We start from the raw sequence: 57,671 nt of genomic DNA, 5'->3' as shown, positions 1-57,671 counted from the left end.
TAACCAAAACGCTGACCACGGGCTTCAATAATCGTCAAAGTGATATTAGAAAAAGCACGTAACAACCGTTCAGCAGTAGGTTGAGCAGTCCTTTTTTTTGGATGTTCGGGATACAGTCCAGCAAGAGAGTTGACCTCAATAGCAGTTAATTGCCGTCGGACAACAAACTCGATAATTGTCAGCAAACGTAGGGCTAGACTCAGTAAATTAATCAGCCCGGTAACTTGGTCGTCACGTTGCACAAACATGGGAGCAATCGAAAGTGACGCACCCTTGAGACGATGAAAACCACGTTCAGCAATCCATTCGTCTCGATAAGTCAGTACAGCTTGTTCAACTCCTAACAGACTCTTGGGAGCATTGGTGACAAAAGCTCTCCAGCCAAAAGTTTTGTGAGTTTGGGCAATAGCATCTTCATTGCGGATAACAGTCTGAATTTGATACCTAATTTTTCGAGTAATTTGCTTGGGGCGAGATGTGGGACGACCTCGACCAATATAGGTTTCTTCAACAGTTTCTTGGCACTCATAATCGAAACTCAGTAAGCCTTCGACTCGATAAAGGTGCAGAATTTCTGTAGCTTTTTGCAATAAAACCTGTAGGTCGTTGATTTGTCGTTTACCACGACCTTTTTGTGGAGTTAACGCCATCAACTTCTGCTGTGCGTTGTGAAGTCGCTTCTCTAATCCCTGAACCTGTTGTTTTGCAAGTGTTGGTGAGTGAACAATCAACACCCTTTCTTGCCAGCATAGTAATGGCAATTGTTCATCAACCACCTCGACAGGACGACACACCTCATAGCCAGTGGCGATAGTTGTTTCAAGGACATCCAAGTCTGGGCTGGTTTCACTGTTGTGATGAACACTGGTTCGCTTGATATCAATCAGGGGAAATTTACCTGCAACAGCATCATCTACCCAGCCGGCAAGAAGTTCTGGAGTTTTACCAACTAGGGATAATGGACATAGGTAGTAATCTCCCTGAATATGTATGTTGCAGCGTGTTGATAGTGAACTCATTTTACAGTCGCCAACAAACAACAACCCTTTTTTGTTCAGTGTGGCAGCAATTTGTTGGTAGGCGGGAATGTACAACCCATCATCTGCTTGTTCTCCAGATACTACCTGAGTGACAAGAGGCATCCCTAATGGGTCTATCATCCCCATCATGAGTTTTACCTGTGGCAAGTTTGGATCATCTTTGCTGTGTCCAAATTGGAATAAACCTGACTCACTGACGAGATGGTGTCCACTAATTGTTGTTGCGTCTAAACGCACTTGCTCCACCGCTAAGTCATAGGCTCGGATAGTGTTTTGCGTGAGACACCGTTCTATTTGTTCCCAAGTTTCGGGCTTGCTTAAACGCTTCAACAGTATTCCTAAACGGTCATCTGTAAAGTCGGTTTCTCGAATGTTGAATCCGCATACTTGCTCTATGGTGTAGTGTCGTTGTTCCACCCATTCCCGAACACGTACTTTTCGGTGGTCGCCCTGTGAGATGATATATGATAACCAAATGCAAGCTACCCATCCCCAATCCAGCCCTTCCTGTTTCCAATGACGTGGCAAATTTTGGTTGAGGATTTCTGGCAGTCCCATTTTTTTCATCACCTCTAGCAGCAGAACCACATCGTCGATTCGTTCTGAGATTATTTGTTGGGGTAAATGTGCCATTTCTCACACTTACCATTAAACCGTTACACCCTACACAACTTTCTTTCTGGCATAAGGGATGCCAAAAACGATCGCCTGCTTAGAGACTCTCCCTTATTTCATCTATTTCACCAAACTCATCCTCGATTGCGCGAACGGTAAGTAATTAGTCTTCGACTTTGTAAGAGTCTGGCTTACCTATCTGGATCATGCGATTAAGCTCGGGGAAAAAGCTTATAATCTCATTTAGGCACTACAGGTATGGCGATCATACGAGCTATTGCCCCTGGGAAACATGATCCAAAAGTACTTGCAGCTAAAAAACATCACCGTGTCAATAGATCCTGGTATGGATTATTATGAGCAGCGTTATCGTGAGCGAATGGTTAAGAATCTCCACAAAAAAGCCCAGGCTTTTGGTTTTGAGCTTATTCCTCAGGTCTCAGAAAATCTGGTTTCTTGAAAGAGAGATACGGGATCAAAAAGTTTCCGCACTCAGAATAAGGGTTTGAGATGAATCAAAATTCCCAACAAGATCAAGAGAATTTTTATTCCAGCCAAGAGGGAGTTAAATTCCCAAAGCACGCAACCAACCAAACTGAAGAAACAGAGCAACGCAAGAGTGAAGCGATCGCAATTATAGGTATTGATTGTCGTTTTCCAGGGGCTAATAATTACGAGGAATTTTGGCTCAACCTGGAAGCTGGAGTCAATAGCATCACCGAAATTCCTACCCAGAGGTGGGATACCCAGAAGTATTATTCTCCCAATCCTCAAGAGCGAAATAAAACTATTAGTAAATGGTCTGGACTGATTGAGGCTTTAGACGAGTTTGATGCCCAGTTTTTTGGCATCTCCCCTCGTGAAGCTAAAATGCTCGAACCGCAGCAGAGGTTGATGCTGGAATTGAGTTGGTCTTGTTTGGAAGACGCTGGGTATTCACCATTTCAACTTTCAGGAAGCCCAGTTGGTGTTTTTATTGGAGCTTGTAATTACGATTCAATCCTTTATTTTAACCAGGATCAAGAAAAAATCGAGGGACATCTGGGAACAGGAACTTGGACTTGTATGATTCCTAACCGAATTTCTCACTTCTTTGATTTTCGCGGTCCGAGTGTTCCTGTGGATACAGCTTGCTCCAGTTCACTAGTAGCGCTCCATTTGGCAATGAATGCTCTGAAAGAAAAGGACTGTGAAATAGCACTGGTGGGTGGAATTAGTGTTATGAATTTACCGATAGGATACCTGCAAATGAGTCAACTAGGGATGTTGTCCCCAACAGGACAGTGCCATAGTTTTGACAGTCATGCAGATGGTTATGTGCGGGGGGAAGGAGCAGGAATGATTTTATTAAAACCTCTAGCAAAAGCTATTGAGGATAAAGATCATATTTATGGTGTGATTAAAGGGATGGCGGTGAATCATGGTGGAAAATCACGAACTTTGACTTCTCCCAGTATTTATGCACAAGCCCAAGTGGTGCGTGCAGCGTATACCAAAGCCAATGTCGCCCCTAATACGATTTCCTATATTGAAGCTCATGGCACTGGTACTCCCTTGGGTGATCCGATTGAAATTAATGCCCTGAAACGAGGGTTTAAACAACTGTATCAACAGTATAAGCTGCCAGGATTTGCAAAACCCTATTGTGGTCTAGGGACAGTTAAAACCAATATTGGACATTTGGAAGGAGCAGCAGGAATTGCTGGGGTGATTAAAGTCCTCTTGGCAATGAAGCAGAAAAAATTGCCCAAGATTCTAAATTTTCAGCAATTAAATCCACGTATTAAGTTAGAGGATAGCCCCTTTTATATAGTCACTGAAACCCAAGAATGGCAGCAGTTAAAAACCTTAGCAGGGGAAGTAGTACCTCGGCGAGCTGGTGTAAGCTCTTTTGGGGTTGGGGGTGTGAATGCTCATGTGGTTCTGGAAGAAGCACCACAGCCAAAGACTCAGAGGGTAGGAGTTGAGCGTCCTTTGCACATCTTAACTCTTTCGGCCAAGAATGAACAGGCTTTGGAGGAACTAGTCAAAAAATATCAAGGATATTTGCAGTCAAATCAAGAAGCATCAACAGCAAATATTTGCTTCACAGCTAATAGCGGACGCGCCCATTTTGAACAAAAATTAGCGGTAGTAGCTGAATCTAATGCTGAATTACAGAAACAACTGGAAGCTTTTCTCAAATTTAATCAGACAAATGGAGTAGTCAGAGGACAAGCTAAAGGGGAAAGTCCAAAAGTAGCTTTTCTATTTACAGGTCAGGGTAGCCAGTATGTAAATATGGGTTGGCAACTATACCAAACTCAACCCACTTTTCGGAAAACCTTGGAGGAATGCGACCAAATTCTGCTCCCCTACCTAAAGCAGCCTTTGTTGTCAGTGCTTTATCCACAGTCAACAGCACTTGCAGAAAATTCCTCACTTCTAAATCAAACCGCATACACTCAACCAGCTCTATTTGCAATAGAATATGCCTTAGCTCAGTTGTGGCAATCTTGGGGCATCAAACCGGATGTGGTCATGGGTCATAGTGTCGGGGAATATGTGGCAGCAACCGTAGCAGGAGTATTCAGCCTAGAAGAAGGACTGAAACTAATTGTCACTAGAGCAAGGCTAATGGAATCCATGCCAGGAGAGTTTGAAGCCGTAGCCCAAGAAGTCACCTATAGTCAGCCTCAGATAACGATCATTTCTCATCTTCCTGGACAAAAGGCAACACCAAAAATCTCCACCCCTGAATATTGGATAGAGCATTTCAGGCAACCTGTGCATTTTGGTCAGAGTATGCAAACCCTGTATCAGTCAGGATATAAACTGTTCCTAGAAATTGGACCCAAGCCAATACTTTTAGAAATGGATCGTCAATGTTTACCAGAGGATGCAGGATTATGGTTGCCTTCATTAAACCCTCTGCAAGAAGATTGGCAACAGATCCTCTCTAGTTTAGGGCAGTTGTATATAAAAGGCTTAAAGGTCGATTGGTCGGGGTTTGACAAAGATTATTCCCGTCATAAAGTGGTACTGCCAACTTATCCATTTCAGAGGCAACGCTATTGGCTGGAAGCATCTAAAAATGGGCATCAAAAAGATACCCGAGAAAATAGCCTAAATCTCATTGCTCAACTACTGAATGAAATTTATCCAGAGCAGTTAGCACAGGAGTTAAATTTATCGGAACTACTGACCGAACAAGAGAAAAAATTACTACCTAAACTCTTAAATATTTTAACTAAGCGATCGCAAGAATATGGTCAATTATCAAAACCATATTCAGAAATTTTACAACAACTTGAGAAAACTCCCCAGACGGAACGCCACCAGCTAATGATAAATTACCTGCAAAGTGTGGTTGGTAAATTGTTAGGATTTCATGACTCCCAAAGCCCAGATTCACAGTTAGGATTCTTTGACATGGGCATGAACTATTCGATGATGCTCGAACTCAAAGATTTATTACAGACAAGTTTAGGTTGTGCTATTGCAGTCACAACATTGTCTGAACATTTTAATATTCAAGACCTGGCTAAATATTTAATCACAAAGATTTTTATGGGAGAGTTAGAGGAAAAATTGGAGATTGATAAATATTATGAAAATCCCAACCAAGGAACTCTGATTAATGGTGAAATAGAACTTCTATGTGAAGATGCGATCGCGAATGCCATGACAGAGGAAATAATCGCGACGGCACTTCAAGATGAACTGAAAGAAATTGAATTTTTACTCAACCAGGGAATGTGAAATGACCAATAATTTAACGACAGGGCAACAAGTTGTTTCTTCCCAACAAGTGCTTCAAACTATCAAAGAAATGCGAACTAGACTTGAAGCAGTCAACAAAGAAAAAACTGAACCTATCGCAATTATTGGTCTGGGTTGCCGATTTCCAGGTAATGCAAATGACCCTGACTCATTCTGGAATTTATTACATAAAGGTATTGATGCTGTAACAGAAGTCCCACCTGGCCGATGGGATGTTGATGCTTACTATGATCCTAATCCTGATGCACCGGGGAAAACCTACACAAAACAAGGTGGTTTTATCCAGCAAGTAGACCAGTTCGATCCCCTATTTTTTGGAATTTCCCCCAGAGAAGCAGTGAGTTTAGACCCCCAACAAAGACTGCTTTTAGAAGTGACCTGGGAAGCCTTAGAAAACGCTGGACAACCACCAACAAAACTCAGAAATAGCCAAACAGGTGTATATGTCGGCATTTGCACAGATGACTATGCCCAACGAAATATGAGTCTGGAGAACAGGTTCTTAATGGATGCCCACTTTGGCACAGGTAACGCCCGAAGTATGGCTGTAGGTCGTATTTCTCACTTCCTTGGCTTACAAGGTCCAAATATTCAATTAGATACTGCCTGTTCCTCTTCATTACTAGCTGTACATCTAGCTTGCCAAAGTTTGCGTTCCAAAGAATCCAATCTTGCCCTTGCAGGCGGAGTCAATCTGATTCTATGGCCTCTCAGCACTATCAGTCGTTGCAAGTTGAAAGCCTTAGCTCCAGATGGTCGCTGTAAAACTTTTGATGTTGCGGCAGATGGTTATGGACAGGGAGAAGGATGTGGGATGGTAGTTCTGAAACGTCTTTCAGATGCTATGGCTGATGGTGATAACGTCTTAGCGGTGATTCGAGGTTCCGCTGTCAACCATGATGGACCTAGCAGTGGTCTGACAGTTCCCAATCAGATGGCTCAGAAAGAAGTGATTCAGCAAGCACTACAAAATGCCAGAGTGGAGCCGCATCAGGTGAGCTATGTAGAAGCTCACGGGACAGGAACATCCCTTGGAGACCCGATTGAGCTAGAATCTTTGGCAGCAGTTTATGGCAAAAACCGCCCGATAAATCAACCCTTGGTAGTTGGTTCAGTAAAAACCAATTTCGGGCATTTGGAAGCAGCCGCAGGAGTTTGCGGTTTGATGAAGGTGGTTTTATCCCTTCAGAATCAAGAAATACCGCCCCATTTGCACCTGAACAAACCCAATCCCCATATTCCTTGGCATCAACTTCCTCTGGTCGTTCCCACCAAAGCAATTCCCTGGAATGTAGGCAATCAAAGTAGAATCGCAGGTATCAGTGCTTTTGGAATTAGTGGGACAAACGTTCATATAATCTTGGAAGAAGCACCACAACAAATCCAACCTGAAAAATCTTTAGAGCGTAAATTACAGATATTATCTCTCTCAGCAAAAACTCCAAAGGCTTTGGCAGAGTTAGTTAGTAGTTATGCCCATCATTTGGAAAATAATCCAGAATTAGAGCTAGAAGACATCTGTCACACTGCCAATACAGGGCGTGTTCATTTCAATCATCGACTCGCAGTGATTACCTCTGATAAAGCTGAACTCGCTACAAAACTCAGCAACATCACAGTAGGTAAAGAAGTTACAGAAATATTTTCTGGTCAAATATCTAACAGTACAAGTTCACCCAAAGTAGCTTTTCTGTTTACAGGTCAGGGTAGCCAGTATGTGAATATGGGTTGGCAACTATACCAAACTCAACCCACTTTTCGGAAAACCTTGGAGGAATGCGACCAAATTCTGCGTCCCTACCTAGAGCAGCCTTTGTTGTCAGTACTTTATCCACAGTCAACAGTACTTGCAGAAAATTCCTCACTTCTAAATCAAACCGCATACACTCAACCAGCCCTGTTTGCAATAGAATATGCCTTAGCTCAGTTGTGGCAATCTTGGGGCATCAAACCGGATGTGGTCATGGGTCATAGTGTCGGGGAATATGTGGCAGCAACCGTATCAGGAGTATTCAGCCTAGAAGAAGGACTGAAACTGATGGCGACTAGGGGAAGGTTAATGCAGCAGTTGCCTAGTGGCGGAGAGATGGTATCGGTGTTGGCATCAGAGTCGCAGGTAAAAGATGTAATTGCCTCCTATGCAGACAAGGTAGCGATCGCCGCCATCAATGGTGCCGACAGCATTGTGATTTCCGGTGTTGGTGAAGCGATCCAAGCAATTTGTCGCAATTTCGCACAGATGGGAATCACAACCAAACCCCTACAGGTGTCCCATGCTTTCCACTCACCGCTCATGGAACCGATGCTTGCGGATTTTGAAGCCGTAGCCCAAGAAGTCACCTACAGTCAGCCTCGCATACGCTTAATCTCTAATATTACTAGACAAGAGGCCACAGAAAACATCGCCACCCCTGAATATTGGGTGAACCATGTCCGGCAACCTGTGCATTTTGCTCAGAGTATGCAAACCCTTCATCGGCAAGGATATAAACTGTTCTTGGAAATTGGACCTAAGCCAATACTCTTGGGAATGGGTCGTCAATGTCTGCCAGAAAATGTGGGATTATGGTTGCCTTCATTACGTCCGCCTCAAGAAGATTGGCAACAAATGCTCTCAAGTTTAGGGCAACTATACACACAAGGAGTAGCAGTAGACTGGTCAGGATTTGACCGTGATTATTCCCGGCGCAAAGTATTACTGGGTGAACGAAAAAAAGTGTGGGGAAGAAAAAACGAGTTAGCGTATCATTTACGCTAACTAAGCTCTGACTGATGTAGATGTTAACTCTTACTTCGATATGAATTATTTTTGAAATCTTGCCGCTTCTTCAACTAGGTCATTGAGTCCTAGCTCTAGTGTATGAAGCACCTGGTTTAACGCTTCGATTTTTTGTCCGATTTTTCATCATCTCAACTGCTTTTAAGAAAGCTGGACTACCTGCTTTACCAATATATTGATGACAACTTTTATTACCATTTTTGGTAACAAAGATAGGTGATCCTGATTGCCACTTGTAATACCAATAAGCTCCGCCCTTACCTTTGGCGCGGTAACGAACAATCCAACAACCAGAAAAAGCTACATCACTCTTGTTAAGAGTAGAGATTTCTTGGTTGATTTCTTCTCTTTTGGCAATTAAAAGTTCTACTCTGTGTGCTAAATCTGAAAGACTCTGTTCTCTTGTTTTGACCACTATTAAATACAAGCTTAAAAGTCCAAGGTTAGCGTGAATCTTACACTAACTTAATTTGATTGTAAGATAAGGATGACCAAAAATTTGACCATCGCTCAGAAGAACTTAAATATGCTGCCCTAAGAGCCATAACTCCTTCGGCTCCAAAAAAAGACCAATGCATACCTGCTTGTTTTAATCTTTGTGTAACCACACGCCGATTAGAACTTTCAACAACTCCTGAACCAATCATTAAACCAGCTTTTAAATAAGAGCGATAATCAATTCGACTTTGATTATTAGTTAAATAACGCTCTAAATCGGTAATTGCTTTGGTTAAATCTTTCTTCTTTTTTGGGGAATTGATGACAATTTTCAATTACTGTAGTCCATTCAGATTTCTTCAGTAATTGTTGTTGGGTTTTCACCCAATCTTTTTTGAGTGTCTTCTTTATTCGGATAAGCGGCTTTCGCCACTGACCACACATATTCTGAGAGATGAAAAAAGTCGAGAATTTCCACCGAACCTGGAAATTGTTCTGATGCCATCGACCAAATCCAATGTGCGCCATCACCAATCACTACAGTTTTTGTGGGTTTTGTAAGAGCTACTTGATGATATAAATGGGAGACTCTATCCCTAAATTCTCTCCGCGATTTTAAAGTAGCTACATATTCCCTTTCCCGGATCACACCTCTTTTTTTTACCAACTTTTTGATGGTCTTTACTCCAGAAAATTACACCAACTTTTGCTTCTTTATATCCTTGTTTTTGATTCAAGGGAGTCATGACTCCATCAACTCCCACATATAATAAATCTGGTGGCTCATCCTCTAAATTAGGGACTTCAAACTCTGAAGAAGTGTCTGGCAAACATTCTCCATCGAACTCTTGTGTTTGTAGTTCATTTCCGATTTTTTCTACTTGATTAGCTAAAGTTTTTTCTGCTAACTCTAACGTTGTCCATTTTTGAAACAAGGAGTGAGAGTTAGGAAACTCACTACTGATTCCCAAAGCGCAGGCTAATTCTAATACCATTGGTAGCCATTTATCTTTTGGTAGACCTAACTCTTCATCAACCTTGACCTTAATACCATCTCTTGTAACGTAAGCTCTACGTACAAGAACCATTTCACCTAATGGAGTGTAATATCTTTTTTTCTCGTTTAGTTCTCGGATGTGAGTATTGGGCTTCTTTTTCTTCTATTTTGGCTTGAAATAAGCTTTTTTGCACCTCGTTCCCTAATTTTAGCCACATACTGTAGAATTCGCGCACAAATTCTTCTAAATGGTTCCACTCCGGTAAGGAATTGAGTGTGTCATGAATGTGAGACAGAATTGATTGGAGGTTGTTCATGGGTAGTTTGGTTGCATCGCATCAAGAGCTATGTTAGCGTATTAAATCCGCTAACTACTCTCCCACACCTTTTTTCGTTCACCCGGAAACAGGTAGCGAAACTCGTGCCTATCTCTGCTGCGAATGCGTGTTGGTTCCCACAAAGGATTGACTACAACTCTTGCAATGACGTTGATTGAGCCGGGAGCATCCGCAGGCATGGCAAAGGAGCGATAAAGCCGTTCATCTTTCTTAAAGTCAAAAAAGTAACTGGGGTGAGACTCTGACCATTTTTTGGCATCGGCGAGTAAATTTTCTCCACCTATTTCTTTGAGATCTTCCAATCTTTCTGCACTTTTGGGCGAATCTACCTCAACCTGAAGTGCTTGAAATAGACGGTTTAGTAGCTTCCTTTGTCGTTTTTCAAATCGCTCTACATTTTCACCGTCTTGGGGCATCGATGACTGTACACGCCCAATGTTTGTTGCTACTAGCCCTACTTTATTTTGACTGCTAGCAGCAGCAATCTCTGCTAAATTTTTGTATTTTAAGTTGCCTTCTCCATCTGTAATTTCCGTATACGCCAGCTTAGGGCGTTGTTTAACTGGCTCAAATCGCCCCGGTTCACCTGCGCGGAGAGTTTCTTGAGCAATATTAGGTAGTTTACTAGCAGAACTGACCATTAATTGGTCGCCGTCAAAATCGGCTTGGTGGTATTCCTCGGCATCCTTGGGGTGAATCCAAACTACATTGCGAGTTTTCTTCAATTCTGGATCGTGGATGTTACTGTAGAGGCGGATGTTGTCTGAGTTGACGATGGGGTAACGGGTGAGAATGACATCTCCTTCCGGTAGATGGGGTACACAGATTGTGCCACGAGTTAGGCGATCGCATGGCATTGCCATACCCGAATTATGGTTGTATCCACCCTTAATTGCTAGATCACGCCATTGATTGGCTATGTAATCGGTGGCAAACTTGCGAAATTTGGGGGTTTCAATCAATTGACCATATTTATCGCTGCGTAATAGGGAAATCCAGCGAGATTCCTGCGCTTGATTGTTAGCATTACCCTCAATTTCGTTAAAAGCTTCTTCTGACTGCTCTTGCTGCGATGGCGGAACGCCCGCCGTAGGCGATCGCTGTTGTTTGTCATATTGTTGAATGATATATTTTGCTAACACCAAGGGATTGCGCTGCAACTCGGCAAGTTCTCTAGCTTTTTCTTCGGTGGGTTTGCTCAAATCTTCTTTGATTGCTTCTTCTGAGTACCAAATGGTAAACTGCCAACTATTATCGTAGCTGGTAGCTTTGGCGTTACCTCGATTACCAATTACCGCTTGGGGAAACTCATAGTCACCGCAGGGTATTAAGTTTTTGAGTTCCGACTTTTTAATACCTTTAATTGAGGAACGATCCATAATAATGTCGTAGCCTTGGGCATCAGTCAAATTGGCATCGGGTAGGAAAGTACCTTTGGACAAGAAGCTGGTTTTTGGGTACTGAGAATTATCTGGTTCAGTCCAATTACTCCTCCAGGCAAACCGAAATTGGAATGGACAATTGCCTTCTCCTCCTAATTGTTTGGCAAGTTGGGGCGAAATCTTGCAGTGACAGTCTCCTGTTTTATAATGAGCATATTGTGGATCTTCAAAGTCCACAATTTTAACTCGCAGCCCTGTAAAAGTTTCTGAGCCTTTGTAGCAATTGCTAACTAGTAAAGAACCATAGCGACAGGCAGTATCCGGTTCTGTAGCAAATAAGCGTCTAATTTTTTTATGCAATGAATCATCCGCAAAGTAATAACTATTGCCAGAACTGAAAGCTAACTTGCGTCGGATTCCATCACTAAAGGTTCTTTGTCTTAAATGGTTGGCATCTGGATTTTTACTGTCAATTTTAACCAGTAGTAGAGCAATACTGTTCGGTTAAGGAAAAAGAGGGGGGTAAGATCAAGAGAAATTTGTTCGCGTATTTATTGCGAGAACTAGAGACTAAAAAAAGATGGACAAATTCTCATACACTCAAACTATGAGAGAGAAAATAGTTAAACTATGAAATTATAAATTGAGAAACAATAAATTACCGTAGCGTCAAACTAAATAGATTCAACTTGCACGTTTAATAATTTGAAAAGATAACTGTTGTCTTGGAGTACAATTATTCCTGTGACTTCGTTTTTTTACTCTTAAACTTAGAACGAGCCTTCTTCACCACTCTAGGATTACTTCGCTGTTGTCGTAAAGGTATTTCTAAATCAGAAATTTCCGCCATTAACCAACTATAATATAAATTAATATCCACATTCGTATTTATCTGGCGTTGGAACTCAGGAATAGCACGCCGAATCACTCGTAAACTCCCAACAAAACTTAACCTTAAAGGAGAAATATTCTTCAAATTGCTACTTTGAAACATCAAACAACGTAAACAATAATGAGCCAACAACCAACCATAAAGTTCTTGCACCACTTCACGAGGATTCTTAGAACGAATAGGAATTTTCCTTGCTAATAGATGTACTTTCAACTCATCTAAAGTATTCTCAGCTTCCCATCGCTTATGGTACTCTTGTGCTAACAGCAAAGCCGGAAACTTATCAACATCCATTAAATTAGTAATCAACCGATAGGTTTTTAGAGTACTATCCTCCTCAATCACATATTCAATAATACGAACTGAAATTCGGGTTGCCCCCTTCTTTCTTGACTGTCCATCAGGTGCAATCCAAGATAAATAAGAACCATCTGCCAACGTTTTTACTACTTGAAACTTCACATGGGCAGGAACACGACCAAGGAAATGACCTTGTTGTTGGATGACAGTATGAACCATCTTAAAAGAATGCAATCCTCTGTCCCACATTAATAACATACTAGAATTAATACTGCGTAGTAATTTTAAAGCACCTCTTCTTTCTCCAATACGATAGGGAGAACAAAAAGCATCTATAATTAAATGAGTACCTGCTTCTACCAAAAAGACTAATCTGACTTTAGGAAAGCCTGGATATGTCCCTTTAGGAGAACCAGGATAGCCAAAGACTCTAGCATTTGTGGGAGTATCTGGAACATCAAAAACTGTTCCGTCTACAGCCATAATTCTGAATTCCCCCAAAAAAGCATCAGGTGTTAATATTGTTGCTAAGGGCTTTGCCACCAGTTCAAATAACCTTCTCATTACAGCTGCTCCGGTTCTTTGACGGGCTTCTGTAATTGATGAAGCAGATGGGGGTTGAAGACGTAAACCTGATGGTATGTGTAAAGAACTCAAACCATGAATGAGATTTTTGAACACATCAACAATTGAATCAGATGACCAAAAACTCAAGGCAATGACTAAGGTAACTATGACATAAGTTGGTAATATTCTGAGTCTTCGTTGAGAGCTACAAGTAGTTTCAATAGCCTTGGTGATGGTTTGAGCCGGAATTACCTGTGACAAAGCTAAAAGTATTTGTTGAGAATCTAGACAGGCTGTTTGTGCCTGAAAATTTACCAGTGGCATATGCTAAGAACAAAAATTTTTGTAGAATTTTAGTCTAATGGTCATAATATATTAAATGTTACTTAGTTCTCGAACACATTTCGAGAACATATAAATGTTATTGATCATGTCCACAAAAGAAGATGATCTCATTGCCAGAGCGGAACTGTTGCAACAGGCGATTGCGACTTTGCATCTGATGATTCAACAAATTAAAGCGGTGGGGGAAATTGCGCCTCCTGGTTGTTCTGTTTCCCGTTACCAAGCACGCGGTAAACAAGGGGTTTATTGGTACTACAAGTTACACGCTTCTCAAGCAATTTTCCCTACTTCTCAACCAGGTAAGTTAACCAAATACAAGCATTTAGGGAAAGCTGGAAGTCCTGCTCACATTGATGCGGTTCTCTCGGTTGCTCGAAGGACTCAGGTTGATTACTTACAATCATGTATTGATTCTCTCCGACAAAACTGGGCTGACTTATACAACAGTCTCAAAGAGAAAAAGTAAGTCTCTCAACTTTTTATTGTTCTCGCAATAAATACGCGAACAAATTTTTCTTGATCTGACCCCCTCTTTTTCCTTAACCGAACAGTATTGCAACACGATCTGGGTCAACAAAGCAAAGTTTCACCTGTTTACCTTGTTGAGAAAGAACTCTGCCTAACCGAACCAAAGAAGCAGCCAACCAAGAACCAGTACCACCACACCCAACTAACCACAGTTCTATTTTCGAGTAGTTGAAACTCACGACAGGACAAGCAATTGCCAAATCAAGATTTAGCTCCATAAGTTCTCCATCACGTTGATGGGCGGTACATCAGTACTGTAAAATTTGCATCCAGATAAAAGCGAGACATCAACCATGAAAAAGTCTCGCTCAATGTCAAACACTGCTCTAGCAGGTACATCCCAACAGTGGCGAAACAGTCCAACCCGTAATTTAATCTCTGGTTTTTTGGTATTAACTCGACCTAGTACCGCATAGATACGAAAGCCAGATTCGTCAGCGTTATCATTAGTAGAGAAAAAGGCAGCTAAGGAACCGTGGGAATGGATATCGAAAGCCGCTTTATGGTGGGAAGAGTCGCTACCAGAATGGGTTGGCTGACAGCTAGTTGGAGTTTGAATTTGCTGTGGGACTTGTAAATCCCAGCCTGCATCAGTACAGTGGAGGTGAAAGAGAATTTCGTGAAATTGATTGCCAGCTTGATAACTCAACCGCCACATTTCCAGTAGCAGAGCTTTGGGAATTAAGGGAGTGACTTTGAGATAAGGCGTTAAATGAGGTAGCCCTTTGATAGTTTGGGTACTCAAGCAAATGGGCATTAATACCTCTATACCAGGACGAATGGCTCTAGCAAAGATGCCATTTCCGGCATAAAGGTACTCTAGTCCACTGCTGGTGTGTGTAGGCAGAGATGAAGATGTGACAATTTTGTAACCAATAATACCTTCAAGCAATAGGTTCATCAAGGATTTCCTGCACAAGCATAGCGACACTTTTTTGATTGCCGATAGGCACAAGGTCAGATACAGGATAGGTTGCGCGTCTACATCTTTTGTGCAGTTTTAGAAGTTGCTGGCGAACATCCTTGCGGTATTTCTGTGATTTACTTATTGTTAAATGGTTGGTGAAAATACTAGAAATAAACAAATTCCAAGCATGGTTAATTGATAGACCATTAGCAGCAGGTGGTTCGTTCACTCCCCAACACACCTGTCCAGAACTGTAGACATTGGGTAGTGGCGCATGAAAGGCCGGCGCTTGAGGAGTAAACTCTTGTTCTTGAATTGCCCAAACCCAATACTTTAGTCCCTTACCCACAAACACCATTGCAGGTAGTGGAACAGTTAAAGAACCAAGTTCATCGCAATTGATCGTATGAGTGGCTAGTGGGATAAATTTCACCAAATATGTGTCTGTACTGCCCGTACCCCAACGCACAATTCCTGGTTCCATCCAACCAGTATCAATTGGTTCGTTGCTGAAAGCAGTTCTCAAAGCTTCGGGTGAAATGCATTTGTAAATATGAGCTTCGGGAATTTTTATGTCTTTGTGGTGGAAGATGTAAATGCCATCCAAAAATAGCAATTCTGCTTCAATTACTGGAGATTTTCGGGGATGGTCTGCCAAAATTGCTTGTAAAATCTCGCCTGATAAAATTGCTGTCGATGTGGTTTCAATTAACGTGGTTTCGATGCTTGTTTCCATAGTTTTAGTAGGATTTGAGCATGAGGTTTTAAGTCTGCTTCTAACCAATCTATTAAGTTAGCTGCACAGTTCAGCATTCGGTCAGCTTGCTGCCATTTTCTGGTAAGAAAATCAATAGATGCTTTCGACCAAGGTAAAGAGGTGCAGTGAGGTTGGTGGTAATAATCGTCTGCGTATTCGTCCAACCAAAGGTTTTTAGTTTCATGGTCTAGCAGTTTTAAAGTTAAAGGCAGAAACTTTAAAGGATTATCTAAGTTATGACACTGCCGTTTTAGTTTTTTGTAGTCAATTTTGTCTGGGTGGTCGATGTTACTGTACGTAATTTCGTAAATTGCAAATTCACTATCAAACCAATCGCTACCTTCTGGGTCTATGTCATCAAGCCAACAGCGACCATTATGGCTAAAAGGTAAAAGTAGTTGCCAACCGTCTTTAAGATGTTCAATTTCTCCATCCATTGTCCAATCAATACCCATTGGTGTAATAGGAATACTGTGCAATCTTTGTTCGTAGGCTGTTTCTATAGTCCAGTCGGATAAGGGAAACAAATGAGCGTAAATCAGTACAATGAATTCCAGTTCTCTGGGACTATGGCAATCTATATCTGTAGGTGAATAAATAGTGGCTTGACTCGCTTTCCATTCGTTAGGGAAGTAGTGCTGATAAAGTCCTAATAAGGAGTAGATATTGAGTTGGGTTTCCAGATATTCAAGTGATTTAGTAGCATCTAAGGTAAATTGATACTGACTAAGGCTGTAAATTGCCTCTGCCATACTGAGGGGTACAAGGTGAGACATCTTTTAGTGCGACTTGTCATTTATTGGGGTCGGAATTGAACAACACAGAGACAGCGTTAGGGTGTGGGGTGGACTTCAGTCAAAATGCAAACTGCTGTAATTCGGACAATAATTTATCCCTCAAGTCAATTTCCAACCCCTTTTGTTAGCAGTCAAAAACCTTCAAGGATAACGCTAGATGTGGGAATGCTGGCTTTCAGGAATTTTAGGGTTTGGTTGATTGAGTGAGAAAATTTTGTCCCTGATGCGATCGCCTCTTCAATCTGGATTGATAGCTGTTCTGCATTTTGCCAGTCAATTCCCGTGACGACCTGACGTTGACGCATTTGGTAGCACATTTGGACTGCGGGGTTGATTTCTTCAGGAGCCACTATCAGGAAATCTAGACAAGAAGCACCTTTTTTACCGGGCTTCTTGATGATGTGAATGGGTTCTCCTGGTTGACGCTCAATGTCTGCGTTTGCCAGTTCAGCGCACAGAGGAGTGAAAGCATCCCGTAGTAATTGGTCGTCAACCGCGATCGCCTCCGGAATCCAGTGTTGTTGACCTTCGTAGATAACAAGTAATTTGTTGCTATTTGTAGTATTCATGGCATTTAAAACAGTGAAATCTGCGTAGTATTGCTAGCTGGCTTAGTAGTATCTGAGCTAGTAGTTTGAGTACGAATTGGAGTCTGGGGAATGTGTGCCTTATTAATTTTGGCACCTTGAGTCTGGACTAGATTCCGGCGAATTTGACGGTTAGGAAAATCAGCTTTCAGTTCGTCTAGTAGTTGAACAATTGCAGGTGGTAAATCACCTAGTTCTTCTTGATTGAGCATGGTAACTACAGGGAAATCACCGTGACTACTGGCAGCAATCATTACAGGTCTATCTCCTGCTTGTTGTTTAGGTAGTAGAGTGATAACGATTTGAACTTTGCATTGCTCGAAAATAAATGGCTCTAGTTGATTTACCCTGTTGGTAGCAAATGTTTCTATCTCATCACCCTCTAACTGATGAGAATAGATTTCATCGTCGGTGTAGTTATTTTCATCACTTACTGGTTCTAAAAGTTGCAAGAAGTTAGGTTTACCTGCACGCAAGCGTTCCCTGTCAAATAGCAATCCTAAAGCTTGGAATTGTTCTTCAGCAGTAGTTTTTCCCTGTGGTTCCCAAATGTAAGATTTTAAGGTTTCAGGTGTAACAGTGAGATTGGCTTTGACAATGGCCTGTTCTGGTGTTAGCCATTTTTTGGTCATAACTTTTTGGGCTTTGTTAATGGTGTGCAAGCGGTTGTGGCGGTAGCCAAAAGCAAAAACTGTTTTTGAGAGTCGAGTACTGCTAGACTAAAAACGTATCCCGTTTGCTTTTCTTCAGGAGCCATGTCTACGGTAATTACCCAATCCCTGACCCTGGAGGAGTTTCTCAAACTACCAGAAACAAAGCCTGCCAGCGAATATATTAATGGTGAGATTATTCAGAAACCAATGCCAAAAGGGAAGCATAGCCGATTACAGTTAAGGCTGTGCAACAGTATCAACGATGTTGCCGAAAGCCTGCATATTGCTTATGCCTTTCCAGAACTGCGCTGTAGTTTTGGTATTCGCTCAGTAGTACCTGATGTAGCGGTTTTTAACTGGTCGCGTATTCCCTTTGCTGCTGATGGGGAAGCACCCAATGATTTTCTGCTTCCTCCAGACTGGACAATTGAAATTCTTTCTCCCGAACAAAGTTCAAATCGAGTCACAGGTAATATTCTTTATTGCTTAGATCATGGTTGCCAATTAGGTTGGTTGATAGATCCAGAAGATCGTTCTATTTTAGTCTTCCGTCCAAATCAACAACCAGAACTTTTGCAGGGTGATGAGCGTTTGCCAGTGTTACCCGGGATAGACTTAGAATTAAGTGTTGCTCAGGTGTTTGGTTGGCTAAAAATGAGCAGTTAGAGAAGCACATGAAACACTATTTCTTTTAGGAAATAGCCTTAATCCAGTTATGTTACAACATATTTAGTTTTTATAGTCCCAATCTACTTACAGCTATTTTTAGGTCAATCAATCACATTTTTTAATTGCACACAAAGGCGGAAAGAAGAATATAAGAGTTTGATTTAAGAACATGAAAACTGTTGTAAGTTGCAAACAAGATTTATAATTAGCAGCCAACAAAACAGTGAAATTGCTACTGTTGGCTGCTCAATTAGTTAAAACTATTGCTAAGTTAAAAGCGCGTCTTTGAAGTCGTGGATTGCCGTTGCTGTTAAAGCATAGATAACTCGGCGCTTACGCTCGATATGAGTGCCATCTACAGGAATACCTTTTTTCCAAGCAGTAATAATAGCTTTCTTATCTGCTGAGTAAACAGTCTTTTCTCTGCGGTATTTAGGAGGCAATTGTTCTGCATCTATCAGCACCTCACAACTTGGTGGATTTTCTTTAATTGTGATGCGGAGTGAATTACCGATCATTTGTTCAGGTAAAATTCCGGTAGCGGTTTGTTGTAAAATTGTTTCATCTAATTTTTGTCGCCAGCGTTCTAGTCTTAATAGTGCTGATTGATGTACAGCTTTTAGATGTTCTAGCCGTTGCTTAATAGCCGCTATTTCAGCATCCAGTTGCAATGCTAGTTCTGCTTGGATATCAATAACTTCTTCTTGAACTTCCTGAGTTTCCCAAATAGCGGTAATAATAGCAGCTTCCTCTTCAGGAGTCTGGCAATTAGTCAACTGTTCCCAGAGATGAGCAGCAGTTTGGGAAAGTCCTGCTAAGGATTGTTGAGCGAGTACTAAATTCATAACTACCACTCCTGACAAACTTGGTAGTATTCATATTCAACCTCAATTTGTTCTAAAATAGCTATAGTGCCTGAATCTAAATTAGTATTGTCATATAAATGTGAAGTGACCTTTTGTGTAAGTTGAGGATTTTTACAAGCAGTAGTAGTTGAGTTAGGTGATGTTGAAGTTGTTTTCAATGTTTGCATAAACTTTGCTTGCTTAACGCCAGAAACAATGGCGCGATAGCGCGTCTGGTAAGCGCAGCAACTTTCTCTGGCAATAGCTAGGATTTCAAATCCTGACACAATTATCCTAAAAATTCCAATTTATTAGTCGTTTTGTTCTTTGCATTGCCTCAGTTGAATCTGGTTTAATTGCCAATGCTTTAGCATAAGCAATACTAGCTTCTTGCTATTGATTTAATTATTAAACACAAGCAACCTGATAACTACTAATGTCTACTGGCTATTATCCGGTTATCCTTTATCCACCGTTAGCAAGGCGGTTTGCTAACAGCGATCAAAAAATGGGGTATTTAAAAGCATTGTTTCAAGGATACATTGCATTACCAGATGGAAATGGTACAGCCAAGCAAGGCGTGAGTGAAAAGGAGTTTTTTCGCTATTTACTGTGTGCGTTTCCAGGAAATCTTATCTGTCAAGCTGTTGAATTTGAAATTCCTGGTTCACCCCGACGCTATTCAGCCGATTTTATCCTTTACCATCAATCTTCTGGATTAGCTCTCGATATTGAGATTGATGAACCTTATACTGGAGACACAGGTAAACCTCACCACTGTATTGATGTTGATGACGATAAAATCCGTAACCGTTTTTTCTTGCAACGCAATTGGTGTGTGGTGAGATTTGCAGAAGTTCAGGTGGTACGTCATCCTTGGAGTTGCTGTAAGGCGATCGCTCAAATCATCGCTCGGTTGACTGGAGATGATAGTGTATTCATATTATTGCAAAGATTGGCTGATGTTCCTTTACAAAAACAGTGGACAAAGCGTGAGGCTAGGCTGATGGCTAAGAACAATTATCGCCAGTCTTATCTGCAAAAAATGGTAAATTCAACCTAAAAATAGTAACTTCAATACTCATCTTTTACCCAATAGAGAAAAGCCCGCCCCTACAAAATATTCTGTCAATTCCCAGATCAAATAAAATTGAAATTTTAATACAAAAGCTAACTCTGGTGACTATTATTCAAGTTCCCAACTTTGCGGCTGTGGTATTCGACTTTGCTTGGGTTGCTGTTTGTTCAGGGTTAGCATCCCATTCCAGCCTGCTTCACCGGGAGAAACTTTTTTGGCTTGAGGTAGTTCAGCTAGTATCTCAGCTATCAAGTCCTCAACTTTCTCATTATCTTTAAAAGCAATGACCACTGTATCGATCGCTTGCAAAAGTTCTAGAGGTAATTGCTCGCTATCGTCTACACTCCAATACAATGTAGGTTTGCGCTTTTCTTTATCAAAAGTTGATTCTAAGGCAATGACAGAGAGAACTTCAATCGGGTCACTTAGTAGCACTGCTCTTTTGACTGTGGTATCTGTAGCAATCCAAAAACTACCATTTTTTGTGCGTTCAGAGTTAACGGAAATAACGGTGAAGTTACCTGCTGGTTCTAACTGCTTGGCAAGCGTTGGAAGATCATCGAGCGTGCGTTCCACAAATATTGCTTGACCTGCAAGACTTGCATAGAGCCAACCCTTTTCATACAGTTCTGCAAGCAGAGAATTGGGTAAATTGTACTGCTGGCTTAGGTTTAGGCGTATTTGCTCCCAGTTTGCTGGTTCTGGTATGGGTAAGGAATTGGTCACAGAAACAGAGAACGCAGTATTTTCAACTTGCTCTATTAGCTTCTTTGTGCATTTGTCATCCTTTTTTGGCGCTGCTATTGTGGGATTTTCAACAGCTTGGTCTATCAGTTTTTGAATGCGTTGATCATCCCGCTTGGGACTGTAGTTTACACCGCGATGCTTTTGTAAACCAGGAAAGGTATATGCTTTACCGAGATGTGTACCACTAAAAGCTACACCGTCAAGTTGGTAACTTATGCCTTTGACTTTGCCTGTGCGAGTATAACCGACGCGGACATTAATACCTTGTTGTTGCGATCGCTCTATTAACTCTGACATAGTGGGATGGTCGTGTGTTGCTTGGTCGAGCGATCGCTGGAGTCTCACTCTAACGCTTTCCTCTCCAGTTCTGGCAAGTTGCCTACGTTCGCCAGTAGTTGGACTGTGCTTATCTTTTTCCCAACTTGGTTGCACCGATTGTAAATTGTATTCCTGCTCCAACTTGCGAATTACCGCTTCACTTCTGCGATAATCCCAGCTATCAGAAACTGTAGTGCCATCTAAGCGAATGCGACTGGCAACAATATGTATATGGTCATGTTCTCGATCAATATGACGCACTACTGTATATTGATTCATGTCAAAACACATTGCTTGCAAATATTTTTGGGTAATTTCATGCCAAGTTTCATCATCCAAACTCTCTTGGTGAGGCAAGCTGAGGGAAGCATGATAAACAGCCCTACTAACTTTTGGGTTTAGTTGTCTAGAGAACCGGAACTCAGCCGCCAGTTCTCGTGGGTTGTTTCCTTCCATGTTCCCACCAATTTGTTTAGCTCCTTCTTTACCAAAGAGATAGTTTAATAGCCCTCGAAAACTTTTGCCTTTAACCCTCTTTTGTCACTCTAGGCAGAGGAAAAGTAGAAATCAGGGTGAATCAGGGATATAAAAATTGAACTGGTGAGGCTATAAATAATAGATTGAAGTTTAAAAAAACCCAAAGCTAATTGAGGAATAGGAAAAACCGTTAACCAGGGATATATCAGATTAAATAAAGTAAAAGGTTGAATAATCAAACGAAGATTGTTAAGAATGTTCTTCCAGCCATTTCCATTATCCCACCAAGGATGTGAAACAAATTTTGACTCTCGTTGTGATGGAGACTGAAACAGTTGCTCCGAATGCAGACTAACCATTAAATAAGCACTGCAAATAATTTCCCACCATCGCTCAATATCTGGGTAGTGAGTCAGGCGAAAATCTGACCAACCTAATTCATTCTTACTTTGTTTTAACCCGTACTCGACCCAAGTTCTTAAACCGTAAAAATTTCCAACTTCTCTTGGCGTAATGTCTGGATATTTACTCATCACATACCAAGTAGTGTTATCAGGCAAATTTTCTGGATCTGTAGTAATTTGCCAATATCTAAGTTCTCCACGTTTTCCCGGAATAATTTCTCTAATAAATCGATTTTCCCGACTCAAGTCAGAGAATACCCTTTGAAACTTCTGCCACTTTAAATATTGAATATGTTGTCGTGGAAGTATTTCTACATAATGATTTGACCGAATCGCTACTATATAGTTCAAGTTTAGTTCATCTAATACAGATATGAAATTCTTACCACTCTCTCCATATAAGCTATCTGCAAGTACTAAGTTGAATTTAAAACCCATTGATTGTAGCTTTTTTATCAGTATTGCTGCTATTTCTGGTTTAGTGCGGTACTTATCTCCTGCCTGTAATCTTTCCCTGGGTTTATACACTTCAAACAGTAATGGAAATGTCATCCCACAGAAAACACCATATACTGTCACTGCCACAATTCCATTATCTGTTTTTCCCAAATTTCCTATATACTGCCGTTTCACATAATCTGTCTTGCTCCCTTTCTTTTTATCCCCTGTCTCATCAATAATTAAAATGATTGGTCTACCTTTTAGCACTTGTAAAATTAACTCTAACCTTAAGGTTCTTAACTTTTCTATATCCCAAGGTGATGTAGTTAGAAAATGATGCAACCCTTGCTGGTTATCTAATCCTACGATTTTTGCTATTTCTGGCAATGTTTTACGTTTTAGATCAGAAATGCAGCCTACATGGAGATATTTAAAAGCCTCGAAACTCCTAACATCTGGAAACAGACTTTTATACCACTGGCAATATTCGTCCACAAATTTGACTGTTGGTGCGGCTGGACGGGGCTGTACCATGCTCTGTGTCTTGGTTCTAGCATTTTTACCTTATTATACTACTGCCAGAGTGACAAAACAGGGTTAATCTGCTTGCCAATCACGCTTAATCTTGTAAATCGCCGATCAAATCGATTTCAGTAATCTCTCGTCGCACTTGTTTCACCATATTCCTAAGTTGTTCTAACAATGTTCTATTTACAACAATCGGTTCTCCCATCAGTACTGAAGTATTGATTGCTTTAGTTATTTGATTGAGATTGTTGCCAATTTTACCTAGCTCCCAGTAAGTTTGACCAGCCACTTTAGTGACACGCCGGGGCAATTGGTTTTTTAGAGTCTTGCTACGAAACAATTCACTAATTGTGAGATCGTTTTCAAATGCCATCTGCTGTGCTTTTTCATATTCTTTTGGAGTCAATCTAATATCTATCCTTAATGAGCGCTTTTGCATTACCAGTGCATTAGTTATTAGTTTTTTCAGTTTGACAGTATTGTTACGAGTAGTCATTGACCAACTGTCTATTTTTGAATTTGTAATGCAAAAACAACAAATTTAGTACCATCGCTACGCACTTCTATTACTGTGCTAGAGTGCTGTAGGCGATCGCTGTCTTGCACCATCACAGCTAGTTTTGATTGTTTTCGTATCATCTTCCCCTCTGTCACGGTGGTTGACCTACTGAGGTAGGGGAACCGTGAAAGGAGGGCAAGCTTGTTGCCGCACCTGGGGGTGCGTTTTTTCTCCCAAGAAAAAATGTCCGGACAGCAACATAGCTTGCTACTCACCAAAGGTTTTTTTGGGCTACTCGAATCAACTGCTGGATGAATATGTAATGGATCTCCGATGGATTTGTATTGGATCTCTCATAGCATATTATTTGTCAATAATTTATCATTGTTGCAACTAAAAATTATACATAGAATACGTATGTCATCCAAATGGATCTCTATTGGATCAACATTGTCACTGTAATGAATCTGCAATGGCTCGTTCGTGGAACTGGCATGGATCTGTGATGGCACACTTTTCTAAATCGAATTTCTTAGCAGAAAAGTAAGGACTTAATTAACCCTGTTTTGTCACTCTGGCAGTAGTATAATAAGGTAAAAATGCTAGAACCAAGACACAGAGCATGGTACAGCCCCGTCCAGCCGCACCAACAGTCAAATTTGTGGACGAATATTGCCAGTGGTATAAAAGTCTGTTTCCAGATGTTAGGAGTTTCGAGGCTTTTAAATATCTCCATGTAGGCTGCATTTCTGATCTAAAACGTAAAACATTGCCAGAAATAGCAAAAATCGTAGGATTAGATAACCAGCAAGGGTTGCATCATTTTCTAACTACATCACCTTGGGATATAGAAAAGTTAAGAACCTTAAGGTTAGAGTTAATTTTACAAGTGCTAAAAGGTAGACCAATCATTTTAATTATTGATGAGACAGGGGATAAAAAGAAAGGGAGCAAGACAGATTATGTGAAACGGCAGTATATAGGAAATTTGGGAAAAACAGATAATGGAATTGTGGCAGTGACAGTATATGGTGTTTTCTGTGGGATGACATTTCCATTACTGTTTGAAGTGTATAAACCCAGGGAAAGATTACAGGCAGGAGATAAGTACCGCACTAAACCAGAAATAGCAGCAATACTGATAAAAAAGCTACAATCAATGGGTTTTAAATTCAACTTAGTACTTGCAGATAGCTTATATGGAGAGAGTGGTAAGAATTTCATATCTGTATTAGATGAACTAAACTTGAACTATATAGTAGCGATTCGGTCAAATCATTATGTAGAAATACTTCCACGACAACATATTCAATATTTAAAGTGGCAGAAGTTTCAAAGGGTATTCTCTGACTTGAGTCGGGAAAATCGATTTATTAGAGAAATTATTCCGGGAAAACGTGGAGAACTTAGATATTGGCAAATTACTACAGATCCAGAAAATTTGCCTGATAACACTACTTGGTATGTGATGAGTAAATATCCAGACATTACGCCAAGAGAAGTTGGAAATTTTTACGGTTTAAGAACTTGGGTCGAGTACGGGTTAAAACAAAGTAAGAATGAATTAGGTTGGTCAGATTTTCGCCTGACTCACTACCCAGATATTGAGCGATGGTGGGAAATTATTTGCAGTGCTTATTTAATGGTTAGTCTGCATTCGGAGCAACTGTTTCAGTCTCCATCACAACGAGAGTCAAAATTTGTTTCACATCCTTGGTGGGATAATGGAAATGGCTGGAAGAACATTCTTAACAATCTTCGTTTGATTATTCAACCTTTTACTTTATTTAATCTGATATATCCCTGGTTAACGGTTTTTCCTATTCCTCAATTAGCTTTGGGTTTTTTTAAACTTCAATCTATTATTTATAGCCTCACCAGTTCAATTTTTATATCCCTGATTCACCCTGATTTCTACTTTTCCTCTGCCTAGAGTGACAAAAGAGGGTTAACAGCAGCGAAAAAAATAACCAACTGGATAAAATTTGCCTCCAACAAAATGGTCAGTAGAGTGATGTTCACAGTCAATATTTGCATTTAAGTTAAAAGCAGCTTTTATGGATAATCACAACCACAGTCAATGTCAAACCTGATAGTCAGTTTTGACCCTGGTGCTTCCTTGACCAAGATTGTTTACGAACTAGCAACTGAAGGCAAACCATGTTTGATGACAATGGAACCAGAGATGCTGAAGTTGCCTCAAAGTTCGATTGACGCTTATATGTCGAGTCGCAAGGGTCTTGAATCTCCTAAACCAGTAGATGAAGCCTGGGTGTCAAGTTCTGCAAATGGTGATACACAATGTACAGTAGTTGGATTCCTGGCACGGCAGTTTTCAGCATCTGCCAGACTCGATAAGCTCAAGTACGAAACCTCAATTCACAAAGCCTTGGCGGTTATTGGTGCGATCGCTCAACACAACAAATTGCCTAACAGGTTTTCACTATCACTGACCTCACTACTGCCCTATGGTGAATATCAAAATCGTCAAGCATTTGAGCAACAATTGCAATCTGCACTCAAGGATTTTAGATTTCGGGGTCAAAGATTGCGGGTGAAGCTGGAGCGATTCGAGTGCTTACCCGAAGGTGCGGGATTGGCAATGATACGCCAACGCCAGAATGGTAAAGAATGGTTCAACGCCCAAACCATCGCAGTGCTAATGTTCGGGCATCGCAATACCAGCCTTCTATTATTTGAACGGGGTAAGATGACGGCGGGTTACACCAATGGGCTGGGCTTTCACCAAATGGTAAAGCGAGTAATTGAGCGCACATCTGGGCAGGATGCCACTGCTTTAACCTCTGCCATCTATGCAGCCGGTTCAGATATCACGACTGATAACCAAGCAATTCGCACTCTGGTCAAAAGTAGAGAACCTAAAAATCTTGATTATGAATTGCAGATGATTGTTAATGCCATTGCTACTGCTAAAGCTGAGTATTGGTCTAGGCTTTACGATTGGCTGGAATCAACTTTACCTGCGGTGAACGAGGTGATTTTGAGTGGTGGCGCAGCATTGTACTTAGAGCAAGAGTTACAAGACTGCTTTCAAGAAATTTCAACTTATTGGGGAGCTGATTTACAGCAGCAGGTACAAGAAGTATTCAAGGATAAAAGTAATGATTATTGCCATACTTTCCGAGAGCAGGAAGCTTTGTCGTTTAGGTTGATTGATGCGTTTGGTTTGTTTATGCGGTTTAGAGCGCAAATCGAGAAGGTAGCATGACTATGACTAATAATAAATTACGTGAAAATCATGACACTAATAGACAGCGCAAAATTTTTAGATTTTCTTACCATCCTTACTCAAATACGGTAGACGGGCAATTAATTGCATATTTGCAACAGGGAGATGAAGTGCGTTCTAGCAAAGAGATGGTATTACAGGCATTACGAATGTGCTGGTTGCCTTTAGCATACAAAGCACAAGCAGATACAGGTGTAGATATTAGCGATCAAGAACTACGTCGGGTAGGGTTGATTTGTTGTCATGCCCTGGAACAACATTTGGCTTATTTGCGGATGGAACTAGGATTACCACATAAATCAAGTGATGTTTTGCCTATGCCTATAAGCACTATGACCAATCCTCAAACGCTTGCTACTATGTTCGGTCTAGATACAAGTAATTCTAGTCACAGTAATCCCGATCATAGTAGTAGCCAAAATAAAGGTAGTAGTAATAGCAATAACAATGGTAGCAGCAAGCCAAAACACAAATTTGATTCTGACTCCTTCATTCCTGGCGAGGGGTCTTTCTATGATGAAACAGACAATATGTTTGAGGATATTTAAGTATTTATTAATGCACATTTAGTAAAATTGCCAAGGAGATTTCAGATGGCAGCAATTCACTTCGTTGATGGTGAAAAAGGTGGAGTAGGCAAGTCATTATTTGCACGCGTTATGGTGCAATACTGTATTGATAATAAACTATCTTATGAGTTAGTAGAAGCAGACCAAAGTAATCCAGATGTGGGTGCATTTTACCCAAATAATCATAAAAAAGCAGTTTTTAGCGAATCAGAGCGTAAAGCTTATGATGCTGATGAAATTTTTAATTTAGCACTCACAACTTCTGTAATTGTCAATTTGCCTGCTCAAGTCTACCCAGCAGTAACTGACTGGATTGAGCGTAATCAAATCCTAGAAATTACTGGAAAAAATAAGGTCAAAATATATAAATGGTTTGTTTGTAGTGGTGGATATGACAGTGTTCAATTATTTATTCAATCTCTAGAACGCTTTGAAAACAAGATTAAGCATATATTTGTACGCAATTGTGCTTTATGCGATGACTGGAAACACATAGATGGACGTAAGGATTTACAGGAATTAATCAAAGCTTATAAAGTAGCTGTCATCAATTTTCCCAAGTTCAGCTATCGAGAGCGGGATATCCTTGATGCTAATCAGATAAATTTTTCTGCGGCTAGAGATTATGGAGAGTTAGGTGTATTGGGTAAGCAGCGATTACACAATTTTCTCAAAAAAGCTTTTGAGGAAATTGAGAAAGCTAAAATTTGGAATCTGACCGTAGCTTCAATTACTTCCCCAACCGAAAAAGTTGATGATGCTAATGCCAACAGCAAAGTTGCTACCAAAAAGTAATCTAAATGACATCTCTGACCATGAAATTAGATTACCAAATGAGCTTGGGAAGGGGCGAATTAACTAAAAGTAAATACAAATATGAGTAAATCTCACACAGAAGAACTTGATTTAGATGATGAATTTTTGGATTCAGTCGCTGCTAGAGGTAAAGGACTGAGCCAAATTCCTTACCCAACTTTACTAGATTTAGCCATTCGAGGTAAAGATGATTCATTTAAAGCCAGGGTTTGGGAAATAGTAGTTCAAACTGGAGTAGACCCTGACGACCCAGCATTTCTGATGATGATTGCTACTGGCAGGCTACAAGTGCTATTGGAAGACAATCCCAAAGAAATGGAAGCAATGTTTGATCTGTGGCAGACACAGCTTTATGACCATCTCCAGACATATGAAAAAATAGCAGTAAAAGGACAGCAAAAAGCGATCGCTCAGGCAGTGACAGCATTAATCAGACGTACTGAATTTGAACGTGCTATTCATTCGGTTCCCTCTCTAATTGCTGCGGGAATATTGCTATTAATTGCAGCAGGAGTGGGTGGACTGGTAAGTTTAGCTGGAACGTCTTGGTATCAATCCAGTCATCTAGATCCTGCTGGGCCACGCCAACTTACACAAGTAGAAGCCGATGCTTTGGAATGGGCAACCAGTAATGAAGGTAAGTTTGCTCACAATCTAATGCAATGGAATCAAGATTTGCTGAGTCGTGACCAAAACGGTCAACTTGCTTGTGCAAAGGAAGCCAAGCGTTTGGGGGTAACACTCCAAATTGGAGCAAGTAGCAGAAAAGCCTCGTCCGGGTTCTGCACTTTATGGATATCACCTGCTAATCAGCGCCAGTTTGTATCTAAGCCCAAAAATTAAGGATTGTGAATTAAATAACCTACATAATCTCTTTCCTTTAAGGCTTTGGTATTGCCAAACCACTGTCCTAAAATTTGGATCTTATTAAATCAACGTTCCTAACGGACTTTCAACTAAAAAAATATCCTATCCCTGTGGGACGCTAAGTGTAGCTTGCTTCCCCATAGGGGTACGAATTTAGAACAGGGGTGGAAGACAGGAACAGTCTTGTTGAGTCCAGAAATTGGGATAATTGTTTTTTTGGCGTTCCCTTGTTTGTCAAGTTCTCAATCGTAGAGGAGGATTCAGCAGATGTTTACCCGCAAAGTTAACTGGCTTTGGCTGCTGGTAATAGGAGGTACAGTTACAGCCTGTACCCGTTCTACTCCTGTAAATCTTAGTGACAAGGATGAGAGGAATACAACTCAAGCACAAGCTGAAACTGTGCCTGATTATCCCTGTTTTGTCACTCTGGCAGTAGTATAATAAGGTAAAAATGCTAGAACCAAGACACAGAGCATGGTACAGCCCCGTCCAGCCGCACCAACAGTCAAATTTGTGGACGAATATTGCCAGTGGTATAAAAGTCTGTTTCCAGATGTTAGGAGTTTCGAGGCTTTTAAATATCTCCATGTAGGCTGCATTTCTGATCTAAAACGTAAAACATTGCCAGAAATAGCAAAAATCGTAGGATTAGATAACCAGCAAGGGTTGCATCATTTTCTAACTACATCACCTTGGGATATAGAAAAGTTAAGAACCTTAAGGTTAGAGTTAATTTTACAAGTGCTAAAAGGTAGACCAATCATTTTAATTATTGATGAGACAGGGGATAAAAAGAAAGGGAGCAAGACAGATTATGTGAAACGGCAGTATATAGGAAATTTGGGAAAAACAGATAATGGAATTGTGGCAGTGACAGTATATGGTGTTTTCTGTGGGATGACATTTCCATTACTGTTTGAAGTGTATAAACCCAGGGAAAGATTACAGGCAGGAGATAAGTACCGCACTAAACCAGAAATAGCAGCAATACTGATAAAAAAGCTACAATCAATGGGTTTTAAATTCAACTTAGTACTTGCAGATAGCTTATATGGAGAGAGTGGTAAGAATTTCATATCTGTATTAGATGAACTAAACTTGAACTATATAGTAGCGATTCGGTCAAATCATTATGTAGAAATACTTCCACGACAACATATTCAATATTTAAAGTGGCAGAAGTTTCAAAGGGTATTCTCTGACTTGAGTCGGGAAAATCGATTTATTAGAGAAATTATTCCGGGAAAACGTGGAGAACTTAGATATTGGCAAATTACTACAGATCCAGAAAATTTGCCTGATAACACTACTTGGTATGTGATGAGTAAATATCCAGACATTACGCCAAGAGAAGTTGGAAATTTTTACGGTTTAAGAACTTGGGTCGAGTACGGGTTAAAACAAAGTAAGAATGAATTAGGTTGGTCAGATTTTCGCCTGACTCACTACCCAGATATTGAGCGATGGTGGGAAATTATTTGCAGTGCTTATTTAATGGTTAGTCTGCATTCGGAGCAACTGTTTCAGTCTCCATCACAACGAGAGTCAAAATTTGTTTCACATCCTTGGTGGGATAATGGAAATGGCTGGAAGAACATTCTTAACAATCTTCGTTTGATTATCCCTCTTTTGTCACTCTAGGCAGAGGAAAAGTAGAAATCAGGGTGAATCAGGGATATAAAAATTGAACTGGTGAGGCTATAAATAATAGATTGAAGTTTAAAAAAACCCAAAGCTAATTGAGGAATAGGAAAAACCGTTAACCAGGGATATATCAGATTAAATAAAGTAAAAGGTTGAATAATCAAACGAAGATTGTTAAGAATGTTCTTCCAGCCATTTCCATTATCCCACCAAGGATGTGAAACAAATTTTGACTCTCGTTGTGATGGAGACTGAAACAGTTGCTCCGAATGCAGACTAACCATTAAATAAGCACTGCAAATAATTTCCCACCATCGCTCAATATCTGGGTAGTGAGTCAGGCGAAAATCTGACCAACCTAATTCATTCTTACTTTGTTTTAACCCGTACTCGACCCAAGTTCTTAAACCGTAAAAAATTTCCAACTTCTCTTGGCGTAATGTCTGGATATTTACTCATCACATACCAAGTAGTGTTATCAGGCAAATTTTCTGGATCTGTAGTAATTTGCCAATATCTAAGTTCTCCACGTTTTCCCGGAATAATTTCTCTAATAAATCGATTTTCCCGACTCAAGTCAGAGAATACCCTTTGAAACTTCTGCCACTTTAAATATTGAATATGTTGTCGTGGAAGTATTTCTACATAATGATTTGACCGAATCGCTACTATATAGTTCAAGTTTAGTTCATCTAATACAGATATGAAATTCTTACCACTCTCTCCATATAAGCTATCTGCAAGTACTAAGTTGAATTTAAAACCCATTGATTGTAGCTTTTTTATCAGTATTGCTGCTATTTCTGGTTTAGTGCGGTACTTATCTCCTGCCTGTAATCTTTCCCTGGGTTTATACACTTCAAACAGTAATGGAAATGTCATCCCACAGAAAACACCATATACTGTCACTGCCACAATTCCATTATCTGTTTTTCCCAAATTTCCTATATACTGCCGTTTCACATAATCTGTCTTGCTCCCTTTCTTTTTATCCCCTGTCTCATCAATAATTAAAATGATTGGTCTACCTTTTAGCACTTGTAAAATTAACTCTAACCTTAAGGTTCTTAACTTTTCTATATCCCAAGGTGATGTAGTTAGAAAATGATGCAACCCTTGCTGGTTATCTAATCCTACGATTTTTGCTATTTCTGGCAATGTTTTACGTTTTAGATCAGAAATGCAGCCTACATGGAGATATTTAAAAGCCTCGAAACTCCTAACATCTGGAAACAGACTTTTATACCACTGGCAATATTCGTCCACAAATTTGACTGTTGGTGCGGCTGGACGGGGCTGTACCATGCTCTGTGTCTTGGTTCTAGCATTTTTACCTTATTATACTACTGCCAGAGTGACAAAACAGGGTTATTCAAGCCGTAAAGCTTGCGGGCATAATTCACCAGTTCTTTTAATGGTGTATTTACATAGTCCTTACGGAACTGGGAATTATGTTTGTCCCAATCAAACTCTTGTCCGTTAAATCTGGCTGCTGCTGCTAATTCTCTTCCTGATTCTTCCCGCAGTACTTCAATTACCATCAGGTGTACTTTCTCCTGATAAGTCATTACTCGTTCTAAAGCAGGAATATGCTTTTCAATTTTACGTGAGGCTTTAGCAGTTTTGCGAGCGCTAATGTTAATCATGAGATTTACTCCTTCATATTTATATTTTTCTCCTAAAAACCGCATCGAAAGATGCAATTTATCTTGTCTTATCTGACTGAATCAAGGAAAAAATAGCCATGTATTGTTTGAGGTAATACATGGCTATTTCAAGTTTTATTCTGTGAATTACTGAGAATAAACCGAAATTATTTATTAGTCTTCATCTTCTTCATCTAAATCTTCATCGAGTTCGTCATCTAAATCGTCAAGTTCTTCATCCAAGTCTTCGTCAAGTTCGTCATCTAAATCGTCAAGTTCTTCCTCTTCTTGTTCTTGGAAAGAATTACGACGTTCCAGAGATGCGCGGTTGAATTCCACTAAATCTGCTATTGCTTGCTCTGGATCAGTGCTAATAGTGTCATACAGCATACTCATGAAAATTGCCACTATTTCTGGTGCATATTTGAGTGCATCTGGTTGTCCAAACAATTTAGGAAATAATTTTGTATTCCATTTCTGCCAATCAAACTTTTTGTTACCACCTTTCTTTTTCACTTGAGCAGCAATGTCAAGTCCGAGTTTTTCACGGGCTGCATGACCGATTTTTGTGGAAACACGGGAATCTCGTAATTGTAATTTGACACCGTATTCCTTGAAGATTAGATTCCGCAATTCTTTCAACAAGGCTAATGCCTCTTCTTGTGGTGAAGCATTCGCTACCTTTGATTTAGTTGTAGCAGATGTACCATTAGTTTTGGCAGATGTTTTAGCATTAGCTCCGTTGCGATTGTTGTTATTGGTTGTAGCTTTAGCGATTCCTTCGGAGCGCTTTGCGTAAGCCATTTTACAGCTTCCTTTAATAAAGTGAATTTTTTTCACTTCCTTGCCGCAATCGCGGCTTTCACATCCATTTACTTCCAATTTCAAACCTATGCGGAGCAGTTTCTGAAATTAACACTGTGCTGGAGGCGATCGCTCTTTTTCATGTAAGAAATATAGCCAACCCGTTAGTGATAATTATCTGTTTGGCTAAAGCACCAGTAACAAATTTGCTCTAAAAGGGAAAAGTTCAGTAATTAAAATCAGGTTTATGAAATTGATAACAGACTGGCCTGCTCTGGCTGAGCAAAATACTGCAATTGTGGCTGTGGAGTATCATACGCCTGACAGAATGCAGATATTACAGCAATTTTACAATTGGGGTGAGGATCGTTCTTTGTCAGTCTTTGTCTGGAATCCTGGTTACTGTAGACTACAGCAATTAATTCGCCATCAAAGTCAGTACATCTTACAGTCAACTGACAGGGGTAAAAAAGGGGACATTATTCAGTATCTTCTGGAGGAATATCAACCAGGCATTTATTTACTGGAGGGGGTGCTAAATGAGAGTGATGGTAGCAAAATCAGTCAAAAATGTAGCTATCAATTACTCAATGCCTATCATCAAGCTCTCTGGAGTAAACAACATCATTACTGGGTGTTATTGGAAACTTATGTTCAACTACCGCTAGAATTACAGCCTTTTATTCCCATATTGTCAAATCCACTTCCAGACAAAGAGCAGGTGCAGCTGGTTGTGCAGCAGTTTTGTGATACTTGGGTTGGGCGTAGCGATCATCGCCTTAAGAACTGTGCGGAATGCGATCGCTATTCAAGCCTAAAGACAACAGAAAAAACAGAAGCACTGCGATCGCTCTTTCGTGCCTGTCAGGGTTTACCCATAGGCGAGATAAATATGCTACTACAGCAATGTCTGGGTTTTGCAGCACAGCTTGAGGAAATCGCCCAATTAGTGCTAAAGCATAAAGTTAACAAATTGCGGGGACGAGGTTTAGAATACATTGCCCAACCGGATGTACCTTCAGCCGGGGGATTAGATTTACTAGAAAAAAGGTTGGAAACTATTACCTATCTACTTCAAACAGAAGCAGAGCAATATGGATTGAAGTTTCCCACTGGAATGCTGCTTTGGGGTCCACCGGGTACTGGTAAGAGTCTTTCTGCCAAGTTAGCAGCTAAGAAAATGGGATTGCCACTGTTAGCAGCTAATTGGGGTGTACTATTGAGTGCTTCTCATCCCGACAGAGCATTAAAGGAGTTTATTGCTTTGGTGACTTCCCTTGCTCCCTGTGTACTTTATTGGGATGACTTTGATAAAGGTTTTGCTGGCTGGGACTCCAATGCAGATGGAGGTATAGCACGACGTTTATCTGCTGCTTTACTAACTTGGATGCAAGAGCATCAAGAGCCAGTTTATACAATTGCTACTGTCAACCGCTTAGAAATGCTACCTGCGGAATTAGTGCGTCGTTTTGATGATATCTTTTTTATGGACTTACCCCATGAAGGGGCAAGATATGAAGTATTCAATTTACATTTAGCCAAGTATTTTCCAGCATTTAGAAACAATAACTCTCCTTGGAGCGATGACCAATGGCATAAGTTGTTGGCAGAATATCGTATTTGCAGTCCAGCAGAGATTGGTAATGCAGTCCGTCGTTGTGCTGAAGAGGCTTTTTATCAAAGTAGACCTGGGGAAATTGAGTTTGAGGATCTGCTGAAACAGCGACAAGAATTTACACCAGCTATGGAGCGAGAGTCAGAACAGATACAGGCAATTCGCAATCAGGCTATTTATGCTAAACCAGTAGCTGGTCAGGATGTTTCTCGATTTGCTTATCAGCACCGGGAGTTATTTGGGTAAGCCGAATCTAATTTTTGAAATTATCCATCACATCTAGTAAAAAATCTTGATGCCAAGGTTTAGGCAGTACTGAAAGTAAAACAGTAATAATTCTCGCTTGCATTTTTAACGTAGTTGTTTTCAAAATCAACTGACAAGGCTGCTGAGCAAAATTTTGATGATCAGAATAGACTTCTGACGATAAATCATCATTCGATTGGTAATCAATAAATGACGAGTTTACGTAAATCTTAATCGAATTAGTGTTGTCCTCTAAACTATGTGATTCACGTTCAGAATTATTCCTAGTGCTATTATAAGTATCTAATAAGGATAGGAATATTTTTAGCCACTTTTTCCAACAACCACCAAACTCACTTGCTAATTTAGAAATATATCCTTGGCTAATACCAGAAACTGCTTCAACTGTGGATTGAGTAATTTTTTGTCCCTTCTCCCAAAGTTCTTTAACTGACTGCTTTATTTTCCACCAAGATTTTTCATCTTTAGAACCTGCTTCAATGGTGATTGAAGCAGCGTTAATAATTTCTATTTCCTGGTTAATAAAGCTAAGGTCATAGTCAGCACAGAAGTAGAAGTAAAGTTGTTCTTTAGTTCGATTATCCGCTCGTAAACGTCCTATACACTGTCTAATTTCAGCTTGTGTTGACCAATCTATAAAGCTATTGAATTCTTGACTACCAATAGTAGATTTTGAAATATAATCGCTATTATGCAAAGTTAAGTAAAGCGCTTCTAACGAGCCAATATTTTGGTAGGGAATACCAAAAGTGGCTAAGGCTGACACATCTTTAAAATCATTCGACCCTCGACTATCTCTAAACCAACCACCATCACCTTCTTGGCAGAATTTTACAAAGTCAATGAATTTGATATCAGGGTGCTTTACTGATAATTCTGCCCGTAGTGCATTAACTCTACTTTGGCAATAGTCAGTGCGATTTTTAGAAACTTGTCCTAGTCCTGTGATTTGAATAATCTTCAAATTTCTGTTTACCGATACCTCTTGTTCTATAGTTAAGATTTCTTCACTGTTAATGCCCATCCACCACGCTAAGTATTCAGGAGAAGCTGTCGCATCTAGATAAACATTCCAAGCAGCAGCTTGTGCTATTGATGTATGTCTTTCATTACGAATTGAAATGAGTAATTGACCCTGTTCTATTCGGAAATTACCTGGGATTTTTCTACCCCAGATTTGTAAAAATGGTACAACCCAATCTAGAGGAATATCTTGCTGAATTTTTTGTGTTATTTCAAAGCTTTTTTCACCAAAACGTTTTCGCAATGTTTTAGGTAAATCATTGAGATTGGCTCCATATTCCCCAGTAGTATTAAATAGATGTTCTAAATTGGGATGTAAAATTTCTGTAGCGACAGCGATGATTTCATCTAAATTATCTGGTAATTCACCCAGCATTTCTCGCACGGCTGTATCATTCCACCCGTATAATGGTTGCTTGATTTCTCCTGTCAAGCATTGACGCAATAACATCCACACAGGCTGCAATTGAGTATTGATTTGGGGGTAGTAAACAGTTATTTGGGCAATTACTTGATTTAAATCTTTGAGACTAGCAGCGATCGCAGTAATTGGTTGTACTGTCCGCATTGCTTCATCCCAGAAGACACCGCTATTTGACCAGTCGAAGTTATCAGTACCGGGGGCGCTATCAGGATGGGCGCGGATGTGATCGCACTTCAAAGCTTCTCGTCGCAAAAAACGATGTCCAAACCCTGCACCAGTAAGAGAACGACAAGCTTCAAGTAAATGGCAAGTACTACAAACTGGATTTTCTGTACCTTCCTGAATTGAAATATTTTTGTTTCGCAAAGCTGTAAAGATAGAAGTGCGATGGCAGTTACCAGGTGTGTCAGCGAGTTCCCCATTTTTCGGCCATCTCAAATATTGTTTACCGTTAGGTGTGGAATCCCATACCATCCCTGAATTGCGAACATCCAGATACTTATAATTACGTTCGATAGTTTCTGTAGTGACATTTCTCGCATGAGTAGTGAAGTACCAAAGTTTTTCTACCCCTAAAGTTTCAGGCTGAACAATCCCTGCATCATAGCTTTTGGATGTTCCCGTGGGACTTTTGTCTAAAATATGTTTCCACCCGGCAGCAATGGCTTCCTTGTAAACTTGTAACCGTTGACCTTTCTTGAAGATTATATTCGGTGGATGCTCAAAGTCACCCCATCTCGGTAACTTCCCTAGTTTGTACTCAATTGTCGCCGGAGTGATTTTTTCGTGTTCAGTGTGGTTTATGCTTCTGTGTATAGGATTTTGTTTACCAAAACCGTTTTTGGGTCGATAACGCTCCACCATTCGCCGAAACCACAGCTTGAGTTTGTAGAGCATTGCCCATTCTCTATCTACACCAGCAAGGGCTTTCTGGATTGCTTCTGGACATAAGGCAAAGAAATCTTCTGGTTGTAGCGTGTCGTTGTTCCAAGTTACACCTACCTGATATCCACCTTTGCGGCAGTACTCAACACCTCTGGCATACTGGCGGATTAAATCTAAATTTTCTGTAGAGTCTAGGGCTGGACGCAACTCAATGAGTTTGTCCTCTACTCGATGGAATGAACCGATTTTGAGTAGTTTTCTGATTTGGTGATGAATATGGCATCGGTTGAGGTAAGCGGCAGTAGTAATCAGTTTAATTTCGTTTTGGCGACCTGCTGCAAGCAATTCGTCAATGTCCAAGTGTTCTTTAGTCTCCAGTTGCCCCCAATCACCCACCGCCAGATGATATTTTTGCGAACGGCATTGTTGCAGTGTTTGTTCATTAGCTTTAGCGATATGAGGATTGAGACTTGCCCCAGCATCAGGCATGAGGCGAATTTCTTTAGGACGCAAGCGTTTGAGGTAATCCTTTAGGGTTTTTTCACCGTAATGAGCAGCACCCGCCGTACCGATGACAGCAATGTCAGTCTGTCCAGAACGCCATAAGAAAATTGCTGTGAGTAGGGACTTAAGCGCCCCCTCACAGAGAATCACTACTCTCGCTCTTTTAGTGTCGGGGTGTTTCCAGCAAAATAGTGGTAATTCCCCATTTGGTAGTTGTGGCCCCGTTCCTCCCTGATTCATACCACTCAGCCAGATGTATTTGGGGTTAGTACGCAAAGTAGCAATTTGAAAGCCAGTGATTTGAAAATCAGGATCTAGGGCTGCGATCGCTATCCCCTCCCTGCCTAAAAGCTTACCAAAGGGGGAAATGCCAGGGAGGTCGGATGTTATGCCAAGGGGAGCATAAAGACCTGGTTCCCAACTTCTTAGCCAACCTAACGTTTCTAGCCAGTGAATTTCGTCAGTACTCAATTGCCTATTCTCTTGTAGATGCAAGGCGTGTTGAGTACTCAAAGTGGTCACAGTCGTTTGCAACAGCAGTCCGAATAGTTTATTGCGTTTCTCTACACTTAACCACTGCTTGACCTTGCCTGAGTGGTGTTGCTGTCGAAATTCTAGTTTCTTTTCTTGAGAGTAGTGACTGCTGTCGTCCTTAACAAATAAACCGCCCATGTCATTACGCAGCAACTTGATGAAGCGATAGCCTGCGGGTGCATCCTGTTGGCTAAAACTCCGCAAGCACTCAATTAAGCCATTGACATGGATGGCGCAGCCGTGATGGTTGTCGCAGATGGGACAGGGATTGCGTTTGCTAGTGTACTGACGTTTCATAGACGCAACTTACTTAAGCGGGAGTGTGAATTTCCCATGCATGAGATTTATGTGCGTCTGTAAAATAGCATTTTAGCTTTTTTCGCTAATTTAGTACTTCACTATATATATAGATCAATATGATCAGATGAGTACTTTTCGTCAAAAAGCTTGCTGTATAAGCGTTTGAAAAAAGCAACTATCACACAAGGGGGCGTTATTATCACGCGAGGGGGCGTTAATTTTAGCGTGTTTGAGTACTCAGCGATAAGCATTGCTGTGTAAAGGTTTAAGCTAAAATAGCCCTCATATCAGAAGCCAAATATCACATGAGGGGGGTAATTTGAGGTGAGTAGTGAGGGTTGAGTACTCGCAGCAAAAAATCGGGCTAATACTTGTGTAGTTCCATTAAAGTCAACAGCCTACCTTAGACCGTTAACAAAAACTATGCCCAAAAGTGAACCTCCAGTCATCCAGCCTCCTTTGCCACGACCGTCGCGGTGGCCTTACTGGGTGTTTGTCCCGCTCTGCGCGTTTGCATATACTGTGTTCTGCTTTACTTTTATTATGGCTGCTTGGGGTATGCGCGGTGAATCGAAGCCGTGGTGGTATATGGTGGCCCAGGTGCTGGCAATACCGGGCGTGTGGTTGCCCCCTTACATCGGCGCGCCATTATGGGGTGGAATTATGGGTTTCGTCCTCATCCGACTGTTCCGGCTGATTCGGAGCCGTCGTCGCTGAGCTTGGGTCGTTATGCGGCTCAATCTAATGGTTGGGGCTGCTCTTCAATTCTAGACGACACAGAATTTGCAAGCACTGTTTTGAGGCATTTTCCCATAAAGTCAACCGCTAGCCTAGACCAGACCCAAAACTTCTTTGAGCTTTACAGCATACTTCTCTGCAACCACCTTATCACTACCCTCAGTTTCAATATCTCTCACCCAACTCTGACTCATCCCTACCGCACGAGCAATCTCCCTTTGACTTATGCGCTTGGCTGTTCTAATCTGCCGTAAAATAGCCCCAGTAAGTTCGCTTGTTTGAGATAATTCAAAAATTTGTGGCGTAGCCTCTGCCTGGGAATGTGTTTTTACTATTTTATAGGTGCTGACTATGGTGTGTGCATTATGATTTTTTGTCTCATGTTGAGAAATTTCTTGAGCAGTTTGCTGTTTTTGAGTCTCAAATTTACTCAAATGATTTTGGCTTTGAACTGACACCTTCAAAATCAACTTTGCAGGCAACAAAACATTTTGAATATAGTTATCTGGCAATCTTTTAGTTCCAAGAAGCTCCTGATTTCGTTCTTTTGCAGATAAATTACTCAGTTCATCCGGCATCGCCCATAAAGGTCTGAGCCATAATGGGTAAGTTTTATCATCAAACTCTATTTTGATACCAACCTTATCTTTTAAAATTAGTAATGCCTCTTCCAGATTTTCTTTTAGTCTCCAGCCGTAACGATAATCATTAATTGCTTGTTCAATTTGATAGGATGGCAAAACGTTACTCAATAAGCTATGAACTGTGTAAACACCATTCTTGTGAGCGCGACTATTCTGAATAATATACAATGCTAGACTTGTAGCTAGTTTTTGTTGATGTGGATCTAGATCAAAAACTTGCTTGGGGATAAATCCATACTGGTACAGAGCAGTTTTTGACTGCTCACCTTGGGAATTGAGGAAATTATAAGTCCAAAGACCTGGTTGTACCCGGATTATAACTTCGCAAAGGTCATCATTGTCTCCGAACAAATTTGGTTGACTATATTCCTGTACGCTCACCATCCAAAGCAGGCAACGCTCTTTGATACAAAGGTTTAACTCCCCTTCATACCAGTGGATAACTGCACCCAAAGTCCCTACTACCACGGCTAAGTCTGCGATCGCCTTGAGTCTTTGAGATTTTGTCAGTTTTTTACTTTTATATATCTTCAGTGTTTTGATAAGTTCTAAACCTCGCAAAACAAATGGTTGCTTCCAAGGTTCTGCTTGTCGAGCTGCATATGTGGCGAACACAGCATGAAGCCTTGCTGCCATTACACCATATTGCTCCAGAATTTGATGTTCGGCGCAGTCTAAGATGTATTGTGGTTGATGCTCTTGTTTATTAAGAATGTAAAACTCAATATAACGACCCTTTCCAAATGGTTTTTGGAAGTAAAGGCTGCCATTACTGTACTCACTCCAGTCTGGGTGCTTAAGGTATGCTTGAGTGGCACTAATAATTGGTGCGCCTGTTGCGGTCATCTCGTAGTTTTTGCTTGTAAACAGCGGTGGTTTTGTAAAAGGAAGGTTTTTTGGTTTTCTAAGACGCTTATTTGTTTTTGCTGTTGGTGGTACTTCTAACCCAGAAATGCTTAGTTGATAGTTTGATGATTGAGGGTCAGCATACTCTATTTTATCCTGTTTGACCGACATTAAGGTTGCCCTCCCCAGCCACGCAAGATATGCGATTGAGAATTGGGGTGAGGGGTAAATGTCAGGATAATTTTTAAGGTATTATCTAATGCATTAAGCCATACTGCTTTCAATCCCAACAGTTGTAAATTATTTGAGTTGTATTTAGGAATGTCTGCTTGTTTGCCCATAAACGAAACCAAAATCATATAATTTGCTAAAGAAAAAGCAAACAGCAAAGTTTGTACTGCCACATGGCAGTAATGACCAAGTTTTGTAACTATCCTCGCTAGAATAAGTTTGTCAGGTTGAAGAGCGCCCCTTTTGGCTGTTTAAGGCTTTAGGACAACAATTTCTGTTTTGCATTACATCGAACACAGACGTGCTTGAGTTAGCCTTGCCTTTTTCAAGTAATTTCTGACACCTGAACATCGATAATATTCTGGTGAATCTGCGCCTTTGGGGATGTCTCTTTTTTGAGAACCGCCGCTTTCAGAAGCTTTGCAACCCAGTCAACTACAACTAAACCAGATTCTTTGGCAGCATCTTGTATTAATGGCTGTAAGTATGTAGGCAGTTGTAGATTTAAGGTAAAGGTTTCTTGTAATGGTGGCCGAGACTTGTTGATTTCATCTGACTCTGCCCATTGATGAGTCCAGAATTCGCATTCAGCTGCCCGTTGATTACCGTCCTTTTCGATAAAGCTCAATTTCCCCAGTTGATAGCAATAGAAGCTTTGGGGGTCATCAACAAACTCTCGGCTGCAATGAGCACAGTTCCAGCAGCTGCGTGCAACTGATTTTGTAGAGTTGTTAGTTGATTGTTGTTGGTTAGGAGTTTTCTTTTTCCTAGATTTGGTTACTACACTACCTTGCTGATATTCTTTAGCAACTTGGGCAACGTGGACAGATGTAACTTTGCCACTTGGAGCCGTAGAAACTGCTTTATTCCAAGCTTCCCGTTGTTTTTCGGGAGGTAGTACTGTTAGAGGACGGGCTTGGCGCTCATTGGCGGGAAGAATTTGTGCGCCATGGCGCACATTTTCATAAACTGAGGCTGCCTCAATTAACTGATAAGCCGAACGCCGAGACATCTCCCAACGAGTAATGCAATATTCCTCAAAATTTTTGTAGTCTTGCCGATATAAACGTTGATCTTGAATCTGGCGTAAGGCTTGTCCTATTTCCCAAAATGCTCTTAATCCACGTTCAACTGTAGCTTCTAACCTCCTTAGTTCTTGCGCCTCAGTTTCGCTAATAATTTCTATGTGCGATATATTTTGACCATTAGCCTTGTTTTGCTTATGGTCTTGGTTTAACTCCACTGGCTCACTATCATGAGTAGGAGTAAGAAGATTAAGTGTATCCAAATCAACGGTAGAGTTAGAGGATGACATTGATATGTTTTTTCCTCTGACAAGGTTTAAAGTCTTTGTGTAAACTGAAGGTATACTTAACTACGCTGTTATCAACAGATGTTTTTGTATACACATTAGTAAGTTTGCACGATGCAATAGTAAGCATTGCACAATGCAATAATAATTACATAGGATGCTTTAAATTTCTTAATAAAAATATTTTGTATCATAATATACAAAATATGATAATTTATTGTGCATAAACATATATTGTGATGGTCGATATCACCTCTGATTTACCGAAAAGGAGGGCTGGTGAAGCTGGGGAGTCTCTTGGAGAAAGCCCTCCGTAGATGGTCGGAAGCCTCCGAATTCATTCGGAAAAAACAAAAAAACACTTGCTTCGAGACGCATAGGCGCTTTAAGCAATACGTCCGTGACTTTTGCCTAATAGTTTACGCTCTTGTTCTTATTTGGGAAAGCTGGTCTTTATAGCCCAAAATGCCTGTATTAAAACCAAGGAAGGAAAAAACAAGTATTCTAAAAAATTCCTAAAACTGAGATAAATTAATCACCGTGCTAATGAAGTCGAGACTTGATGGTGTTCGAGTGAAAGCATCCCTTACGAATATGAAGAGTCGGGACATAAATTTTTGGTTGGTTTATTTATTTACAAGTACTTGGGGTAGCTGAAACCCTTGTAAATATTAGAATTTTAGTCTTAAATTAGTTATATTTAGATTAATAATCTAACTCCACAACGGCTGCCCTAGTATCCTTTAGTGGTTAGTATCCAGTGGTATAAATACTAAATTAAATTACGTAAGTATGAAGCCTCCAGTATCATTGGCCACTTTTAATTCCGGGTCTTCTACAATGCAGGAACGCCAGAAACGATTAGCTCAGTTGATTGAGCAGCTGTTACAAGATGGCTGGACTCAAACGACCTTATCTGAAGCGCTCGGTGTAGATTTCACAACTGTTTATCGGTGGTTGAAGGGTAAAACTATTCCCGAAGCTGATTCTAGGAACTTTCAGCGGTTAGCGAAGGTAACTGGTGGCGATAGTGTATCATTACAACTCTACTTAGATGGAGAAATTTCGCTATCCACGTACTGCAAAGATTTGGAGAAACAACAAGTGGAGGGTATAAAAAAACGTAAAATATTGACTTCTGAACAGATTAAAAGAGAAGTTTTAGCACAGATTTATTTACTTGATCCAGCAGATATTGCAGAAGTAATTTCTACAAGTGTAGCATTTTTAATTAAACGAGCTTGAACGAATTATACGTATCTATTAAATTGAGTGATTTGATTTATACTTTTAGGTTCGCCTGATTATCAAAGAGCATTAAAGTTGCATGTCTAGCCTCAGTTCCGACATGGTTCGCGTTTATTTGCAAGGGATTGGTCAGTTTCCCTTATTAACAGCAGACCAAGAAATTGTTTATGGCAGGCAGGTACAGCAAATGATGACCATCGAGCAACACTTTGATACGCTCAGCCAACAATTGAATTGCGAACCAACTTTGAATGAATTAGCTGTTGATGTTGACAAAAGCGAAACTGAAGTAACTCAAATACTTCAGCCAGGGAAACGAGCAAAGCAAAAAATGGTGACAGCAAACCTGCGGCTGGGGTACTACTATCTAAATATTGATAATTAATACCTTCGGTACAGGAGGGTAATTTTTCCAGTACTTGATTTTTCAGGCGATCCAACAGAAATGGTTGAATAAGTTTTTTGAGTTTGTTGTGTACTTGTTTATCCTGAAATTTCTCAATCGGGATAGCAAAGCGTTGATTGAAGCTTTCAAAGGAACGCAATAACCCAGGATTAATAAAGCGAAACAAATTTCACAGTTCGCCGAGGTAGTTCTCAATCGGAGTCTCAGTAGTAATTAGTTTAAACTCACCTTTGAGGTTCATCGCCGCCTGGGAAAGTTTGGTGCTCATATTTTGGATTACCTGGGCTTCATCCAGCACAATCATTTGCCACAGAGACAAATTAATTTTGTTTTAGTACTTGTTCAATTTCTACTAATTTTTGGCGTAGTACTTCTTGAAACTGTAGTAATTCAGAAGGATTCGCTTTTTTGAGCGACTCTAAAGAAAGTTTTTGCAAACGACGAGACGTTTGTGTTAAATCCTGAGTACTAGTATCATTTGTTACTGATGATTTTGATTGAGATGCTAGCACCTCAGTAACTAATTTTCGTGTAGCAATAGCAGATAATTTTTCAGCTATTACTTTCTGCGTAGTTTTTTCTCTAATGGAATTGGCTTCTTGTTCAGATAATCCTAAATTTTTAGCTGATAGTTTTTGTAATGCCATTGCATGAACACCTTTGAGTCCGCTTCGGATTGCAATTTTTAGGTCTTCTGCCAAAGATAGCATTGGAAAAATGTTGGCATCGATAGAAGCAGGATTTAGTTGTAAATCCAATAACACCCTTAATACTGCCTTCTCTGACTCACTTATATCTAAAATCTCTAGTTCTTGCTCTTGTTCTTTCGTATCCGCTGTTACTAGTTCCAAAACTGACTTTATACGCTTTTGTGCGTTTAAACGTCGTACTACTGTTGACAGGAGGCGCGGAATGTCTTGAATATTTAACCCAGTGATTGTAGATATTTCCCGTACAATCGCTTCTGCTTTATCAAGAGGATTAAGATCTTCTCGATGAAGAGAAGTCAGTAATGCTTTGCGATGTAAAGTAACTGGTTCTGGAATTATTACTGCTTGTATAGTTTGCCAACCTATACTTTTAGCGCTTCGCCAGCGTCTTTCTCCATCGAATATTAATAGATGATTACCTCTCTGAATCAGAATAATGGGTTGTAGTTGTCCATCTCTGCTTAAAGAGCGAGACATTGATTCGATACTTTCAGGCAAAAATGTTTGTCTAGGTTGTTCTGGATTCGGCTCAATTTGTTCGAGAGAAATTGATAGAATCCCTGATTGAGATTCTAGTTGTTTTCGCAACTCTTTAAGTTGTGATTCTAAATCGCTAGAATTTTTAGAACGGAGTTCCTCAATTTCTGCTTTTAATTGCTGTATTTCTTCCTCAGCAGCAGATAAATGCTGAGATTGCTTCGCACCTGAAAAATAATTCGTAAGATTAGGAGTTTTACGAGCGCACATAATTATTTTGTTCTTTTAGTTGTCTTGGGCTTTCCAATTAGATTTATAAGATACGAAGTAATTTCCTTAAAATCATCCTTAGCAGGATGGCTAGGACGATAAATATGTAATGGTAACCCTTGACCACTAGCATTGACAAATTCTGCACTATCTCGAATTGGTGAAAATGCTCGAATCTTCATTTGCTCCAACTGTTCAGGTAATGCTGCCAGTATCTGTCGATGCGTACTTCTGCGGGCATCATATTGATTAGGTATAAATCCTAAAATTTCTGGAGTGGGGTTTAAGCGCAAGTATTTGCAATGGTAGTAGTACCACTCCAATAGATGTGCCGCTCCTTGAATTGATTTCGGCTCTAACTGTACGGGAATAATCAGATGTGTACAAGCTGCCAAAGCCATTAAAGGTAGTGGACCCAGAGTTGCTGGGCAATCAAAAATAATTACATCATGTTCTAATGGGTAGTCAGTTAGACAGTCCGCTAAGAGATAAGCTCCTCGTTTGTGAAGTACAAGCTCATCTGCTGTTTGGGTTAGTACCATTCCTCCTTGACACACGACAACTTTATTGATGTACTGACTCCAGCATGGAGTTAGTGGCCAAGCACCCTCAAATTTATCTTTAAGAACCTCTGCTAACGTCTGTTCCGGTTCTGGTGGATTTAACCCACAAAATAATGTCAATGAACCTTGGGGATCTAGGTCGAGCAAAGCTACATTATATTTACGTTTTGCTAGCTCATAAGCTAAATGAACTGAAAGTGTAGTTTTACCACTACCCCCAGCATTACTGATCACAGCTAGTCGAATTTGCATGGTTTTGCTTCAAATACTGTTTTAAGATCGGACGTTTAGTGTCTCGATATCATATATCAATATATGATGTGCTGAATTATTTGCTCTTATCGAAAATTTAGGTTTAAATCCTCGCCCTTGTAGCGTGACTTTACAAGCAATTTACTAAAATGTAAAGCATGGAAAAACCTTCAGGTAGCGATTCTATTCCACCACCAAGCGAATTGTTATTAATCTAAGAGATAGGATTAGAAAAACAAAAATAGTTTACAAGCAAGGCAGAAATAAGGATGCCATTATCCGGAGCTAGTGCCTGCCAATGTTAATTTTGTGGCAGAAAAAATTTTAGACAACAGGTCATATCTAGCGGGGATTTATTCTGATGGTAAGTCCAGGAATAAATGTTGTACCACAATTCTGTTACGCAGGAGAGTACACTATTGACTCTGGACTTGAACAGAAAACTTACCGTTGAATTACCAGTTGTCTAGATCCTAGCTTTTATCTGGCTTTGCTACTAGCTCGCGAATACCATCAACATTGAGAAGTAGAAAATACGATTGATTAACTTAAAACTCAGGATATGGAATGCCTCTATCCGTTCAAAATACATGGGGTTTAATACCAATACATGATTTTTCCGATACTTTTGGCTAGCATTCATGGTAGGGGTTGTAACTGAATGGACTTATTTGATCAACATCTGGCTCAAGTCACAGCAACAGAAGCTCCACTGGCAGCCAGAATGCGTCCTTTGACACTTGATGAATTTGTTGGTCAAGACCATATCCTTGGACAAGGAAGGCTTCTGCGACGTGCCATTAGTTTAGACCAACTGTCTTCACTGATTTTTTATGGACCCCCAGGAACTGGCAAGACCACTTTGGCGCATGTGATTGCTAATACAACTCGCGCTCATTTCATTGCTATCAATGCTGTACTATCTGGTGTCAAAGAAATTCGGGCGGCGATTGAAACTGCACAACAGCAGCGCAAATTCTACAACCAGCGGACTATCCTGTTCGTGGATGAAGTCCATCGTTTCAACAAATCCCAGCAAGATGCATTACTGCCGTGGGTAGAAAATGGGACAGTAATTTTAATTGGGGCAACCACAGAAAATCCGTATTTTGAAGTGAATAAAGCACTAGTCAGTCGTTCGCGGATTTTTCAGCAAACACTTACTGATTCTCAACGTGGTTATGGCAAGCTGGCAGTGCAAATCGAGACTGACGCTTTAGCTCACTTAGTTAATGTTGCCAACGGTGATGCTCGCTCATTATTGAATGCTTTGGAATTAGCCGTAGAGACGACATCGGCTAATTCCACGGATGTAATTCACATCACCTTAGCAATAGCGGAAGAATCAATTCAGCAGCGAGCTGTTTTATACGATAAAGAAGGTGACGCTCATTTTGATACTATTAGCGCCTTCATTAAAAGCTTACGCGGTTCAGACCCGAAGCATTTGATCGCGTCGGTATGCCAGAAGGACGATATCACCTAGCGCAAGCAACACTTTATTTGGCAACTGCACCAAAGTCAAACAGCATTATGGGTTTTTTCGATGCTTTGGCAGCTGTTGAACGCGAAAAGTCAGGTGAAATTCTGAATCACCTCAAAGATGCTAGTCGGGATAAAAAAGGATTTGGGCATGGAGCCGGCTATCTGTATCCTCACGCTTACCGAGACCATTGGGTGGCGCAGCAATACTTGCCTAAAAGCTTGCAAGGGCAAGTATTTTATCAGCCATCAATGCAGGGATTTGAAGAAAAAATTAATGCTCAAGTTGCCAGCCGCCGTGAAGCTCGACTAGCTGCTTTAGTAGAAGGAATTGGTGTTGCTCCCCTAGAAATACTAACTTATGGCAGTGTTGACCAAACTACTGAATTATGGCTACAACGTACTCTCTCGCAAGTAGGTACGCAATTAGCTACAGTACGCGATCGCATTTTCAGCTTAACCCAATTACAATGTCATCATTTGGTATTGGATTTAAATGCAGGTAGTGGTTTACTCACCTGGGAAGCAATCCGCTGTGTCCCAGAAGGTGGAGTTTATGCTTGTGTTCATACTCAAAATGATGCTCTTGCTCTCATGGAACAAGCAGCAGCACTTCCAGAACTGATGCGTCCAGTGATATTAAATGCTCAAATCACTGAACTACCTGCTGTGCTAGCTTCACAAACGCCAGGAGTAATATTTGACTACATTATTGGTCGCAATGTATTGTTTGCCCAATCGGATAAAGCGAGCGCGGCCCAAATTCTAGCTAAATTACTGCCTTCGTCAGGAAAAATACTGCTGGCGGAATCAATCCCACGCCACACACAAAGGCTTTATCGCTTAATTGAGCCAGAAAAGTTGGATAAAAAATTGTATCAGCGTTTAGTTATGGCTGAAGAAGCTATCTACTCAAATCAGTCAGATCCAATGTTGAATTGGGATGCTTTTGATTTGCAGCAAGCTTTTGAAGATGCAGGGTTAACAGTCGAAGTATCAGTTGAGCAGAACACAACACCAATACACATTAGCTCAGGCTTTATTGAGCGCTTGTTTAGAGCCAATGCAAATCGACCCAGTTATGGTGAGCGACTAGCTCAGAATCTGACATCCGAGGAAATACATTCTCTCAATGAAATATTTATGCGTTCCTTGCTCAATCAAACAGTCAGTTGGATGAGTTCTACTGCTTTTTTGAAAGCAGCATATAAAATTTGACATCTTTAGCAGTCTACAAAAATTCCTGGGTTATAAGTAGGGGCTATATATACCCCAAAAACACTTGGGAATTTTTATGCTCATTTTACCCCCTATATAGGGTATATATAGGTAGTACTTAGGGTATTTTTGGCTGATTAATACTTTGTACCCCATTTGACACCCATGACCAACATTCACACGTTACAAAAAATTTTTCCGGCGGGCTTTGATAACGGTTACGGCAGCCTCAAACTTTTAGTCGATGGCTTTGGAGTGGTTCGCGTCCCCAGCTACATTTCTTCTGTTGACATGGAAGATGTTCCCGGAAGAGTAGTTTTCAATGGTACTGCCTACACCGTCGGAGAATCTGCTTTTCGCACAGGTTATCATTTTGAACGAAATACTGATAACAATGAAAATAAAGTCAATAATGCACTGATTACATTATTAGGTGCATTGGCACATCTGCCACACCGTAAGGCTTGGCATTTAAAGTTAGTCGTCAGCCTACATGATGTTGGTTTGGCAGGAGACTTAAAACAAATACTCAACGGAGAATATCAACCAATACTTGCTGGCAAAGTTTCAGAGGTCAAGATTGAAGTACTCAAAGTCGTCCCAGAGGGTATGGGTGCATTGTTTGGGCAACAACTTCCCCCAAAATTAACCGTTTTAGACTTTGGCAACGGTACAACTCTGTATTCTCGTTACAGCCAAGGTAAGCGTGAAGTTCACACTCCTTATCCCACAGGTGTAGAAGTCCTCATAGAGGATATCTCCCAAAAGATGAAACATCTTAATGGCGGTAAAATCGGTGACCCATCAAAAATTCGATTTTGTCTAGAAATGGGACATACCAGGTATAGCCGTGATATTGATATCAAAGATGTCTACAGTGCTTGTTTAAAGGACTGGTACGAAAAATACTTGAAGAAAGTTGTGAATCTCACACTTGATGCCAAACACGCTGGAGACGAAATTTGGGCGATTGGTGGCGGTTGTCTGTTACCTGGATTTAAGAAGTTATTAGAGAAGAATGGGTTCCGAATTCTAGATAATCCGGTAGAAGCTAATGCCTTTGGGCTATTAGAAATGGCTAAAGCGATTGTCAAAAAGAATACCTAAGCATATTTTGTAGAAGATAACAATGGCAGATAAACAAGACTCAACCCCAGAAAAAATTCGTATTAAAGACAGCTACCGTGAACGCATATTTGCAGAATCACAACAATTAGATAAAAGTTACCTAGAGACGCTTTACTTTATCATTGATTGCTATTTTGCATTCAAAAAAGGTGCATTTCCGATATATCCAGCAGTCACACATACACCTGTTGTTACTCCTAGTGCTACAAAGCAAAACCTAGAAGAACAGTCTACTCCAGGGCCATCTACACAAGAAATTCAAGAAACTTCAGATGGCGAAACTTTCACTCTTGATTTTGATTTATAACTAAGTGGCGTGTGTGGGGTTCGCACCCCCAGATACACTGCTCTTTTCTTCACCCAGTTTTGGAGAAAGAAAAAACTAAGAAACACTTACTCTATGAAATCGATGATCTGCTCACAGCAAGGGTTTGTCGTAGGTAATGTCGCGCAACACTTTTGCTCGACATTGGTTACTCTACTAAAGCCTGGAATCTCCCCAGAAAAACTGGGTTTCTCCAGAACGAATCGCACTTACACATATCTCGGCTCAACCCCAAAAAGAGTATCTTTCTTTCAAGCACTCAAACTATAGGAGCAACAAAATATACAGTTAGGCTAAATTGATATATTGGCTTACCCATAACAGTAGGCAATCGCTTTCTTATAAGAGTAAAACTGTTTAGCCCATTGTGTTTGGTGTTCGCTAGTTTTTAAGCAAAAGTCTAAAACTTAACTTTGTTGCTGATCGCATGACTGACTTACTTAATTTTTATACTGATCTACAAGTAATTAAAAGCAATAGCCCTTTCCCTCTAAATACACGCGATACAGTGTGGATGCTAAAAGGCGGTGCAATGGCGGTGTTTGCGATCGCTACTACCAACGGTAGTCCCCAGGGTGCGCGACGTTATCTATTCGATGTCAATCCAACAGATGTGCTGTTTGGTATCGCAGCCGTATTGGAAGGGCAGTCTCATGGATTAATTGCCGTTGCCTATGAAGAAACGCATTTAGTATCAATTAATTTGGCAGACTGGGTAAAGCAAGTAATCGCCAATGATGAATGGGAGACAGTTTTTCAGCCGTTGCAGCAGTGGAGCGATCGCTTAGTTGAAGCTTTGCAAGCAGCAGATATTTCACTCAATGGTATCAATTTAAAAGGACTAGACACTTTTGATTTGGTCAGTGAACACCTGGATCAGTTCCACAATGATGTTTTACTTTGCTTGCACCAACTCGACCAAAAAGAGACTTTAACACGCTTTGAGCAATTTCGTTCGCGGCAGCAATTGAATCAAGAGGCGAGCGATCGCGCTATCCGTAATTTTACTGCTATTTTTCGCCGCTCAGAAGTAAAAGTTTTACCGGAAGGAACAGCTTTATTAATTGCTGCTGGGGCTGTGGGTAAAGCAATGGGGATTGAAATTCGTCCGCCAGGGAAATCAGAAGACCCCAAGCGCCTTAAAGACCCCTTAGAAGCGATCGCCCGCGCCTCGCGGATTCGGCTTCGCCAAGTAATTTTACGAGGTGCTTGGTGGGAGTTTGACTCAGGCCCCATTTTGGCATACACGGCACAAGATAAACGCCCCTTGGCTGTGCTTCCTGTAGGTAGAAATCGTTACGAAATATTAGATCCCGAACAACAACGTCCCATTCCTCTCAATGCCAACACAGCTGATTTGATTTCGCCTGTAGCCTATGTTTTTTATCGACCATTCCCAGACAAAGTACTCAAATCCTTAGAAATTCTCAAGTTTGCTACAAGGGGGACGCGGCGAGACTGGGTAAGAGTTTTGCTCTTGGGCGCAATTATTTCCCTATTGGGAATGGTCACTCCTCAAGCAACAGCCATTTTAATCGACAATGCCATTCCTAGTGCCAATCGGGGATTGATTTTTCAACTTGCTTTGGGGTTGCTAGCGGTGAACTTTGGCAGCACAATGCTGAATTTGGTAGATAATATCGCTATCATGCGGGCGCAAACCCTGGCTAAAGTTCAAACTCAAGCAGCAATGTGGGATCGGCTGCTCAAGTTACCCGTTCCTTTCTTTCGCAAATACACAATTGGTAACTTGCAAAGTCGGGTTGCAGGTATCCAAAAACTGCACCAAATTCTCAGTCGCAGTGTGATCAGGTCACTTTCCCACAGTTTCTTTGCTTTATTAAATTTGGCTTTGCTGTTTTCTTACAGTTCTCAATTGGCGCTGGTGGTAATGGGAGTGGCAGCGGTTAACGTGGGAATGACGCTGTTTTCGTTTTTGATTTCTCGCCAAAAGATGATTCCCATGCAAGAACTCAGTGGGGAAATATCCGGGCTAACGGTGCAGTTGATTGGTGGAGTATCTAAGCTGCGGGTTGCTGGTGCAGAAGAGAGGGCATTTGCTTATTGGTCGCAGATGTTTGGTCAGCAGCTCAAGCTCATGCTGAGTACGGAAGCAATTGAAGATGGTGTAACACTGTTTAACATGATTTTGCCTACAATCAGTTCCATGCTGATTTATGGTACAGCGATACTTATTGCCCAAGCACAAACCCAAGGTCAGACAGGTTTTTCTACAGGAACATTTCTTGCATTTAATACAGCTTTCGGTACTTTTATCAGTGGAATTACGGCTTTGAGTGGAACCTTAATTAAGGTGATGGAAGTTGCTGTTATCTGGGAGCGAGTGCAGCCGATTTTGGCAGAAAAGCCGGAGGTTGATGCAGAAAAAACCGATCCGGGGCTATTAGCGGGGGGAGTGAAGCTAGATCAAGTCAGTTTCCGCTACCAGGAAGATGGGCCGCTAGTCTTGGATAAAGTGACAATTGAAGCCAAGCCCGGAGAATTTATCGCTTTGGTGGGGCCATCAGGGAGTGGTAAGTCTACAATTGTTAGGTTGCTGCTGGCTTTTGAACAACCAGAGCAAGGGACGATTTATTACGATGGGCAGGATTTGTCAGGGTTGGATATCTCTGCGGTGCGACGGCAGTTAGGTGTGGTGTTGCAAAATGGTCGGATTAATACTGGTTCAATTTTCAAAAATATTTCTAAAGGTGCGTTGGTAACAATAGATGAAGCTTGGGAAGCTGCACGGATGGCTGGGTTAGCCCAGGATATTGAACAAATGCCGATGGGAATGCACACCGTAATTTCCGAAGGGGGAACGAATCTTTCTGGCGGTCAGCGTCAGCGATTGTTAATTGCTCGTTCTTTGGTTCTTAAACCAAAGATTCTGATTTTTGATGAAGCGACAAGTGCTTTAGATAATCGCACCCAAGCAATTGTTAGTGAAAGTTTGGAACAGTTAAAGGTCACAAGAATTGTCATTGCTCACCGTTTGAGTACGATTCGCAATGCTGACCGCATTTATGTAATTGTTGCGGGGCAAATGATGCAGGTAGGAAGTTTTGAGGAGTTGATGTCTCAATCAGGAATATTTGCTGATTTGATGGCGCGACAATTAGCGTGAATATAACAAAACAAATTTTTCAGCCACAAGTTTGTCAACAAACTATTACCACTGGTGGTTTATTGTAGTTTTTACAACACTTTATTTATACGTTTTTATACTTAAATAGTACTGCGTTTTCTTTATATTATTAATACAATACTAGTACTTAAAAAGTCATTATCTTTACAAACAATGAAATTAAGTAGCCTAGAATAGGCAAAGATGAGTACAGAGAACGTTGTTAAAATTAAAACCATACACAACTATGTATGTAACAATTTTCTCTCTGTAAACAAAGACAACCCAGTAGCATAACAAGGGAAAACCAAAGATGAGAGTTGAAACTCAAAAAACCATCACCAACGCAGTAGATAACGGAGAGTTGTCCTTACAGGATTTAGAATGGGTCTCTGGTGGCCAAGTGGAAGACGAGGACAAATCAGCAGAAGAAGTAGAACGACCAGAAGAAGAATCAGGGCCAGAAAAACGAGATTAAGCAGAGCAATGTCGCTTAACATACAATTCTTCTGAAAATATTCATTTCCCCAGAATGTTCTTGACGAATGTTCTGGGGAAATTACATTTTGTAGTACTTAATTTCACTCAGCTTGAATCAATCTTCTATAAGCACCATCCACACTCTTCATCTCCTCATGAGTTCCACGTTGCACCACCTTTCCCCGTTCCAGCACAATAATCTCATCGCAATCACGAATTGTACTTAAACGGTGAGCCACAATCATACAAGTGCAACCGCGTCGGCGGATATTTTTATCAATAATTTTCTCTGTGTTGGCATCTAAAGCACTTGTCGCCTCATCCATTACCAAAATTGACGGGTTATTCACCAAAGCACGGGCAATTTCTAAGCGTTGGCGCTGTCCACCACTTAAGTTAGATGCACTTTCCAGTAATTTACCATCCAAACCATCAGGAATCGCCATCACTACATCCAAAATTGCAGCATCCTGACAGGCTTTCATTAACTGCACATCAGAAATTGTTTCATCCCACAAAGTTAAATTCTCCCGTACTGTACCACCAAACAGAAAAATCTCCTGCTCTACCATCGCTAAAGAATTAGTAATTACTGCACGGGGAATTTGCTGTCGGGGAACACCATCAAACAAGATTTCGCCATCCCAAGGTTGATAAAGTCCAGTAATTAGTTTGGATATTGTAGATTTCCCCGAACCGCTACTACCGACAAAAGCTACCCGTTGTCCTGGTGTCAGGGTGCAACTAAAATTTTCAATTAATGGTGCTTCTACCCGACTATATCCAAAAGTCAGATTGCGGAGTTCGACATATCCCTGCAAGCAACATTTATCTACAGGCCAAGCATATTGAACAGGTAATTGCTCAATGGTAGCTATCGGTTGCAATGATGAATCTGTGGGGTTTTGCAGCACATCATCTAAGCGTTTCATATCACCATTGAGTGTCTGAATAGTCGTTCCCAAACTCAGCAACGTATTTACAGGACTTTGGAACTTACTCATGAGGCTTTGAAATGCAACCAACATCCCAATCGTCAAATGACCATCAATCACCCGCAACCCACCGATAACTAACAATAACATCGTCGTTACGGATGAGAGAAACAATGGTAGCAGCGATACCCACTGTTCATCTTGGTACATTTCCTGCTCGGCACTGGTGAGTTTGGCATAGTATCCTGCCCAACGACTAAAAATGTCGGATTCTATAGCACCTGCTTTAATGGTTTCAATACTTTGTAAAGTCCCAATTTCTACTCCAGCTAGTTTGCCTTGGTCTTGCGATAACCTCATACTAGTATCAATTCGACGGCGAGACCTCAACTGAATAGCGGTAACATTAATCACAACAGCAGCTACACCAATCAGTGTCAACAGCCTGTCATAAGCCAGCATCATTGCTGCGTAGAAAACAATCATGACCGCATCAATAGCAGTTCTAGCTAATTTTCCTGATAGTATTGAAGCAACTTTTTTGTTAATCCCAATGCGATTGCTAATTTCTCCGGCATAACGCTGGGCATAGAAACTAGAGGGTAAGCACAACAAATGCCAAATAAATTGCCCAGTCATGCTGATGGACAGTCGCAGATTGAGATATCTCAGTTTTCGCAATTGTAGCAAGTTCATCACTGCTTGCAATAATGCGATCGCTCCCATCCCAATCAACATTGGTTGAAGCCAGTCCAATCTGTTTTTTATCAAGACATTATCTATAAAGACTTGGCTGATAGCAGCTAAAGCTAAGTTAGGAATTACTAATAAAAAGCCAATCAAAACGCAAAATAACAGTTCGCCAAAGGAATTTTTCAGCCGAGAGTATAACGCACCAATAATATCTGCTTTCTTTCCACCTTTGTGAAACTCTGCTCCCGGTTCCATTACCAACACGACACCTGTATAGGCTGCGTCAAATTCTTGCATTGTGACGCTACGGGGTCCAGTCGCCGGATCGTTTAACCAAACACGCTGACGCAGTTTTCCACCACCAGTCTTGCCAACAAATCCTTCCACCACCACAAAGTGATTAAAGTTCCAAAATACGATAAACGGTGGTTTAATTTCTTGAAGTTGCTGGATATCTTTTTTAAAACCCTGAGCCTGCATCCCATAACTTTGTGCCGCTAAAATCATGTTCGAGGCTTTAGAGCCATCACGGGAAACACCACAACTAACTCGCAATTCTGGCAAAGGAACTATTCGCCCATAATAGCTCAGAATAATGCCCAAAGCTGCTGCTCCGCATTCGACAGCTTCCATTTGTAATAAAGTCGGCGTTCTCAAACGAGTGTTGTAATATTTGGGTTTTTGGGTTTGTTTTTTTATCGCAGCAGCTTGCTTGAATTTTTCAAATAATTGCATAGTCAATCCCGAAATCGCAAAAGCAGAAGGCACAAGGTAATAAAAAGAACAGGTAACAAGATAAATTCTTCAATTGTCTGGCTTGTCTACTCCTTAGAAGTATTCAACTAAATTGGTCAAGGTATTGATTAATATAAGGATAACTTCTACCGAGAAGGCAGTATAAAAAATAATGGTACATGAAAGTCAAAAAATTGAACCTATTTCGCCCAGAAGCTTTGCAAAAACTGTCATCTCCGGAGCAGCTTGATTTTCTAGTTCAGTTGGTACATCCAAAAGATTGGGTTATATTAGCTACATTTGGTGGGCTAATAACTGTTGGGCTGGTGTGGAGTATTTTTGGACAGATTCCAGTTGAGGTAGCAGGTAAGGGAATATTGATACAACCGGATGCTGTGGTTCCACTGAATGCTCCTATCAGTGGACAGATAAAAACGCTGAATGTTCAATCTCATCAGTGTGTTCGTAAAGGACGAGTATTAGCAACTTTAGAGCCAATCGAGTTGAAGGAACAGCTAAAACTTCAGCGTGGTAAACTGATTCAACTTCAAGCTCAGGCTCAAGATTTTGCCAATATCCAAGAACAACGGATTGCTTCAGAACAGCTAGAAATTGCTGCGTCGCGGACTCAACTGCTGCGACAACTACAAACAATTCAAAGTTTGTCACCAGATCTGAAAACTAAAAGTATAAATGCACTGCAACAGCAGCGAATCAGCCTGCAACAAAGATTGCGGAACGCTCAAGCAACGGCTCCAGCGTTGAAAGACTCTTTGCAGAAGCGTCAAGAACTAGCAAATGTAGGAGCAATTTCTCAAACTAATTTGATTCAAGCTCAACAGGAGTATAATCGCATCTTGGAAACAATCACAGATGCACAAGCACAACTAAAGCAAACAGAAGCTACTGAAGCGGAAATTCAGCAGAAATATGCTCAGAATCTGAATATGCTCGATGAAATTCAGACTCAGTTACAGCATTTAGAAACTCGCAGTCAGCGTTTAGAGCAAGAG

At 40.7% G+C, this 57,671-nt stretch carries 42 protein-coding genes and 7 pseudogenes (2 of these 49 cut by a window edge); 21 read left to right on the top strand and 28 right to left on the bottom strand.

The genetic code is table 11. The annotated features are described in order from the left end of the window. Positions 1-1,673, bottom strand: partial view of a hypothetical protein gene (locus HG267_RS38920; RefSeq protein ID WP_045873139.1) — the 5' portion only. The gene continues 94 nt to the left of window position 1, outside the view; 1,673 of the gene's 1,767 nt are visible here — the first part of the coding sequence; it begins with the start codon at positions 1,671-1,673; its stop codon lies beyond the left edge, outside the window. Between the two features lie 492 nt (positions 1,674-2,165). Between HG267_RS38920 and HG267_RS38915 the strand changes: the two genes are divergently transcribed. Together HG267_RS38915 and HG267_RS38910 are read left to right on the top strand one after the other, a co-directional pair. Then, the gene (locus tag HG267_RS38915; protein WP_052335497.1) at positions 2,166-5,396 is read left to right on the top strand and encodes a type I polyketide synthase; all 3,231 of its coding nucleotides are present in this window, start codon (positions 2,166-2,168) and stop codon (positions 5,394-5,396) included. A 1-nt stretch (position 5,397) separates the two neighbouring features. Next, a complete protein-coding gene (locus HG267_RS38910) occupies positions 5,398-8,175 on the top strand; it encodes a type I polyketide synthase (RefSeq protein ID WP_052335496.1) in 2,778 nt (925 codons plus the stop codon). 79 nt (positions 8,176-8,254) lie between these two features. Here HG267_RS38910 and HG267_RS38905 read toward each other — a convergent pair whose 3' ends face one another. From HG267_RS38905 to HG267_RS38890, 4 genes and pseudogenes are all read right to left on the bottom strand, one after another. After that, positions 8,255-8,611: a hypothetical protein gene (locus HG267_RS38905; RefSeq protein WP_263420093.1), complete on the bottom strand. Its 357-nt coding sequence runs from the start codon at positions 8,609-8,611 to the stop codon at positions 8,255-8,257. Between the two features lie 40 nt (positions 8,612-8,651). Continuing rightward, a pseudogene (locus HG267_RS38900) lies at positions 8,652-9,948 on the bottom strand (ISKra4 family transposase). Positions 9,949-9,998: 50 nt separating this feature from the next. Then, positions 9,999-11,711 carry a hypothetical protein gene (locus HG267_RS38895; protein WP_228045830.1) on the bottom strand — a complete coding sequence of 571 codons (1,713 nt, stop codon included), beginning with the start codon at positions 11,709-11,711 and terminating at the stop codon, positions 9,999-10,001. A 535-nt stretch (positions 11,712-12,246) separates the two neighbouring features. Next, positions 12,247-13,434: pseudogene (locus tag HG267_RS38890) on the bottom strand (IS4 family transposase); the annotation flags it as partial. A 106-nt stretch (positions 13,435-13,540) separates the two neighbouring features. Here HG267_RS38890 and HG267_RS38885 point away from each other — a divergent pair. Beyond that, complete coding sequence (locus HG267_RS38885; protein ID WP_045871336.1) at positions 13,541-13,921, top strand: hypothetical protein; 381 nt, start codon at positions 13,541-13,543, stop codon at positions 13,919-13,921. A 73-nt stretch (positions 13,922-13,994) separates the two neighbouring features. On the opposite strand, the gene HG267_RS38880 is transcribed toward HG267_RS38885, so the two are convergent. The 6 genes from HG267_RS38880 to HG267_RS38855 form a co-directional block, all read right to left on the bottom strand. Beyond that, complete coding sequence (locus HG267_RS38880; protein ID WP_045873619.1) at positions 13,995-14,201, bottom strand: hypothetical protein; 207 nt, start codon at positions 14,199-14,201, stop codon at positions 13,995-13,997. Next, the gene (locus tag HG267_RS38875) at positions 14,192-14,884 is read right to left on the bottom strand and encodes a hypothetical protein (RefSeq protein ID WP_045873618.1); all 693 of its coding nucleotides are present in this window, start codon (positions 14,882-14,884) and stop codon (positions 14,192-14,194) included. The genes HG267_RS38880 and HG267_RS38875 overlap by 10 nt, the downstream gene beginning before the upstream one ends. Further along, a complete protein-coding gene (locus tag HG267_RS38870; RefSeq protein ID WP_045873617.1) occupies positions 14,868-15,626 on the bottom strand; it encodes a hypothetical protein in 759 nt (252 codons plus the stop codon). The genes HG267_RS38875 and HG267_RS38870 overlap by 17 nt, the downstream gene beginning before the upstream one ends. Continuing rightward, positions 15,599-16,423: a hypothetical protein gene (locus HG267_RS38865; RefSeq protein WP_155539583.1), complete on the bottom strand. Its 825-nt coding sequence runs from the start codon at positions 16,421-16,423 to the stop codon at positions 15,599-15,601. The genes HG267_RS38870 and HG267_RS38865 overlap by 28 nt, the downstream gene beginning before the upstream one ends. 152 nt (positions 16,424-16,575) lie before the next feature. Continuing rightward, on the bottom strand, positions 16,576-17,013 hold the full coding sequence (locus HG267_RS38860) for a hypothetical protein (protein WP_052335380.1): 438 nt from the start codon (positions 17,011-17,013) through the stop codon (positions 16,576-16,578). A gap of 5 nt (positions 17,014-17,018) precedes the next feature. Further along, entirely contained in the window at positions 17,019-17,663 is a 645-nt protein-coding gene (locus HG267_RS38855; protein WP_045873615.1) for a hypothetical protein, read from the bottom strand. Between the two features lie 123 nt (positions 17,664-17,786). Between HG267_RS38855 and HG267_RS38850 the strand changes: the two genes are divergently transcribed. Next, complete coding sequence (locus tag HG267_RS38850) at positions 17,787-18,350, top strand: Uma2 family endonuclease (protein ID WP_045873614.1); 564 nt, start codon at positions 17,787-17,789, stop codon at positions 18,348-18,350. A gap of 269 nt (positions 18,351-18,619) precedes the next feature. Here HG267_RS38850 and HG267_RS38845 read toward each other — a convergent pair whose 3' ends face one another. After that, positions 18,620-19,198 carry a siphovirus Gp157 family protein gene (locus HG267_RS38845; RefSeq protein ID WP_045873613.1) on the bottom strand — a complete coding sequence of 193 codons (579 nt, stop codon included), beginning with the start codon at positions 19,196-19,198 and terminating at the stop codon, positions 18,620-18,622. A gap of 2 nt (positions 19,199-19,200) precedes the next feature. Then, complete coding sequence (locus HG267_RS38840; RefSeq protein WP_052335379.1) at positions 19,201-19,485, bottom strand: hypothetical protein; 285 nt, start codon at positions 19,483-19,485, stop codon at positions 19,201-19,203. A 149-nt stretch (positions 19,486-19,634) separates the two neighbouring features. Between HG267_RS38840 and HG267_RS38835 the strand changes: the two genes are divergently transcribed. Continuing rightward, entirely contained in the window at positions 19,635-20,261 is a 627-nt protein-coding gene (locus HG267_RS38835; RefSeq protein ID WP_052335378.1) for a hypothetical protein, read from the top strand. 123 nt (positions 20,262-20,384) lie between these two features. Here HG267_RS38835 and HG267_RS38830 read toward each other — a convergent pair. The 4 genes and pseudogenes from HG267_RS38830 to HG267_RS38815 all read right to left on the bottom strand — a co-directional run. After that, a pseudogene (locus HG267_RS38830) lies at positions 20,385-21,812 on the bottom strand (relaxase/mobilization nuclease domain-containing protein); the annotation flags it as partial. A 74-nt stretch (positions 21,813-21,886) separates the two neighbouring features. Beyond that, entirely contained in the window at positions 21,887-23,197 is a 1,311-nt protein-coding gene (locus HG267_RS38825; protein ID WP_096621593.1) for an IS701 family transposase, read from the bottom strand. A gap of 85 nt (positions 23,198-23,282) precedes the next feature. After that, on the bottom strand, positions 23,283-23,687 hold the full coding sequence (locus HG267_RS38820) for a plasmid mobilization protein (protein WP_228045841.1): 405 nt from the start codon (positions 23,685-23,687) through the stop codon (positions 23,283-23,285). A gap of 11 nt (positions 23,688-23,698) precedes the next feature. After that, complete coding sequence (locus HG267_RS38815) at positions 23,699-23,830, bottom strand: hypothetical protein (RefSeq protein WP_255325355.1); 132 nt, start codon at positions 23,828-23,830, stop codon at positions 23,699-23,701. 482 nt (positions 23,831-24,312) lie between these two features. Here HG267_RS38815 and HG267_RS38810 point away from each other — a divergent pair, with 482 nt between their 5' ends. The 7 genes and pseudogenes from HG267_RS38810 to HG267_RS38780 all read left to right on the top strand — a co-directional run. Further along, complete coding sequence (locus HG267_RS38810; protein ID WP_096621593.1) at positions 24,313-25,623, top strand: IS701 family transposase; 1,311 nt, start codon at positions 24,313-24,315, stop codon at positions 25,621-25,623. 147 nt (positions 25,624-25,770) lie between these two features. Next, a complete protein-coding gene (locus HG267_RS38805) occupies positions 25,771-26,919 on the top strand; it encodes a ParM/StbA family protein (RefSeq protein ID WP_045873611.1) in 1,149 nt (382 codons plus the stop codon). A gap of 2 nt (positions 26,920-26,921) precedes the next feature. Further along, a complete protein-coding gene (locus HG267_RS38800) occupies positions 26,922-27,488 on the top strand; it encodes a hypothetical protein (protein ID WP_045873610.1) in 567 nt (188 codons plus the stop codon). A gap of 45 nt (positions 27,489-27,533) precedes the next feature. Continuing rightward, positions 27,534-28,304 (top strand): mobilization protein, encoded by a 771-nt coding sequence (locus tag HG267_RS38795; protein ID WP_045873609.1) that lies wholly within the window; start codon positions 27,534-27,536, stop codon positions 28,302-28,304. An 81-nt stretch (positions 28,305-28,385) separates the two neighbouring features. Beyond that, positions 28,386-29,168 carry a DUF6753 family protein gene (locus HG267_RS38790; protein ID WP_045873608.1) on the top strand — a complete coding sequence of 261 codons (783 nt, stop codon included), beginning with the start codon at positions 28,386-28,388 and terminating at the stop codon, positions 29,166-29,168. A 291-nt stretch (positions 29,169-29,459) separates the two neighbouring features. After that, on the top strand, positions 29,460-29,633 hold the full coding sequence (locus tag HG267_RS38785) for a hypothetical protein (protein ID WP_155539581.1): 174 nt from the start codon (positions 29,460-29,462) through the stop codon (positions 29,631-29,633). 33 nt (positions 29,634-29,666) lie between these two features. Further along, a pseudogene (locus tag HG267_RS38780) lies at positions 29,667-30,830 on the top strand (IS701 family transposase); the annotation flags it as partial. Here HG267_RS38780 and HG267_RS38775 read toward each other — a convergent pair. From HG267_RS38775 to HG267_RS38765, 3 genes and pseudogenes are all read right to left on the bottom strand, one after another. Beyond that, a pseudogene (locus tag HG267_RS38775) lies at positions 30,830-32,141 on the bottom strand (IS701 family transposase). The pseudogenes HG267_RS38780 and HG267_RS38775 sit on opposite strands and share 1 nt — an antisense overlap. A gap of 38 nt (positions 32,142-32,179) precedes the next feature. Further along, a complete protein-coding gene (locus HG267_RS38770) occupies positions 32,180-32,482 on the bottom strand; it encodes a hypothetical protein (RefSeq protein ID WP_045873670.1) in 303 nt (100 codons plus the stop codon). A 174-nt stretch (positions 32,483-32,656) separates the two neighbouring features. Then, positions 32,657-33,286, bottom strand: a complete 630-nt coding sequence (locus HG267_RS38765; RefSeq protein WP_045873607.1) for a hypothetical protein — start codon at positions 33,284-33,286, stop codon at positions 32,657-32,659. Positions 33,287-33,533: 247 nt separating this feature from the next. On the opposite strand from HG267_RS38765, the gene HG267_RS38760 reads away from it, so the two are divergent. Continuing rightward, positions 33,534-35,147 (top strand): AAA family ATPase, encoded by a 1,614-nt coding sequence (locus tag HG267_RS38760; RefSeq protein WP_045873606.1) that lies wholly within the window; start codon positions 33,534-33,536, stop codon positions 35,145-35,147. Between the two features lie 7 nt (positions 35,148-35,154). On the opposite strand, the gene HG267_RS38755 is transcribed toward HG267_RS38760, so the two are convergent. The 4 genes from HG267_RS38755 to HG267_RS38740 form a co-directional block, all read right to left on the bottom strand. Beyond that, positions 35,155-38,835 (bottom strand): hypothetical protein, encoded by a 3,681-nt coding sequence (locus HG267_RS38755; protein ID WP_045873605.1) that lies wholly within the window; start codon positions 38,833-38,835, stop codon positions 35,155-35,157. An 833-nt stretch (positions 38,836-39,668) separates the two neighbouring features. Further along, positions 39,669-41,237, bottom strand: a complete 1,569-nt coding sequence (locus HG267_RS38750; RefSeq protein WP_045873604.1) for a helix-turn-helix domain-containing protein — start codon at positions 41,235-41,237, stop codon at positions 39,669-39,671. Then, complete coding sequence (locus tag HG267_RS38745; RefSeq protein WP_155539579.1) at positions 41,237-41,425, bottom strand: hypothetical protein; 189 nt, start codon at positions 41,423-41,425, stop codon at positions 41,237-41,239. The genes HG267_RS38750 and HG267_RS38745 overlap by 1 nt, the downstream gene beginning before the upstream one ends. A gap of 197 nt (positions 41,426-41,622) precedes the next feature. Then, positions 41,623-42,612 (bottom strand): hypothetical protein, encoded by a 990-nt coding sequence (locus tag HG267_RS38740; RefSeq protein ID WP_063749846.1) that lies wholly within the window; start codon positions 42,610-42,612, stop codon positions 41,623-41,625. A gap of 837 nt (positions 42,613-43,449) precedes the next feature. Between HG267_RS38740 and HG267_RS38735 the strand changes: the two genes are divergently transcribed. Then, positions 43,450-43,854: a helix-turn-helix domain-containing protein gene (locus HG267_RS38735; protein ID WP_045873668.1), complete on the top strand. Its 405-nt coding sequence runs from the start codon at positions 43,450-43,452 to the stop codon at positions 43,852-43,854. 82 nt (positions 43,855-43,936) lie between these two features. Next, complete coding sequence (locus tag HG267_RS38730; protein WP_081584132.1) at positions 43,937-44,242, top strand: sigma-70 factor domain-containing protein; 306 nt, start codon at positions 43,937-43,939, stop codon at positions 44,240-44,242. Between the two features lie 4 nt (positions 44,243-44,246). On the opposite strand, the pseudogene HG267_RS38725 reads toward HG267_RS38730, so the two are convergent. The 3 genes and pseudogenes from HG267_RS38725 to HG267_RS38715 form a co-directional block, all read right to left on the bottom strand. After that, a pseudogene (locus HG267_RS38725) lies at positions 44,247-44,573 on the bottom strand (SNF2-related protein); the annotation flags it as partial. Positions 44,574-44,583: 10 nt separating this feature from the next. Further along, complete coding sequence (locus HG267_RS38720) at positions 44,584-45,720, bottom strand: ParB/RepB/Spo0J family partition protein (protein ID WP_045873601.1); 1,137 nt, start codon at positions 45,718-45,720, stop codon at positions 44,584-44,586. 2 nt (positions 45,721-45,722) lie between these two features. Continuing rightward, positions 45,723-46,535 (bottom strand): ParA family protein, encoded by an 813-nt coding sequence (locus HG267_RS38715; RefSeq protein WP_045873600.1) that lies wholly within the window; start codon positions 46,533-46,535, stop codon positions 45,723-45,725. A gap of 661 nt (positions 46,536-47,196) precedes the next feature. Between HG267_RS38715 and HG267_RS38710 the strand changes: the two are divergent. The 5 genes and pseudogenes from HG267_RS38710 to HG267_RS38690 all read left to right on the top strand — a co-directional run bounded on the left by HG267_RS38710 (position 47,197) and on the right by HG267_RS38690 (position 54,293). Then, a pseudogene (locus tag HG267_RS38710) lies at positions 47,197-49,235 on the top strand (AAA family ATPase). A gap of 165 nt (positions 49,236-49,400) precedes the next feature. Then, on the top strand, positions 49,401-50,342 hold the full coding sequence (locus HG267_RS38705) for a ParM/StbA family protein (RefSeq protein ID WP_045873599.1): 942 nt from the start codon (positions 49,401-49,403) through the stop codon (positions 50,340-50,342). 22 nt (positions 50,343-50,364) lie between these two features. Continuing rightward, positions 50,365-50,670 carry a hypothetical protein gene (locus tag HG267_RS38700; RefSeq protein ID WP_045873598.1) on the top strand — a complete coding sequence of 102 codons (306 nt, stop codon included), beginning with the start codon at positions 50,365-50,367 and terminating at the stop codon, positions 50,668-50,670. Between the two features lie 445 nt (positions 50,671-51,115). Continuing rightward, positions 51,116-53,815: an NHLP bacteriocin export ABC transporter permease/ATPase subunit gene (locus HG267_RS38695; RefSeq protein WP_045873597.1), complete on the top strand. Its 2,700-nt coding sequence runs from the start codon at positions 51,116-51,118 to the stop codon at positions 53,813-53,815. A 313-nt stretch (positions 53,816-54,128) separates the two neighbouring features. Beyond that, entirely contained in the window at positions 54,129-54,293 is a 165-nt protein-coding gene (locus HG267_RS38690; protein ID WP_155539577.1) for a hypothetical protein, read from the top strand. Between the two features lie 103 nt (positions 54,294-54,396). Here HG267_RS38690 and HG267_RS38685 read toward each other — a convergent pair whose 3' ends face one another. Beyond that, positions 54,397-56,658 carry an NHLP family bacteriocin export ABC transporter peptidase/permease/ATPase subunit gene (locus tag HG267_RS38685; RefSeq protein WP_081584136.1) on the bottom strand — a complete coding sequence of 754 codons (2,262 nt, stop codon included), beginning with the start codon at positions 56,656-56,658 and terminating at the stop codon, positions 54,397-54,399. A gap of 179 nt (positions 56,659-56,837) precedes the next feature. On the opposite strand from HG267_RS38685, the gene HG267_RS38680 reads away from it, so the two are divergent. Next, positions 56,838-57,671 carry the 5' portion of an NHLP bacteriocin system secretion protein gene (locus HG267_RS38680; RefSeq protein ID WP_045873596.1) on the top strand. The gene runs 606 nt beyond the window's last position, so the window shows 834 of its 1,440 coding nt (coding positions 1-834); its start codon is at positions 56,838-56,840; the stop codon falls past the right edge of the window.

It is taken from the genome of Tolypothrix sp. PCC 7601, assembly GCF_025677855.1.
GTDB lineage: Bacteria > Cyanobacteriota > Cyanobacteriia > Cyanobacteriales > Nostocaceae > Aulosira > Aulosira diplosiphon.
The sequence above is the reverse complement of the archived record's forward strand: the minus strand, read 5'-3'. Positions and strand labels throughout refer to the sequence as shown.

Excerpts from the sequence above, each read along its gene's own strand:
- HG267_RS38915 (WP_052335497.1), top strand. The coding sequence starts at position 2,166 with ATGAATCAAAATTCCCAACAAGATCAAGAGAATTTTTATTCCAGCCAA.
- HG267_RS38910 (WP_052335496.1), top strand. The coding sequence starts at position 5,398 with ATGACCAATAATTTAACGACAGGGCAACAAGTTGTTTCTTCCCAACAA.
- HG267_RS38885 (WP_045871336.1), top strand. The coding sequence starts at position 13,541 with ATGTCCACAAAAGAAGATGATCTCATTGCCAGAGCGGAACTGTTGCAA.
- HG267_RS38880 (WP_045873619.1), bottom strand. The coding sequence starts at position 14,201 with ATGGAGCTAAATCTTGATTTGGCAATTGCTTGTCCTGTCGTGAGTTTC.
- HG267_RS38875 (WP_045873618.1), bottom strand. The coding sequence starts at position 14,884 with ATGAACCTATTGCTTGAAGGTATTATTGGTTACAAAATTGTCACATCT.
- HG267_RS38870 (WP_045873617.1), bottom strand. The coding sequence starts at position 15,626 with ATGGAAACAAGCATCGAAACCACGTTAATTGAAACCACATCGACAGCA.
- HG267_RS38865 (WP_155539583.1), bottom strand. The coding sequence starts at position 16,423 with ATGTCTCACCTTGTACCCCTCAGTATGGCAGAGGCAATTTACAGCCTT.
- HG267_RS38860 (WP_052335380.1), bottom strand. The coding sequence starts at position 17,013 with ATGAATACTACAAATAGCAACAAATTACTTGTTATCTACGAAGGTCAA.
- HG267_RS38855 (WP_045873615.1), bottom strand. The coding sequence starts at position 17,663 with ATGACCAAAAAATGGCTAACACCAGAACAGGCCATTGTCAAAGCCAAT.
- HG267_RS38850 (WP_045873614.1), top strand. The coding sequence starts at position 17,787 with ATGTCTACGGTAATTACCCAATCCCTGACCCTGGAGGAGTTTCTCAAA.
- HG267_RS38845 (WP_045873613.1), bottom strand. The coding sequence starts at position 19,198 with ATGAATTTAGTACTCGCTCAACAATCCTTAGCAGGACTTTCCCAAACT.
- HG267_RS38835 (WP_052335378.1), top strand. The coding sequence starts at position 19,635 with ATGTCTACTGGCTATTATCCGGTTATCCTTTATCCACCGTTAGCAAGG.
- HG267_RS38825 (WP_096621593.1), bottom strand. The coding sequence starts at position 23,197 with ATGGTACAGCCCCGTCCAGCCGCACCAACAGTCAAATTTGTGGACGAA.
- HG267_RS38820 (WP_228045841.1), bottom strand. The coding sequence starts at position 23,687 with ATGACTACTCGTAACAATACTGTCAAACTGAAAAAACTAATAACTAAT.
- HG267_RS38815 (WP_255325355.1), bottom strand. The coding sequence starts at position 23,830 with ATGATACGAAAACAATCAAAACTAGCTGTGATGGTGCAAGACAGCGAT.
- HG267_RS38810 (WP_096621593.1), top strand. The coding sequence starts at position 24,313 with ATGGTACAGCCCCGTCCAGCCGCACCAACAGTCAAATTTGTGGACGAA.
- HG267_RS38805 (WP_045873611.1), top strand. The coding sequence starts at position 25,771 with ATGTCAAACCTGATAGTCAGTTTTGACCCTGGTGCTTCCTTGACCAAG.
- HG267_RS38800 (WP_045873610.1), top strand. The coding sequence starts at position 26,922 with ATGACTAATAATAAATTACGTGAAAATCATGACACTAATAGACAGCGC.
- HG267_RS38795 (WP_045873609.1), top strand. The coding sequence starts at position 27,534 with ATGGCAGCAATTCACTTCGTTGATGGTGAAAAAGGTGGAGTAGGCAAG.
- HG267_RS38790 (WP_045873608.1), top strand. The coding sequence starts at position 28,386 with ATGAGTAAATCTCACACAGAAGAACTTGATTTAGATGATGAATTTTTG.
- HG267_RS38785 (WP_155539581.1), top strand. The coding sequence starts at position 29,460 with ATGTTTACCCGCAAAGTTAACTGGCTTTGGCTGCTGGTAATAGGAGGT.
- HG267_RS38770 (WP_045873670.1), bottom strand. The coding sequence starts at position 32,482 with ATGATTAACATTAGCGCTCGCAAAACTGCTAAAGCCTCACGTAAAATT.
- HG267_RS38765 (WP_045873607.1), bottom strand. The coding sequence starts at position 33,286 with ATGGCTTACGCAAAGCGCTCCGAAGGAATCGCTAAAGCTACAACCAAT.
- HG267_RS38760 (WP_045873606.1), top strand. The coding sequence starts at position 33,534 with ATGAAATTGATAACAGACTGGCCTGCTCTGGCTGAGCAAAATACTGCA.
- HG267_RS38755 (WP_045873605.1), bottom strand. The coding sequence starts at position 38,835 with ATGAAACGTCAGTACACTAGCAAACGCAATCCCTGTCCCATCTGCGAC.
- HG267_RS38750 (WP_045873604.1), bottom strand. The coding sequence starts at position 41,237 with ATGTCGGTCAAACAGGATAAAATAGAGTATGCTGACCCTCAATCATCA.
- HG267_RS38745 (WP_155539579.1), bottom strand. The coding sequence starts at position 41,425 with ATGATTTTGGTTTCGTTTATGGGCAAACAAGCAGACATTCCTAAATAC.
- HG267_RS38740 (WP_063749846.1), bottom strand. The coding sequence starts at position 42,612 with ATGTCATCCTCTAACTCTACCGTTGATTTGGATACACTTAATCTTCTT.
- HG267_RS38735 (WP_045873668.1), top strand. The coding sequence starts at position 43,450 with ATGCAGGAACGCCAGAAACGATTAGCTCAGTTGATTGAGCAGCTGTTA.
- HG267_RS38730 (WP_081584132.1), top strand. The coding sequence starts at position 43,937 with ATGTCTAGCCTCAGTTCCGACATGGTTCGCGTTTATTTGCAAGGGATT.
- HG267_RS38720 (WP_045873601.1), bottom strand. The coding sequence starts at position 45,720 with ATGTGCGCTCGTAAAACTCCTAATCTTACGAATTATTTTTCAGGTGCG.
- HG267_RS38715 (WP_045873600.1), bottom strand. The coding sequence starts at position 46,535 with ATGCAAATTCGACTAGCTGTGATCAGTAATGCTGGGGGTAGTGGTAAA.
- HG267_RS38705 (WP_045873599.1), top strand. The coding sequence starts at position 49,401 with ATGACCAACATTCACACGTTACAAAAAATTTTTCCGGCGGGCTTTGAT.
- HG267_RS38700 (WP_045873598.1), top strand. The coding sequence starts at position 50,365 with ATGGCAGATAAACAAGACTCAACCCCAGAAAAAATTCGTATTAAAGAC.
- HG267_RS38695 (WP_045873597.1), top strand. The coding sequence starts at position 51,116 with ATGACTGACTTACTTAATTTTTATACTGATCTACAAGTAATTAAAAGC.
- HG267_RS38690 (WP_155539577.1), top strand. The coding sequence starts at position 54,129 with ATGAGAGTTGAAACTCAAAAAACCATCACCAACGCAGTAGATAACGGA.
- HG267_RS38685 (WP_081584136.1), bottom strand. The coding sequence starts at position 56,658 with ATGCAATTATTTGAAAAATTCAAGCAAGCTGCTGCGATAAAAAAACAA.